The sequence below is a fragment of the Catenovulum agarivorans YM01 genome (assembly GCF_000281085.1).
Lineage (GTDB): Bacteria > Pseudomonadota > Gammaproteobacteria > Enterobacterales > Alteromonadaceae > Catenovulum > Catenovulum agarivorans.
In genome coordinates, this window is sequence record NZ_JH767536.1 from 60,723 (window position 1) to 116,659 (window position 55,937).

Here is a 55,937-nt window from a genome sequence, read left to right on the forward strand (position 1 = left end):
ACCATGCTATTGGGTGGGATCTTGTTGGTTGTAACGAGCAAACAAAAACACGCTTAATACCTGAACTGAGCAGATAGCTAATTGCGATTAGGTTGATATATTTAATTCGATAAAAGGTAGTTCATTTAACGCAAGCGAATCGAACACACGGCATCTTATTTTTCAATTAAAAGTTTCATATATAACACCACATGCCCACGATAAGGCATAAAAATTGTTTCCAAAAGTATGATTTTTAAATTATTTTAGTTTTGCTGACACATCTTCCCCACTACAGATTTTAAGTCTCTAGATATGTTTTTTTTGTCATCAACCTGGCAAAACCAATACCCTGGTGAAGGGTTACTGACCTCTATTATGCTTGCACAAGAAAAAAAGCTGCCACTATGCTTATCACATTTTGCTGAGTAGTTATTACAATTCATACCTAGGCTATCGCATGGTAACCACTCAACATCACACCTTGTCACACTCTTAACCGCTTCCATTTCACAGCTATTTAAGGACGACCCATAACCGTAATAAGGGTCTGATGGAATTAATTCTCGAAGTGCTAGAGCCCCAATGACGACTGAAGCATATATCTCAAGTGGGTTGAGTTTTTTTTGTGGTTCGTTTCTTGACTGTTCGGCTAGTCGCTGGTGTAAAGCACGTATTTTTGCTTTTTCCGCTTTTTGTTTTTCTAATTCCGCTTGTTCAGCTTGATATCTCATTCTTAGTGCTTCTTTTTCCTGACGTTTATACTCCTCTAATTCCAACTGGCGTTTTTTGGAAATTTCCTTGTTAATTTTGAGTTTTAATTTGTAATCCAGCTCTAGTTTATTTGGGGAGAAGGTTATTGTGTGAAGATTGTCGTTCCATACGCCTATAGGAGGGTTTACGTAATCGTCGTAATCTGTTTGTAGCTCATTATTTAAGTAGCGATCCAATGCAAAACTGATGGGATACTTAACAAATTGACCGAAATCATTTGTTTTTTTACTAAAACTCATTTTAAGAGCGTTTTTGTTCGTTGATAGCGCCAAAAAACCATATTTATCTGGCCATGTGAAAAAAGGAGGATTCGGACAACCATTGGCTCGATTTTTTTTATTAGTCTCATCAAAGATAACTTTGTTATTAAAATCAGAGCGAATACTTAGAAGCATTTTGCAATCATCTCCCATAGATATGAGCCCAAAAAAATTATAAGAACCACTAAATAACATTGGTGATAACCAAACGATAAGTTCCGCTGGCGCCAAATATCCCCCAATAAGAACAAACCCATGCCAAGCACCAGCAGTGTCAAGAGCCGATAGTTCTTCGACAAACTCACCAGTATCCACATTAAATTTCAAAGCTTTCTGCCTTTCCAACTCTATCAGTTTGCCATATTCATATAAGTCTAGATTCAGTATTTCTGCCTGATTTAATACATATCCAAATTCACTGTTTGACTTAAATACTTCTCTACTATGTTTGATCGCGAAACTTTTGATCACAGGTGAAGTATCTGTTACTTTTTTCGGAACTATTGTAACAAAATATCTGTCTTCCTTATGTTTATTCAGTTTTATCGTTCCCTCTTCATAACCAGGACAATCACCAAATAGAGGACTAAGTTCATAGACCCCCCTTTGATTTATTTTTTTCTTTGTAAATTCGATCAAGCAAGTATTACTACTATTAACAACGAAATGAATAACTCCATAGACATGTTTGTTGTCATAAATAACAAGGTGTAAATAACGACCTATTTTTCCTGACCGGTTTACATAAAAATATTCAGGGGGCTTTTCTTCAAAAGAACTGCTTACCTGCTGAGGTTGTGGATTCATCGGATAAGAAATTCCCGGAATTATAGCGAGCAAGAATCCAACAATTGAGAAAATTTTCATAACAGCCACTCCTTTAGGCCATACCAACATTACTGTTCGGTTGCAGGTGTATCAGGGTACATTCAAATATACAGGTTTACACTAATCACTGAGTTGCATGAATAGTTATAGTGTATATATTTCAGCGTTTCCAAAACCAAAATGTTTTCAGCTTAGTGCATCATGTAGCACAACATTTTCAATAGAATTGTTTGCTGCGAGTGATTCGTTGTCCGTGTGATACTAATAGAACATATCATGGTCTCCTGCTTTCAAAGGAGACCATACGATAAAATCAGTGCGGGTTTTACAATTAATGCTTGCCCATTAATTACAATCTACTCTGACAATTTAAACTCTAATACGACTCTTATCCCATTTACTCGGATTGCCACTCCATCAACTACCTTAGGTTTAAATTTCCATTTAGCTAAGGCTAGAGTTGCTTCTCTATCAAACACGTCACTCGGGTAGTGATCGACAATAACTATATCATCCACGCTACCTAGAGTAGTTACTGCAAATTGAAGTTCAATCCAACCTTCTTTAGCTTCTATTAAGGCATCTACTGGGTACTTGGGACTAATAAGAATAAGAATAGGCATAGGAAAATAGTTGATCGTATAAACTTCCCCTGTCTCATACACCTCAAATGTATATGTAATACTTCTATATGGTTCAGTCACCTCAGGTACATAAGTACTAAAATTTAGTACTTCACCCTTGCTAATCTTATAACCTGATTCTAAGCCGATAAAAGAAGGGAAAGTACCTGGCACATCTATGGTTGCAGCGACATTAATGATAGTGATATCACTTTCACTAGCAGTCAGCTTAAACGAGTCAAGTTGCAAGCCTTTGGTGGAAATGGGTCCCGTATCAATATCCAACGCTAAACCGACCTCTTCATAGCTATTTTCATCATCAGCACTTTGAATGTGAAGGGTTGTACTACCAACGTTACCTGAAGCCAATCTGGCATTCACAATTACCACGTCAGTCGACAGCACAGCATCCGAACTGTAGAGCGTAAGGGTTATTACATATTCCCCAACCTCATCGGCAATAAAAGTAGGTGTAATATCGTTTCCACTTATCTTAGCTTCACTGTTTTCAGGCAAAGACTTAAAATGCCAGTCGTATTGAGCGATTTTGCTATGTTTATCTTTTGATTCTCGAGCATCTAAATAGACAATATTTCCGACGGTTACATCTTGGTCAAGTCCGGCATTGGCGACAACGACCATATTACTGTCACTAGCATGGATCGTTACGTTATCGGTTGCTGACTGGCCCTGGCTATCCGTGACAGTGAGAGTGAATAGGTAGTCGCCCTCAATCGCAGGAGTAAACGTTGCTGAAGCAAGTGTTTCGCCAACCAGCTCTATATCCTCACCGCCTTCTGGGTAACTGATTAGAGACCATAAATAATGCAACGATGACGATGAATAACTACTTGCACCATCTAAACTAACTTCTTCACCAACTTCAACGCTTTGATCGTCTCCGGCTCGAGCAACAGGTGCTAAAACATTGTCTTCAATTACGTTTACAATGAGGTTTAACGGGGTACTATCCAATTTCCCATCGTTAACTACAAGTGTAATAACGTATTCACCAGCAGAATCGGTTGTAAAAGCTGCAATTGCTGAAGTTTTATTGCTTAACTCCGCGTTAGCCTCATTACTGGGTAAGGAGGTTAGTTCCCAATTATAAGTTAGTTGGTCATTGTCTGCGTCGTAGCTGGCAGTGGCATCTAAACTGTACTGTTGATTTACTGCAACCCCGTTCAATTCAGTGTTGGTTGCCGCAACTGGCGGTACATTTTGCGTTTCGGCCAAGATTACTACTGAGTCAACACTACTGTCTGCAATACCATCATTGACAACCAAAGCAATAACATAGGTGCCGTCAATGTCAGCAATAAAAGTAGGTGATTGAATACTGCTAAGACTCAATGTGGCAATACTTCCCTCTGGGCTGCTGGTAATAGTCCACCTATAGTTAATTACATCTAAGTCAGGGTCGCTGCTAGCACTTCCGTCCAAAGTGACTAATGAGCCTGTTTTTATATTCTGGTCAGCTCCTGCATTTGCGACAGGAGCAAAATTATCAGTGTTAGGTCGTTCTATTTTGAATTCCAAAGGGTGACTAGCTTTTTCCACCCTGTCTTCGCTGATGGTTAATACAACGGCATATGTTCCTTCAATATCCGGGGTAAATTGAAATAATAAACTATTACTATTTTCAATAGCAGCCGAACTCTTGTCCGGTTTAGACACCAACGACCATTTAAAAGTGAATTTATCTTCATCTATGTCGCCAATACTGCCTGATAAATAAACTTCGGAACCAAGTTGCAAGTCATTTTTGTTGCTATCTAATGATATTGTCACCTCTGGGAGTCTTATTACAGTGACGATAACGTGAGCTGGCTCACTATCATGTTCGCCATCGTTCACGATCAATTCAATTTCATATTCACCTTCTATATCTGGAATAAAAGTCACCGAAGATTGATTATTACCGTCAAAACTGCTTGAACTCCCTTCTGGATTCGACTTTATGTTCCATCTAAAGGTTAACTGCTCCTTTTCTGGATCATGACTATTAGCGCCACTAAGCGTAACGGTTGAGCCAACCACTGCAGTCATATCGTCATTAACAAGCGCTACGGGTCGTTTGTTCTCCTGTTCAAATGACAGGCAACCTGTAAGGGTAGACAACAGAAGAAGTAAACATAACGTATATATGTAGTGTGTTAGCAGCATAGATCTTAAGCGGAATTTAGTCATCATTATCCGAATCCTTGTTTATGGAACGTACAGGCTGTTTGCTATAGAGCAAGATCAGCAAAAGTTAAGTCGAATTTACGCTAAATTAACTGCAGGGCAAGATCATACTTTGATCAGCTTAACAGGGGTCCATTTTGGTGAGAAAGAGATGTAATTTGGAGCAAAGTATTTTTCAAAGAAAAAATACAAGCTTTAGTGAAATTACACATCAAGTCCCCTTTCTAAATTGGTGCTGATTAAAAAGCATCCAAGTTTGAAAGATCCCCCAGAAATTTACAGTAAGTAATCACCATCACTAAAAGTTTACCGTAGCTTACTCACAAACTATAAATCTCAACACTTGTATCAGCCGAGTTCAAAGTGAAAGTCGCAAAGTATTCCGCATGATTCGAGCCCAATAATCCATTACGTTTTTTAAGCTACCACACACTGAACAAATGAACAATAAATTAGACACAACTAAAATACACTGAGCAACAAACAGGTCAAATACTCAAATTCAAACCGAACAAAAAACCGCCAACAAACTTAGTTCCGATCTATACTTTCATTGTACAAATAATTGGAACAATAAAATGGGTAAGAATAGAGACATGGAAATTAGCAGAGAAAAAAGTGAGTCCATTATTAGTAGTAAAAATGCTTACACGCTCGAAAAACTCGGCATGTATTGCGTCTCAGGCATATCGAAAACTAGATTTGAAGGGGTACGCTATACATTGTTAGAACACGCTCGCAAAACCCGGGTCGATATTTTTTTCGCTGAATACTACGAACATGCTGGTATGTTGGATAATCAGCATATTTGGAAGATAAAACCGGACTATATTGGAGTATATGTAAAAACAGATTGGGACATGTTTCGGTGGAAGCAAGAATATCTAAAACTCCCCTATATTTAACACATATGACATATAATTTTTCACTATTTCATTAGCTTCTTGCGTCTTGAATTTCGCGTAAAGCTGATGAACAAAAGTGGAGAAATGGTGTTCAAATAGATTAACACTCAAGGTTAGTGGCACTTCACAAGCTTCGATAAACTCAACAAGGCTAATCATTCATTGTTTATAGAATCATAGGCAGCAAGCGTATCGCTCAAGCCGCCAAAGCTATATTAACCATCAAACCTACATTTTAAAGGCAGATATGCACTACACACCTGCCCTTAACTGCTCACTTTCAAACGTCTCGACATTACCTCAAAATTACCTGCAAGCCGGTCGGTGTACCGCTTTCAACAAACTCATGTACATTTTTAGTTGGCGCTAATAAAGGTGTGCGCCCCCATATATAACTTTGTTCGGCCACTATCGCTTGATACGCTTTATTCAATGCTAATGCGCGCTCTGCACTGGGTAACATTAAAATGCCTAGATCATGTTTTAGCGCGTCAAACATGGCAGGTTTTGCTGTTGTATCTGGGTTGTAAAACTTATTAAATACCTCTTGGTTGGTTCTAAACTCATCACCCCAAGGGTTGTTGGTTAAATAGGTTTGAAACTCAGCTCGACCATCAGCCATTTTAGTTTCAGTTGTGCCGGCTATCGATTTTTCGCTCCAGTGATACCAACCGTTCTTAAATTGCTGATTATTAAATTTTCGCGCAAACGAAAAGTTTAAATCGGTAGTAGCGCTTATGCCTGAATGGCAACCCATACAAAACACAGTTTCTTCGTAGGTTTGTGGGCGCAAATCACCTTGTTTGTCTTCAATAAAAGCTTGGTATTTCCAGCCCATGCCTGTGTACAAACCAGTTTCACTATCTCCTTTAAATGTGCGTAAACGCTCAGGAAAATCGTGTTTTTCTTTAATTTCGCTTAAAGCGGCATTTTGCAGCTGAGCATAATTATTCCAACTGACTTTTTTGCTATAACGCACTTCTTTAATCCGCGCAGACTTCTGTACTTGCTGCTGTTGATTTAAATCTAAATAGCGTACTGTGTGCAAAAACTCAGTGCCGACTGGGAATAAACCCGCAGCAACTTTCAGTTCACCTTGTTTTTGTAACTCACCCGCTTTACCAACAAAGTTCATATATTCATTCTGTTTCGGTGCCCATTGATAGGTAATTTTTTGTGCGCTCGACAACTCACCGTTTTTATCTAAATCGACTTGATAAAGCTGCTCATTGGTAACAGGAATACTGATATCTTTTTCTTGAATCAGCGCTTCAACAATTGCCAAATTAATTTGGTACACCTGCAAATCTAACTGACCTTGGTTATTTTGTCGAAATACTAGAGGTAAACGCAGCATTACATCGTCAGTTGCGCCATTAGTTGGCATAAAAGCACCGGGGAAAGGCGCATAAGCAAAAACTCGCCAACCGTTAAATTGGCCATCCGGTGTTTGGTCGAAGCCGTTTTGGTCAAAGTTAAAATACACGTCCGGCACAAAACCATCCCATTTGCCGTTGTTGTTTGCATCCCATTTTTTCGGTGGATTTTTTAATTTGTCCGCTAAGATAATTTCTCCATCTTGCGCAAAATAATTGGACTGACGTACATAAGCTAAAATAGATTCGTCAGTTAATGATTGGGTATGTGCTGAAAAGTCTCGAAATAGATTTTTCCATCTATTGGTTTGTAAATAAGCCGCAGTAAAACCGTATTCTAACTGTAGGTCAGTTCCATTGATAAAATTGGGCCTTTTACCATTTGCATGGCAGGCATAACACGAATTGTAAGCATTGCCCTGCTCGTCTTGGGTTTTGGTATAACATTGTGCTGGTACATAAGCAGCTTCGTTATACATAACATTGGTTCGAGTATAAGTTTGTTTGGCTAGGGCTTGTTCTAGTTCTGATTGTTTGCCTGAGCAGCCAGTCAAACAGGCAACAATCATTAACATCAAAATCTGTTGCGTGTTCATTAATTTCGTCCAAATAGTCAGTTAACAAATAAAAGCGCAATTTAACCAAGAATATTTACGGATTTATGAACACAGCTTAATCAGCCTCAGTCACACAATCGTCATAAAATTGCAATAACATAAAGGTTTTGACATTAAGCCTGCGCAGAAGAAAGCAATAAAAAATCATGTCTGAACATCTGTATATTTCTACCAGCAAACTCATTTTTATTGGCTTAGTGGCTGCGCTAAGCATCTGGTTTTTCACCCTCCACCAGCCGCATAAAACTTTACAATTAAGCTTAAGTCAGCACACTTGCCTAACCAATAATAACCAAAGCAGCGCGAGTTTTAATTTATACATTCCAACCAATTACCACAGCCAACAATTGGCTGAAAGTTTGTGCAACAACACAGAAATCAGCAACCGCTACCACCAAGTCATAATTAATTGGCAACCGAGAAAACTCATTGGCAGTGAAACTATTTTAACCCAAGCTTATGATTTAATTTGGTTACGCGACTATCGCCTGCAAGGGTTAGCGCCTGATTATCAATCCATTTACCAATCTCTGGTTGAATTGCCCAGTTACGACATACATTGGTATAGCCACAGTCCAATTGCGAGCGTGGACAAAACTTTTTTCGCGCAGAAAAAAATCGGTTTAATTGACGATCCCGCAAGTTTATCCACTTACCAATTGCCTTTAACTCAACTACGCCAACTGAATGTGGATGAGTCACAAATTGTCTATTGCGCTAACTATCAAAGCCTAGTGCAAAAGTTTTTAAACCAACAACTAGATGTTATTCCATCCATTAGTTCAGTCAGTGCTTTAAAAGACTGGCCATCAACTCAGCAAGTTGTGTTGGCGCAAAACCGTCCTATGGGTAATTGGTATGTCAGTAATCAAGTTGACGCGAAATTGCACGGTTTATTGACCAAACAAGTAAACCACTACATGCAGTCGCTACAAATTAGCCACAACAAATCTTAAGGTCACTTTATGCACTTCAATCGCCGAACTATTTGGCAGTTTTTAGCCGTCGGCTCACTGCTATTTATATTAAGTGTTGTGCGCAGCTATTGGTCTGTTCATCAGCAAGTAACGGCTGCTATCCATCAATCTTATTTACTCAGTAATACAACTTTAGTTACACCTGATTTATTAATTAATTTGGAGCAACAGCTTAACAACAGCAAAGCTTTTACTTTTACCCATCCGATATTTTCGTCAGTCATTCGTCAGGTATCTATTAAACAAGCCAGCAGTGTTTTGTTGGAAGATTCAGCATCAAGTTGGTTTAACTTAGCTGTGGTTACCAACTTGGCCGAACATCGGATAAAAACACGGTTCGATTTAGCTTATCAAGTAAGCTGGTTGAGCTTATTGCTGTTTACGCTGTTGGTGTGTTTATCGTTAAATTTGCTTGTGGCCGCTTTTCCAAATGCACGCAAACAAAAACTAATCACTTGGCGTAACCGCCTGCAAACAATTGGTTTGAGCAAGTCTCAAGCTAAACTTATCGCTAATAAACTCAGCGCTAGCAGTGTCGCAACTCAGCAACAATGCCAATGGATAATGGCTCAAAATTCTGTGGACGAACGAACTTGGCTGCTTGAACACTTGCTCAATACGCAGTTAAAACCTGAACAATTTAGCTGGCTGCAACTCGCGCTAAGTAAAAACATTTGTGCTAAACAGGCATTAAACATAGCCACAGCGACAGACGAGTTAACAATAGACTTAACCAACAGCCAAGTTACAATTCACGGAATACCCTGCCAACTCAAGATAACCCCATTGATTTATTATTATTGGTACGCTCAAAAACAAAAAGACAATTTAGGCGCTTATATCAACCCTGCGATAAACAAACCAGACAGAGAACAAGGTCAATATTTAGCAGAGTTGATGCAGCAATATGGCGGCCATAAAAAAGCCATTAACGACTTATTAGAAAATGGTTTAAAAGGAAAAACGCTCGACCAAAACCGCAATAAAATAAAAGAAGAATTAACCCAACAACTGGGTGATTTGGCAGAAAACTATTTATTCGACAGCCGCCGTGATGGTCGCACAGCACGTTACCAATACTGGCTTAAACTGCCGGCTGAAAAGATAACTCTAAAAGTTTAGAGATATCTTTTTCACATAACTGACCTTTATTTTTTCTACAGTTTTCTCAACTTTTATTCAGGAGAAAACAACAATGAAAAAATCGTTAACTACTTTAGCTTTATTGGCTGCTGGCTGTATTTCAACTTCAAGCCATGCGTTAAATATTTTAGTCACCAATGATGACAGCTGGCATACCAAAAATATTCAAACCTTGTTTGATAAATTAAAAGCAGCTGGGCATAACGTTATCATGTCTGCACCTTGTACTGGCCAAAGTGGTAAAGGTGGGGCAATTCATTTCTTAAAAGCAGTTAATGTGGATACATCACAAATTGCTGACGGCAAAGTCTGTGTTGGTGACACTGACGAAACAGTCAAATTTGAAGATTTTGTTGAAGGCACACCTGTTATGGCCGCTTTGTACGGTATTGATGTGCTTGCGCAACAAACTTGGAATGCAGCCCCTGACTTAGTCATTTCTGGGCCAAATGAAGGCAATAACCTAGGTTATATGACCAATAACTCAGGTACTTTAGGTGCAGCAAATGTCAGTATTGCCCGTGGTTTACCAGCGATTGCAGTTAGTGCTGATACTTCCACTGAAACAGATGCTGACGTAAATGCAGTGGCTGACGCTGTGGTAGAAATTGTTGCTGAACTTGTGGCCAACCAACAAGCAGGTCAACCATTATTGCCTAAATTTACTGGCTTAAATGTAAATACTCCGGCGGATATGGCCAATGTTAAAGGTTATAAATTCACCCAGGTCGGCTGGAATGCTGGTGGTATTGATGTGAAATTTGCTGGCGATTTATCCGCAGATCAAGTTGTGATGGGTTATGTAGCACAAGGTATTTTAGCTGCAGGTTATGCACAAGATATGGCGAGCGCGATGCAAATGGCACAAAGCCAATATGCAGGTAAAGCGGGTGTCTCAATTGAGCGTTCTACCCCACTAGTTGATGATGAAAACACCAATAGTGAAGGCAACGCAATAGCAGAAGGTTACATTACCATAAGTACCATTGAAGCAAATGTACAAGCAACACAAAGTAAAACCGCTTGGACTCGCATGCAGTTAAATGGTTTAGTGGATTAATAAGGTGACTTTAGTAATGAAAAATATATCCACGCATATACTGGCTGGTGCGGCCGCTTTGGCAGTGCTCAATTTAACCGGTTGCGACATCAGCATTAATTCTGACAGTGATGATGATACTCAAGCCAAATTTTTGCGCACCAATACAGGTATCTATCAAAGTGTATTTAGTAACCAACAACAGCAAGCTCAAACTTATACTTTGGTTATTGATAAACAAGGCGCTTTGTTAATTACCAATAATGACAGAGACGAAACAACTAGCTACCAAGCGAATTTTACGGCGGATGATGAATTGCTGATATTCGCTGACAAAATTAGCTGCGGCCTTGGTGTTAGTCCCTCCACATTTAGCTGTAGCCTAGATACTGATTCAAATACAGATGAAGCAACAATCCTCACTATGTTGGATTCATCACCAGCTATCACAAATGCTGAACTAACTGGTGCATATCAAGGCATATATCAAACGCAAAAACTTGTGTTAGATATCTCGGCTTCAGGGCAAATATCTGCTCAATATAACAACTGCCAAATAAGCGGACAACTTGCAGCAAATAGCAGCTTGTTAACCAAGTTAACTGACTCATGCGAAACAGGTCAACAGCTTGCTTTTGTCAGCCTTGAGCAATTAACCGATGAACAATCTGTTGTGAAAATTTCCAGCGAACACCCTGCGCTTGCGGGTTATTGGTTTTAAGCTGGCTACTGGCTAGGCAAAATAGAAAGTAAAAAAGGCCTGATTTTCGAAAGGACAAATCAGGCCTAATTTTTTATAGTAGGTTTAATTATTTATCCATTTCAAGATTAAAACGGAATGGACCAACATAACCAATTTCAGATTCCATATCGCTTTCACGACCTTCTGGATGTTGTGCAACCGCAGTTAAATAACCAAAACCATTGATATCTTTGTACCAAAATGGCGAAGTAGTTTCTGCATCCAATGGCGCTGTATAAATACGGGTTAACTTGCCTGTATCTAAGTCATACGACCAAATCATATTGTTCAGATGATTACTGGTATCTTCACCAATAATTAAGCTGTTTGAATCCGCTAAATAACTTACGTTATCAGGTGAGGCAATTGAGTTAACATCACAAGAGTTACCTTCGTAAACATCACCTGCAGCATAACTAAAGGGCACACCGGCAACTAAGCCTTTGATATTTTTAGCCACATAATCTGAATTAACAGAGTTATCAGCCATCACATCTAATTCATAGACAACTCCACAAGAGTTTCTATCTAAACGGATATGATTCGGGCCACCTTTATCATTTGAACTAGCGTCTTCCATACCACGTGATACTTCAGACATAGCTAGGTATAACTTGCCATCTTTTTCGTTAAAAGTAATACCCTCTTCTTTACGAAATTCAGTTGTTGCACCTTTGTAAGCTGCAAAACGACGAGTTTCTAAACGTGAGGCAATTTTTTCGTCGGCCGCATCGACCACAGAATCTTGATTAATGTCTTTTAACTTAACACACTCTAAACCTGCTGAAGTATTTATTGAAGTGAAGTCTGTTGCACATTGGTCGTTGTCGTCTGCATCAACAAACTCAAAAATGTCTGTTAGGTGTGGCTTTTTCGCCACTTCAGCACGAATTTCAGCATTGTTTGCATGACCTAAACTCACCCACTCTAAATCAGCTTCACCCGAGTTCGCCGCAGAAGTTTGTATCCATTTAGCAGCATACAAAGTACCAGAAGATAAATCTTTAGCTTGGTCAGCAACAAACATGTAAAAACCACCGTTTGTACCGTCATCAGATAAATATACAGTGCGGTTATCTGGCATTACATAAGCCAACTCATGTGCAAAACGGCCCATTGAATAATGTTTAGTATATTCAGCTTGACCTTGTGCATTAATTTCAACTTCTGGTGTCCATCCATAATAATATGGGCTTGCCATAGTTAAATCATCTTGCCAGTAAGGTGCGATTGCATCGTAGTAAAAGTCACCTGTTTTACCATCATCACCAACAGTTAACGCGCCACTTGGCTCATATTCTTCTGAGCCTAAATGCGACTGCCACGGTGTTGTTTGACCCGCACAATGTACCCAACCACCAAATTCATCTTTTTGGCTAACAAACTCTAAAGTACCGGCAACTGGCGATAAATGACCATATTCATCTTGCGCCAACTCTTGTACATAAATAGAACCAATTTGACATTCAAACTGAGAGACCATGTACAATTTGTTGTTTTTTTCGATGATACTATTAAAGTCTAAGCCCGAACCGACACCAGCATTAGTGCCATTACAAATGTAATCACTACCGTCTTCAAAAGTGATTGGTTGATCCATGTAGTCTTTCGACAAACCGAATTTTTCACCAGTTTGATCATCTTCATAGGCTGTTGCCATAATACGACGATACCCAATAGACTGAATTTTACCGTTTACCACAACCTCACCACTTGCACGAACTTGCTGTTGTGCATCAAGCGACAATGGCACGGCAATTTCAGCAAAAGATAATTCTGTCATTTGTGGTTGATGATGGTCATCGTTGTCATCGTCATCGTTAAAATCTAAGTCAATTGAACAAGCTGTTAATGCTGTCGCAGTTGCCACTGCCAACAAGCTTAATTTAAACAAATTTTGCGTTTTCATTGTTAGTTCTCCGTGTAAATAAATCTATTGTTTTAAACGTCTAAATGCAGCAAGTGTCAGCAGCAATAACCAGAAAAGGTTGTTTGTTGCGCCACCGTCAATTTCATAATCATCATCGTCGTCATTATCATCTTCATGCTCATCAACTAAGTCAGTCATTGCGACATCGACCCACACAAGGCGGTGATCTGACGAAGCTGCGCGAGTTTCAACCAGTGGATATAAATCTTGGTCTTCAGTTGGCCAAAACACTGAACCTTGTTGAACATTTAACCCAGAGCGAGAAGTCAGTACATAATCAGCGCGCATTTGCCAAGAAGCTGTGTGATAAGGTGCAAGAGGATTGTCACTGTCGTTTGCCACCCCACCGTTAGAAGCAGGCGCGAACTCAGCGTACACTTTGTCGTTTAATAAAAGTTGGTCGATAGTGCCTGGGTAAGCATCACCTTCAACTGATGCATTTAAATCACCCGCAATAACAAAACGCGCATTTTTGTATAAACCGCCCGTCTCTCCTTGGTCGTCATAGATATATTCAGCACCATTGATATAATCTGCCCACAAACGAATTTCGTCATGGTTTCGGCGACCGTTTCTGTCTTCATCACCATCAAAAACTGGCGGAGTTGGATGACTTGCTAAGATATGAACCAGCTCACCATTTATTTCTACTGGTACATCCCAATGAGATTTTGAAGATAAACGCAAAACATTAGTTTCGTCTTGGTTGTACCAAGCTTGATTATTATTAGCCGGATCAACTGGCATTAAGTTGTTTGGCATGTCTTTCCATAAAAACTTTTGGAAAGTGCGTACTTTGTCTTGCGCTATTGGATAACGCGACAATAACAACATGCCGTATTGACCTTCAAAACGACCGTAACCGTAAGCGTCGTCTGCCGTTGCAAAGTTGCCATCGTTATTTAAATCAAAACCTGAGTCTATTCCTGTATTAGAAGGCGCAACATAATAATAAGGGTAATCAATAGACTGGGCGTTATCTGACTGTGGAATGTTCAAATATTGGCTGATAAACATATCAACGCCACTATTTTCATCAGCTATGTAATCAAACTCATTTAGCAACACAACGTCTGGACGAACTAACTGAATAATTTGCGCTATGTTTTTAATTTGTTGATTGTCACCTGCTGCTAACTCGTCCGCTAATATTTGTGCGCCATTCAGTTCAATGTCAGTAGAAGTATAATTTTCAGCTTCCATACTGACGTTAAAGGTGGCAACACGTAAATGTTCAGCAGATGTTTTTGCTTTAACAACATATGGATTAGGTGCTTCTACATAAACATCTTTAGTTAAAGTGAGTTTTTGCGCATTGGCATCTTCAATAACAACAGTAACTATGTAATCACCACCTTGGTTATATTGATGTGATACTGTTTCTCCTGTTGCACTTGAACCATCGTCAAAGTCCCAAGTGTAAGTATATGGCGCTACACCACTATATGCGGTTGCTTTAAATTCTGTGTCCGCCGCGAGTTTTAATTCAGTTTTACTCGCTGTCATAGCTGCCACCATAGGCAAAGCTAAATTGTCACCTGTTACATCAACCAATACATCGTCAATGTACCAAGCGCCGTTATCACCATCCGCGTCGGCTGATGTTTGATAGTGGAAAGCTATAGTGATTTGTTGACCAAGATAAGCCGCTAAATCAATGTCACCAGATGATTCAAAACCTGAACCACCTGAGCCTTGACCATCTTGCGGTAAAGATGGATTTAACTCAGTCCAAGTGGCAGTTGCAGGATCACTTCCAGTTTGAAAATCACTAGAAACTTTAACGCTCAAGTTAGTGCCATCAAACCGAACTCGAGAGGTAAATGATAAAGTAGCTGTGTTTATACCTGTGGTTGAAAGATCAATAATTGGTGAAATTAACCAATCATTACTTCCTTCGTTACCACCATAACCATTCATAGCAGCTGTGCTGGTGCCGCTAAATGTGTCGTTAAACCAGTTTTTATCGCTTGAACTAGTATAAGTTGAAAATTGACCATCTAAGCCAATGTTAAAATCTTCAAAAAATACCGGTTGAGCTTGAGCTAAACTAGATACAAGCCCTAGTGCAGCTAGGCTAAGTCGTGCGGATACCATTTTCATACCTGTCCTTATAATTTTTGCCAAATTTGCAGTAATGTAGAGTAATGACAGGTCGGACAAGTTAAGCTGATTTAATGACCAATTGTTGAATGCGAAATGACAATTTGTAGACAGTTATATTGCATGTGTGCCCTTTTACTTTCGTTTTCTATCAGATCACTGCATAATAACCAGCAATCTAAGATGTAAAAAAGTTTAAACAGCCATGACTACAGCGGTTGCACATATCAAGCTGGCTGCGCTAGCGCACAATTTAAATATTGCCAAGCAGGCAGCTCCCAATTCGAAAGTTATGGCTATTTGTAAAGCGAACGGCTACGGACATGGACTACTAGAAACTGCACAAGCAATGGCTGCTGCAGATTGTTTAGGCGTTGCACGTATTGAAGAAGCAATGCAACTGCGCCAAGCTGGCATATCCTTACCCATTATTTTGTTGGAAGGTATTTTTTCAGCGCAAGAGTTAATAGATGCAGAAGAAAATGACTTGGTCATTTGTATTCATCAGCAATGGCAACTCGATATCATCAAAGAAAATGGCAGTGGTAAAACACTTACAGTTTGGTTGAAAGTAGATACGGGTATGACGCGCTTAGGTTTGTCTGCAGCCGAGATATCTAGTGCGATTGAACAGCTTGCCAAGTTGCCACAAATCAACAAACAAATTTGTATTGTTAGCCATTTTGCCTGCGCCGATGAACCGAATCACCCATCAATAAATCAGCAAATGCAAAACTTTCAAAATTGCATGCAACAAGCGCATGTTACCGCTGATAAGTTAGGTATTCAGTTGACTAGTTCAATGGCGAACTCTGCTGCAAGTTTAACTTTGCCTGAATGCCACCATGACTATATTCGCCCAGGTATTATGTTATACGGCGTTTCACCTTTGATAGACAAAATAGGTAAACAACATAATTTATTGCCTGTGATGCAACTCACCAGCAAACTTATTTCAATTAAAGCGATAGAGCCCAGAACCTCAGTTGGTTACGGCGCAACTTGGCATAGTAATAAACATACACATATTGGTGTTGTTGCCATTGGTTATGGTGACGGCTACCCGCGCCATGCTAAAAATGGTACACCTGTTTGGATAAATGGTCGCATTGTGCCGGTTGTTGGTCGTGTTTCTATGGATATGATCACGGTTGATTTAGGCGAAAATCCTCAAGAACAAATTGGGGATACTGTTGAGTTGTGGGGTGACAACTTACCGATTGAACGCGTAGCCGAACACTCGTCTACCATTGCTTATGAGCTCTTGTGTCAAATTACCGCTCGGGTATGTAAAAAATACTATTAAGCTTGTTTTTATTCTTGTTCGAAAGAAAAATTGGCTGGGTATTTATGATAACCATCAAAATGCCCTTTGCTAACTGAAACTCCACCTTGTTTTGCAGTTAAATACAACATACTGAAGTGAAAACAAAAGTTGGGGATTATATATTGATTGATAAAAACATCTGGCGGCAAGTTTACAGTCGCGAATCCTGCCTTATCAGTGCAAACTTCCTCGTCATTTTTTCGTGTTAGTCGACTAACCTCCAACGACATCACATAATCACTAACCTTCTGCCACTGTTGCAATAAACCTTGCCAGCTATCATCTGAATTTTCAAAATCGGCAAAATCATCAGGCCAGTGTTTATCTAGTAAAGGTGCAAACCCACGCAATATAAAATTACAACAAATTCGCCATTGAGTATGTGCGGCAAACATATCGTCGAAGGGGCATTGTTGCCATATGTTTGAGTTGTGTTGTTGCATTTGTTCACCGAGTGTTTTCATGAGCGGTAAATAATGCAATGCAAAATTTTGCATGCTTTTTAATGGCGTTGTGTTAGTCATGTTTTACGCTTGTTATCTATTATAAAGACTTGTTTGCTATTTTTGCACCGTCGCTCTAAATTAACAATATAGTTTAATATAACCAGACTGTTGCTTAGAAAGATACAATTCAGTAGCAATATGCCCTTGTTAGCGCTAAGGTTAAGTGCAAATGTGCCCATTTGAAGCATAATTTTCTAAAAACGCTGTTCACCTTCCATGGTCGCTCCCACAAGGCTTCCCTGCCTTGTGAAGTTTTAGAAAATCAGCATTCAAATAGGCATTGTCGAACAATTGAGTTGCGGTAGGCAGAATGCATGAAACTTCGTGCAGCAATAAAAATGCTAATAAGGTGAATGGGCGTGTTTTGAACAAAACTTCACAAAATAGGGATATTTTGTGGGAGCGGCCCAAGGACGGGTTTAAAGCGATTTTGTGAAAAATACCCCATTTGCCTTATGAGGTGGAATGCAAGTGCCAAGTCGCGCTAAAAGTTTGGCACAAACATGCCCATTTGAAGCATAATTTTCTAAAAACGCTGTGCACCATCCTTGGTCGCTCCCACAAGGCTTCCCTGCCTTGTGAAGTTTTAGAAAATCAGCATTCAAATAGGCATTGACGAACTATTGAGTTGCGGTGAGCCAAGGGCATTAGAATTCGAGCAGCAATAAAAATACAAAACAAGGTGATAAATGGACAAACTAAACTGTATGCAGGCCTATTGTGCTGTTGTCAAAGAAGGTGGCTTTTCCGCCGCAGCGCGAAAACTCGGGATATCCAAAGTTATGGTTAGCCGTGCCGTTTCATCACTCGAAAGTGAGCTCGGCATACGCCTACTACACAGAACAACCAGGCAAATGAGCACCACAGCCGAAGGGCAAGCCTACTACGAAAGGTGTTTTCCATTACTCGAAGAATTCCAACTACTCGACGAAGCAATAAAATCAGACCATGCAGGTGCAAAAGGCAAACTGCGCCTTGCAGCGCCTGCCGAAGCATTCTCACAACAATACCTAACGCCGGTTTGGGTTAAATTTGCCCAAACCTACCCTGAAATCGAACTCGACATAACCATGTCAGATCGCTACATAGACATAGTTGAAGAAGGTTACGACGCAGCAATCCGTATAGGTAAATTACAAGACTCAAGCTTAATCGCGAAAAAACTTGCTGACATGGAATTAGTGCTTTGCGCCAGCACTGAGTATTTACAACAACACCCGACAATAGAGCACCCACAACAACTTCTAGATCACCAACTCGTAGTCGATAGTAATTTCCGTGGTGGTCAAAGCTGGCCGTTCACTAAAGAGGCAGAAGAAATATCAATACGCGCGTCAGGTAAAGTTCGCGTCAATAGCACACTAGCAGTCGCCAGTTTTATTCAAGCAGGTTTAGGCATAGGTTTATGTTTATCATTTTTAGTTGAAGACAAAATTAAGTCAGGCGAGTTAGTTCGAATATTACCTGAGTGGGAATTAATGAAAGGTGGAATCTATATTTTATACAGCCACCGCAAACACTTATCGAATAAAGTACAAGTATTTAGCCAATTTCTCGCGGAGAATTGTTTCAAATAAGGTAACAGACAAACACCAATAACAGATATTGTTTCACAAATCCTCAAATGCAAAACTTAAAATAGTTTAAGCAAAGAGGAAATTATCATGTTACGTAATGGTCAATGGGTCGAAAACTGGCAACCAATTCAACAAAAAAGTGAAGACGGCGACTTTATTCGCCAATCATCCGGCTTCAGAGATGGTGTTGTTGCAAATGCACCCGCCGATAGATATCACTTATATGTCGCTTATATCTGCCCTTGGGCTTGTCGTACTTTAATGTTACGTAAGCTAAAAGGACTCGAACATGCCATTTCAGTTTCGGTTGTAAACCCAGTATTAACCGAACAAGGCTGGGCATTTGCTCAGCCAGAAGAAAATATGCAAAAGAACTATATGCACCAACTCTATAGCCACAGTGACAGCCGATATACAGGCCGAGCAACAGTGCCAGTATTATGGGATAAATATGAGCAAAAAATCGTTAACAATGAATCGGCCGATATCATTAAAATTCTCAATGACGATTTTACTCATCTAGCCAAAAACGATATCAATTTACGCCCAAGTCATTTGGCGGGAGAAATGGCCTCTATCAACCAATATATTTACGACAAAATTAATAATGGCGTCTATCGAGCGGGTTTTGCAAGCTCACAACAAGCATACGAACGTGGTTACCAAGATGTGTTTGAAGGCTTATATACAATGGAGCAAAAACTCGCGAATCAAACATATTTGTTAGGCGAACACTTAACTGAAAGTGACATCAGATTATTTGTCACCCTAATTCGTTTCGACCTCGCCTACTACAGCATTTTTAAGTGTAATAAAAAGCGTATTAGCGACTATAACAAGCTACATGCTTATATGCACAGAATCTATCAACTGCCGGGCATTAAACAAACGGTTAATGCTGAGCACATTAAACAAGGGTATTATTCAATAAAAACACTTAATCCCTCTGGTATTGTACCGCTAGGCCCTGACAGCATCTAAGGAAAATAAAAATTATGCCTGCATCTATGCAACAAATTACTGACTACTTGTACGAACTCGGTTCACTCAAATTAGTTAACCGCAAAACCTATGTTAAAGGCCAAACTAGAGTTGAAAACTCTGCTGAACATTCGTGGCACTTAGCCATGGCGTGTTGGAACATAGCTGAAACGTTTCAGCTGAACATTAGTCATGAAAAGTTAATTAAATTAGCCTTAGTACACGACTTAGGTGAAATAGATGCGGGTGATACCTTTTTATATTCAAATGATAGAAGTAACGCCCATATCAAAGAAAGGGATTGTGTCGCTAGATTGCAACAATATGCAGGTAATGGCTGTGAAAATTTGCAAGATTTATGGGAAGAGCAAGAAACAGGCACAAGCGCAGAAACTAAATTGCTTAAAGCAGTCGATAGATTACTGCCTTTTATGTACAACATAAAAAGCCAAGGAAAAGCTTGGCGCGAACTAAAAGTTAAACGCAGTCAAGTTACAAAAGCACACGCCTTTATTAAAAACGATTTTCCAGAGATCCATAACTGGATGACAGCCCAAGTTGAAATTGCCGTATCCCAAGGTTGGCTGATTGATGAATAAGCTTATAAATCAGTCTTATTGTCAGATTTGGCGTACAAATTTGTAAACAAGTAAATACACATGAACAAAAGTTAAACGATTAACCCTTGTTGCTCAAATAATGCTATTAATCAGTATGACTTTATCCTAATATAGCTAAGCCATATATGAAAAGAGTACTTTTCATATGCCGTAGGTATACAATTACGGGTTGTTTTGCAGAAGCTGTAGGATTATGGAAAAAGAAAAAAAGCAACAAAAAACAGATGTAAAATATACTGCACCAGCTTTGGAAAAAGGATTAGATATCATAGAGTTGCTATCTAAAGAACCCGATGGGTTGCGCCTTAAAGACATTGGTGGAAAGCTAAATAAATCTGTTTCAGAAATATTTAGAATGGTCTCAGTTTTAGAACGTCGCGACTATTTGTCTCTTGACCCAACAAATGACCGATACTCATTATCTTTAAAACTATTTGAAGTTGCTTTCGACAACATGCCAGTTGACAGCCTAGCCCGCTCTGCTGGAGCAACTATGGAGCAGCTAGCAATTGAAACAGGCCAGCCTTGTTATTTAGCTATGGCATATAAAGACAAAGCCATGGTTATTCAGCAAAAAGATGCGCCGTTGGACTGGTTGATATGTGCAAGACTTGGTGCACGTTTTGATTTAGACGCATGTTGCCCCGGTAAACTCATGTTAGCTTACCAGGATACTCCCTGCGACAAAGATGAGCATTTTGCACAAATTCGTAAACAAGGATATGTTCGAATGCCTAGCCCCTTTCTGGCCGGCGTAGAAGAAATTGCCTTTCCAATATTTGATAGACTAGAGCAAGTTACCGCCAGTCTTGTCATTAACTATATTAGCTACCCGGGTAGTCACCAAATTTGTGATATTCAGCAAGCCATTAACAAAGGGCAGCTCGCAGCGATAAAAATTTCTGACAAAATCAAAGTCAGTTAATTAGCGAAATTGCGCATAATTTATATATTTCATACCCTTAGGTGCAGCGTAAAATAAAATTTACGGTTGCGCCTTTCGTTTTATTGGCTAAAATCCTTTGAGCATATAAAAATAATAGGCCAATCAAGGAAACGCCATGGATAACGTAATAACCTACGATGTGGAAACATCCTACCCGTATTTAGACGACGACCTGCAAATCGATCAAAGAACTTTCGAAGCCATGTGGCGGCTTTTTTGCCAAATAAAAGATTATTGGCAATTGTCAGTACCAGAAACCGGTGTGAAATCTCAATTATTGGTTTTTATGCAAAACCGGATAAAAATTGACTTAAACTACTACGCTGACTACAAAAATGCCGCTAAAGTCATTCGCGAATTGACTTATCAATTGGGAGAACAAGCCGCGTACGAAAAGCTATTTACCGACCCATCCGCCAATTTACAACCGCCAACAACACACTTAGCTAGAGCCAGACAAAGAGTTTCTAATGAATTTATCACGCTCGCACTAGCAGTTGGTGGGTTTAAAACATTTGGTGCCAAAAACGCATTGGGTTTTATTAGTGGTGGCAACATTAAAGGCCAAACGCCTTACAGAACAATTGAGGAAGCATAATGAACAACACAACGGACGTACTCATTGTCGGTTCAGGTGTAGCCGCAGCGGCAATCGCGCAAAAAGTTTTAGAAAAAGATCCGCATAAAAAAATTACCATTCTAGAAGCTGGTAGCAAAGTAAAAATGCGTGACTTTGCAACTCATCAAAACTACTTAGTGACTGGCAATCTGCCGTATGAATTTTGCCAAGACAAAGCTTACCCAACCAAAGACAGCGCAGGTGAAAACGAAAGTTTAGGCAGCACACTTTTACCTATGCAAGGTTCAAGGTTGATGATGTACGGTGGTTCGACTGTGCATTGGGGTGGCTGGTCTTTCCGTTTAAAACCTGAAGACTTTAAGCTTAAAAGCAATATAGAAAAACACATCAATAAACTATCAGGTAATTATGATTTAGTTGATTGGCCATTTGATTATGACGAGCTAGAATCTTATTACTGTGAAGCTGAACATTATATCGGTGTGTCTGGCGACTCACATGACCCAAGTGTACCTCGCAGCAAAGGTTATCCTTACCCAGCGTTTCCGTACACAGCGGAAGATAAACCAGCATTAGACGCGCTTAAAGTATTGAATTTGCAATATAGCCATATGCCGATTGCTCGTCACGGTATGTCGGCGTCTGGCTCAATCCACCCACCTTGCCAAACTACAGGTACTTGTAAATATTGCCCATTTGGTGCTCGATATGTTGCTGCCAACTATATCGACGACATGATGCAATACAAAGACTACCCTAACCTAGAGGTTAAAACAGGCATAGTGGTTGAAAGCTTGATTATGTCAGGCAAAAACAAAGTAAAAGGTGTGCGTTTTCACGACAAAAATATTTCAGAAACTGAAAGTTTTGAACTGCATGCGCACACTGTCATATTAGCTGCTGGAGCGATTGAGTCATCTAAATTATTGTTACGCTCTATTGATGCGCATTGGCCAAATGGAGTGGGTAATGATCACGATTTAGTGGGTCGCAACCTTATCACTCACCCTTATATGATGTTTGAAGCAGATTTGCCGGAAAATCCAGATGGTTTAATGCCTGAAATGGACTTCCCAACACTCGTTTCACGCCACTTTGATAGCGAAGCCCAACAATTAATGGGCAAATATATCATTGTTAACCCATCTAGCAGCATTGGTACGCGCTTAGCAACAGAAATGCAAAGTGGTAAACCTTTTAGCGTAATCAAAGACGAAATAACGGGTAAGAGTAAAATTCAACTGCATGTTTTAATTGAAATTTTCAGCCAGTACAACAACCGTTTATACAATGCGAGCAAACGCAACCATATAGGTTTAGTTGAAACCGCTATCGACTTTGAACAAGGGCCAGATTTTAACCCCAGAATTAAACAAATTCAGGCTGATATAGAGCAAATATTTGCCGCTATGGGCGCAAGCAATACAAGGCTAAAAACTATTTCTTGGCGTGCGGATCATGCAGCCTGCACTACCCGCATGGCAGAATCAGCTAATAAAGGTGTGGTTGATAAAAACCTAAAAGTATTTGATGTCGACAATTTATACGTGTGCTCTAACGGCTCGTTTGCCACATTAGGTGCGGTCAATCCAACTCTAACCTTAACGAGTTTGGCCATCAGGTTGGCGACTCACCTAAATAATCACGTATTTGCTCACGCGCAACAAACAGAAGTAGAGGAAGCTGTATAAAATGGACGCACAAGAAAAATTAGCCAAAATTCGAAAAGATCTACAAACAGCAATCGAGCTAGAACTGAGTACATTGCCGCCCTATTTGACAGCATATTTCTCGATTCATCCCGGCACAAACGTAGATGCAGCCAATGCAATTCGTAGTGTATTTATGGAAGAAATGCTCCACTTATGTTTGGCAGGCAATACTTTAGTGTCTATAGGTGGTGAGGTGAAACTGGGCAAAGACAATGTGCCTAAATACCCTCTCACTTTAGAATTTAAAGGCCGTGAGTTTGCAATAAATTTAGAAAAATTTACTAAAAACACCATTCAAACATTCAGACGCATAGAACTCCCAGATGATATGCCACCACTTGAAATGAGTTTAAAAGCCATTGAAGACTTAGATGTAGACGGCTACAGCATAGGTGAGTTTTATAACAATATAATTAAAGAGTTAGATGAGCTAAACCAAGAATATCAATTGTGCGGTAAAACCTTGTTTAGCCAAGATACCAGCAATCAAATAACTGAAACCTATTTTTGGCGCGGCGGTGGTAAACCAATTGCAGTGACTGATATAGATTCAGCAAAAGCTGCACTTGAACAAATTATCGACCAAGGGGAAGGTGCCGCGGCAAGCTTGTATGATGGCGACTATAACGAGTACGACCAACATAGAGACTTAGCGCATTTTTACAAATTTAGCCAAGTGTATTTTGAGCGTCACTATTTGCCAGATGACGATCCAAAATTACCACCAACGGGCGCGCCTATGAGCGTTGACTATGCACAAGTTTACCCTATGCTGAAAAACCCAACACATGAAGCTTATGCGCAAAACCCTGACTTACAATCACTCAACCATAAGTTTAATCAAGCTTATAGTTTGATGTTGCAACAAATAGAAGAAGCATTTGCTGGCAATCCAAGAGTTTTATATAACGCGATAATGAACGGCATGCATGATCTTTCGCCAATAGCCACCACTATGGCCAAAATTGAATTAGATCCAGCACAAACTCATGGTTATACAGGTTGCCCATCGTTTGAATGGGTTGAGCCAGTTGAATAAATAAGGAATAAAAATATGGGATTTAAAATAGAAGTAAATTCAATTTTACGTACAGACCAAGAATACAATTTAAAAGTCGGTGAAGTATATTCATTCAGCAAACAAGGCAGTCGGATCTTTTTTGATGACATTCCAGTGTGGTTAACCGACAGCAACTGGCTGGCACTGGCCGAAATTAGCATAATGAGCCAAACACGTGAAGATAACCAACTAACTGGTCAATTTCGAGTGGATTACATATATCAAGGTGACGAACAACAAGCAGTGACCAATATGTTTATTCGCATGTACGACGGTTTGATGGACCCTTACATTTATTTATTGTCGAGTGAAGCTGAATATCAACAAGGTTTAGCCACAGGGGAAATTGTTCGCGACAGTTTACAAACTGAAGGCTTTATTCATGCAAGTCCAAAAAGCCAACTAAACCGAGTGGCCAACAAGTTTTACAAAAACACTGAACAGCCACTAATTTTAGAATTAGACAAAAAAGCTATCACCAGTGAAGTGAAATGGGAACCAGCAACAGGTGGACTGTACCCACACATTTTTGGCCCAATAAACATCAATAGTGTGCACAAAGTTGTACCTATTTCACTTGATGAATCGGGTGAGTTTGCTATCAATACCGAAGAACTATAAAGATAATAATATGCCCAATTATAGGGTATAAACCCCTGCCCGGCTTACTCAGTTCGGGCAGGCATATTACACGGATGGATTTATGGCGATAAATACGCATACCAACGATATAGAGAAACTCGCATCCCTACTAGATGCTTTGCTCAATGCAACACCGGACTTAATTTTTGCCAAAGACAAAAACTACAAATACATAGCGCATAATCAAGCATTCGCCAAACTGGTCGGCCGGCCCAATGAAGATTTAACCGGAAAATCAGACGAAGAATTATTTAAAGATCAAGAAGCCGCTAAACGCCTAAGATTAAAAGACAAACAAATATTCGACAGCGGCGATACACAAACCAGCCAAGAAACGACCGTCTATCCCAATGGCAAAACCATTAAAGTTGACACATTAAAAGCGCCATTTTATGACGAGCAAGGCGAATTAATGGGTTTGTTGGGTATATCACGCGATGTCACCCACAGGGTTGAAGCTGAACAGCAGCTCAGCCAAGCCAAAGACAAAGCCGAAGCTGCAAATCAAGCAAAATCAGAATTTTTGGCAAAAATGAGCCATGAAATTCGCACACCAATGAACGCGGTAATAGGTTTAACCCAACTGTTAAAACGCACTAAACTCGACCATGAACAAACAGATTATGTCGACAAAATATTAAATTCAGCTGAAGTACTGCTCAGTATCATCAACGACGTACTCGACTATTCAAAAATTGAAGCAAATTCACTGTCTATCGAAAAAATTCCGTTTAGCATTCAAAAGGTTTTAGACAAAACCATTACGATTTGCGAGCTAAAAGCGCTTGAAAAAAACCTAGAATTTATCTTAGATCTGTCTAGCCAAGTGCCTAACTATGTAATGGGCGACCCAAACCGATTACAACAGATTTTGGTTAACCTAGCGAACAACGCAATTAAGTTTACCCAGCGCGGCCATGTTATCGTAAAAATAGAATTAGCCGATCGCCAAAACAATCAAGCTCTGCTTAAATTTTCAGTCACAGATACAGGGGTTGGCATATCAGAAAAATGCCAAAAGCGCCTATTTACCGCCTTTTCTCAACTGGATAATTCGTTAACCCGCGAGTTTGAAGGTTCAGGGTTGGGCTTAGTTATCTGTAAACAAATTGTCGAATTAATGGGTGGGCATATTTCAGTGCTCAGTGAAGAAGGTCGCGGCTCTACCTTTACCTTTACTATGCCATGCGAAGTTGTTGAAGATGCTAAAAAAGCTAAACCACATCAAATTGACTACACCAAGTTAAAAACCTTAGTGGTAGACGACAGTGTAGTTGCCAGAAGCATATTAGTAGAACTGCTCAGTGAATTGGGCATGCATGTTGATTGTGCTGACAGCGGCCAAGATGCAATTAACATGGTGAAAAAAGCCAGCGAAATCCGCCGCGATTACGACCTAATCATAATGGACTGGCGCATGCCAGGCATAGATGGCATTAGCGCTGCTGAACAAATAAAACAAGATTTAGGTAAAAATCATATTCCGGCAATTTTATTGTTATCTGCGTACGATTTAGACGAAGCGCGCAGACAATCCGGCGCAATACATATAGACGCTTATGTCGAAAAACCAGTTAAACCACAAACCTTGTTAGACGGAATTTCACGTAGCTTATGTCATCAACAAAGTTTGGGACAAAACAACAACTCAAGTTGGAATTCACCTGCCCCGTCAAAATGGGATGGCAGTCAACTCGATTTTTCTCAAGCGAAAATTTTAGTAGTAGACGACAATACCATTAATCGTAAAGTCGTTTGTGGTTTCTTATCTGATACCAATATCCAAATAGATATAGCTGTAGATGGTGAACAAGCGCTCGATAAAATATTCACTTACGAGTACGACCTTGTATTAATGGATATCCAAATGCCAAAAATGGACGGTTACACAGCCACGCGCCATGTTAGGCAGAATCCTAAATTTGATAACTTACCTATCATAGCCATGACAGCCCATGCGTTAGATAGTGATAAATCTTTGTGTATTTCCAAAGGAATGAATGCGCATTTAGCCAAACCTATTAATCCAGACGAATTGTTTGAAGTGGTGCTCAAATGGCTAAAAGCGGAAAAAATCAATAAACAACAAACTGCGCCATCGCAACAACATACAAAATTTGATAATTTTTTAGAGGCATTAAGTTGGATCCCACAACTTGAAGTCGAAAAAGCATTGTCACGCTGCCAAAGCAACCGTAAGTTATATTGCAAGTTGGTTGATGATTTTGTTACTGAACATCAACAGTCAGCTGCTGATTTTTTGAACTTAAAACGCAAAGATGATTGCAACGCACTCTTTATAAAAGTACATAGCTTAAAATCGAGCAGTGCATATATAGGTGCATTCGGTCTGTCACAAAAATGTGCCAAACTTGAAAGCCAAATAGAACTGAATCAAGATTTTTACGCAAACCTCAAAGAAGTGTGTAACGAACTTGAGCAAATAGTCAACGCCATAAGCTATATACTTAAGTCTAATAAAGCCCAGACAGAAGAAGTAGATCAACTAGCAAAGCCGTTAAAAGAGCAGCTGCAAACTTTATTACCTTTATTACAAAAATCCGATTTTGCCGCCGAAGAATTAATCCCTATGGTAGTAGAAAGCAGCTTAAATACCGAGTTTGCTGAGCAAGTGAAACAAATTTCTGAATTTGTTTCTGAAATTGAGTTCGAACTTGCCAGCGATTTATGTGAATTAACTTTAAATCAATGCAGTTAAAGAGATAAAGCTATGATAACCCCAGCACTACGCATACTGATAGTCGACGATGAAAAGTCCAATCTTGTGGTATTGAGTAACTTACTCAAAGCCGAAGCGCAAATTACCCTAGCCAGTAACGGCAAAGCCGCAATTGAAAAAGCACAAGAGCTTAAACCTGACATTATTTTGTTAGACGTAGTAATGCCAGACCAAAGTGGCTTTGACGTTATCAAACAACTCAAAGCCTGTGAGATCACCCGCTCAATTCCTGTGATATTTATTACGGCGCTAGGTGATGTTTCAAGTGAAGAAAAAGGCTTTGAGCTGGGGGCTTGTGATTATATTTCCAAACCATTTCACCTAGGTATAGTAAAAGCGCGGGTAAAACTGCATTTAACTCTAGCCCGCCAATGCATTATGTTAGAAATGCTTGCAAACGTTGACCCACTCACAGCCATTGCCAATCGCAGAAAGTTTGACGAACAAGTTGAAGGTGAATGGTTAGTTGCTCAGCGTAACCAACAGCCCTTAGTTCTTGCTATGTTGGATGTAGATAAATTTAAACAATATAACGACCACTATGGCCATGCCGCCGGCGACCAAGTGCTCACTCAGGTTGCTAAAGCTCTGAATGAACAATTACAACGCCCTCGCGATTTTGTCGCGCGATATGGTGGTGAAGAGTTTGTAGTTGTCATTGGCGACATAGACATTGACGGCGCTAAAGCTGTTTTAGATAACTGCCGCCAAGCGGTCGAAAGCTTAAACATAGAACATGAACTCAGCCCACACGAAAAAGTAACCATTAGCGCTGGCGCAATTATCTGTGTTCCAAATAACGACATCACCCCAGCACAAGCCCTCAAACAAGCAGATAGCATGCTCTACTATGCAAAAGAGCATGGTAGAAACCAAGTTTGCTGGAATGAATAAAGCAGTTCAAACGGCTTAGTTGTTGCAACTAAGCCCCAACTCAACCTTGTTAACCTTAACCCTATCTGATCACATAACTCGCTAAAAAATATAACAAATACAACTTATTTATATCAAGCAAACCAATAAACCACCAACATCAATATTGAAAATGATAATAATTCTCAGTTTTACTTCCACCTTTCATAAGTTTCCTATAGAATGCCGCGCAAATTAATCCCAACGACCAACAAAATTCAAATTCGGGATCACAAATTATTCAAATAATATTGAGGGCGATATGCAAACCAAGTTAAAACTGTCAGCCATTCTTGTTGCAATGCAAGTAGCTTCATTAAATACCGCACATGCGGACCAAAGCAAAAAAAATGTTGAAGGACAAATGGAAACTATCGTAGTGACAGCTACGGGTTTCGAGCAAAAATTAACGCAGGCACCTGCGAGTATTTCAATCATCACTGCCGAAGATATTAAATTATCTTCATTCACCAACCTGTTAGACGCAGTTAAACACCAAGAAGGTATTGATATAGGCACAACCCGAGATAAAACGGGTCAAGGCAGCGTAAGTATGCGTGGTCTAACTGGCGAATATACCTTATTATTAATTGACGGCAAACGTCAAAACAACCATGGTGATATTTATCCAAATAACTTTGGTGGCAACGCGTTTAATCACCTGCCACCGGTAGATACAATTGATAGAGTTGAAGTAATTCGCGGACCAGCATCAACCTTATACGGTGCAGATGCATTAGGTGGTGTTATCAATGTGATCACCAAAAAACATACAGATGACTGGAGTGGTTCAATTACTTTTGGTCGTAGTTTGCAACAAAATGATGACTTTGGTGACGACATCACGACTGATTTTTCCGTACAAGGCCCTTTAATTGCCAATGTATTAAGTTTAGGTGTACGAGCAAGTGTTTATGAGCAACAGGCCTCATCACCACAGTTTTCACCTGCAGTTGACCCAAATGGCGACGTACATGTGCGCTCTCTCGGGTTTGGTAGTGGCGGTCGTACCGTTGACAATAAAAGTGAACATTACGGATTTAGCCTAAACTACACTCTAGCTAAAGGCCAAGAGTTAATGTTCGACTACGACAACTCTCACCAAGAGTATGACAACACTCCAAGGTTCGACATAGATACAGGTGAAATTCTCTATCCACTTGGCACTAAAGACAGCATAGAAAGTTTGTGGCAAGACAGCCGTGGCCGTGTTAACCCACGTGCAGGTTATGCAGCCGAACAAGAATTTGATCGCGAATGGTGGTCGTTAACTTATGAAGGCGATTTCGAATTTGGTGCTATTTCTGCCTCAGTTTCTTATGTAGATACCCAAAATAACGGCCGTACTTTGCCGTTAAGCGTTGCTGAGCGTTTATTGTTGCAAGAAATGTATGACGGCACAGGCGACTACGCAGATATGGATGAAGAAACGCGTAAACAGTTAGCTGAAGACACTTTCTTACCACGCCCTGCTCGCCCATTAGATAGCAGCCAATACACTTATGATTTACGTGTAGATATTCCAGTGGCGAACGTAGCTGGTGATCACAATTTAGTATTTGGTGCACAAGCGATTGATGGTGAATTACAAGACGGTGTATTTGGTTTAGAAAGTGGCAAAGCCGGTGCAATTCAAGAGCAAAAAATGTATTCATTTTTTGCCGAAGACAACTGGATGATCACAGACAAATTCACCTTAACTGCCGGTGTTCGTTACGACAACCACGACGTATTTGGTAGCCAAACTTCACCTCGTGCGTACGCGGTTTATAACTTATCACCAGAATGGACAATTAAAGGTGGTGTCAGCACAGGTTATAAAACCCCACAAACCACAGATTTATACGATGGTATTACAGGTTTTGGTGGCCAAGGCACTAGTCCATTTGCCGGTAATCCAGAGCTTAAGCCAGAAACCAGCGTAAACTCTGAAATTGCTTTGTATTGGAGCCGTGGCGACAACAATTTCAACATCACTTACTTCGACACGACCTTCGAAGATAAAATCGCCCGTGGTGATACAGTGCAAAGTTGTGAAAAAACAGCAGGTGTGCGCCCTTGTGTAAACTTAGGTCAGTACGATCAACTAGGATACGAAACCTATAGCCAAAAAATCAATATCGACGAAGTTGCACTACAAGGTGTCGAAATTGCCGGTCGTTACCAATTTTTGAATAACTGGTCTGTCTACGCTAATTACACTTGGACAGATAGTGAACAAAAAAGTGGCCCAAGCGCAGGACAACCACTCACCAACACAGCAGAGCATATGTCTAATATCAGCTTAAACTGGTCAGCCACCGACAATCTGTATGTGTATTTGCAAAGTGAATTGCGCTCTGATCGCTACCGCGGTTACGACTCAACACTTGAGCGCGAGTTGTACTACAAAAACTACTCATTACTTAATTTAGGTGCACGTTGGACACTTAATGACAATGTTATGGTGAGCTTACGCGTTAACAACCTATTGGATAGAGACTTTACCTCGTACACAACCACATATGATGATTTGAATGACGACGGTGTATACGAGTACCTAACAGGTCGTGGTGTGGTCAGTGAAGTTAACTTTGCCGACGATTACAACGTAAAAGACAAAGCGCGTAACTTCTGGGCAAGCGTTTCTGTGAGTTTCTAAATAAATGCAGTTTAGTTTAGGCTCAGTTAGACAGTGGCACTGGATCAGTGCCGCTTTTGCTTTGGTCGGCATGCTGTTGTTTTCTATTACCGGCATTACGCTCAATCATGCCGCTGATATTAAAACAACACCAGATGTTCAATTGTTAGAAGTTGAATTGCCAACAACTTTAGTTTCAAGGCTAAAAAAGCATGCGGATCAGGCAATTGAAAGTGACCAAACAAAAGTGCCAACAGCACTCAAAACTTGGTTGTCACAAGTACATTCTATTCAAGTTTCATCAACGGCCAAAGCTGAATGGAACGAAGACGAATTGTACATAGTTCAAGCTGGGCCTGGGTTTGACGCTTGGTTGGCAGTTGATTTTTATTCCAACCAATTAACCTATGAAAGCACCAACCGCGGCTGGATAGCCTACTTTAACGACTTGCATAAAGGCCGTGATACAGGTGTTGTTTGGGGTTGGTTTATCGACTTTTTTGCCGTTATTTGTGTGATTTTTTGTCTATCTGGATTGATTTTACTTTGCCGTCAGGCAAACCACAGATGGATGACTTGGCCTATTACCTTGCTTGGTGTCTTGGCTCCAGCAATTTTATTGTTAGCCTTTGTTCACTAACAGTGAAAATAACAACTATTGGAGATATAAAGTAATGAAAATTGGGAAATTGTTTTGCGGCTTAATCTGTGCACTGGCCACAACAGCAGTATCTGCCAAATCAGATTTACAACTAGAAGTTAGCATTCCGCGCTTACAAGTTGCCGAATACCACAAGCCATATGTAGCTGTATGGTTGGAAGATGGCCAGCGCAAAGTTACCCAAATAGCCGTTTGGTACGATGTTGAAATGGAAAATGGCAAAGGTGAAGAATGGCTTGCGGATTTACGCCAATGGTGGCGTCGAGATGGCCGTAAACTGTCGTTCCCGATTGACGGCATAACAGGTGCAACCAAAGGGCCTGGCATGCACACTGTCGATTTCGACCTATCTAAAGCCTTTAAAAACTTACCCGCAGGTCAATACACCTTGCGTATAGAAGCAGCCCGTGAAGTGGGCGGCCGTGAATTATTACAAATTCCACTTAACCTGCCTCTAAAGAGCGGTGAACTACCACTAACAGTTGAAGGCAGTTCTGAATTAGGTTTAGTGCGTTTGTCCGCGACTAAATAAACAGCAACAGAATGATTAAGGAACCTAAGTAATGTTAAACAAAAAAATTATTCAAAGCGCAATATTACCCCTAACTTTGTTGTTAGCCACAACACAGGTAAATGCACATAGAGCTTGGATCAAACCAAGTGAAACTGTTCTGTCTGGTGAAGAAAACTATGTCACCTTTGATGCTGCTGTATCCAACACACTATTTGTGCCAGAGCACGTAGCTTACAGAACCAACAGCATAGTCGCTTATGCACCTAACGGAAAAACATTAGAGCTAGAAAACGTTGCAACTGGCAAATACCGCGCAACATTTGATTTAAAGCTTGAGCAAGCTGGTACGTACCGCATTGCATCAGCGTCAGCTGGTATTCGCGCTATGTGGAAAGATGACGAAGGCAATCGCAAAATGTGGCCTGGAAGAGGCCGAAGTGCGGAAGGTGAAACCTTTGAAACGGCTGTACCTAAAAATGCCAAAGAGTTACGTGTTTCTTACAGTGCACGCCGAGTTGAAACATTTGTTACCTTGGGTGAACCAAGCACAGACTCATTAAAACCTACAAATAAAGGTTTAGAGTTAGTTCCGGTAACACATCCAAACGATTTATACGCAACTGAAAGCGCTGAATTTATTATGTTGATTGACGGTAGCCCAGCTGTTGGTGCTGAAGTAGAAATCAACCGTGGCGCCATGCGTTACCGCAACCAACCAGAAACAATTAACTTAAAAACAGATGCCAATGGTAAGTTTTCAGTCACCTGGCCAAAAGCGGGTATGTACTTTATTGAAGTATCGTATGAAGACGACAAAGCTCAAGCACCGGCGACAAAACGCCAAGGCGGTTATTCAGCAACTTTCGAAGTGTTACCACTCTAGTAGATATGTCGGATAATTTTCGAATCGGCCTAGCCTGTGTGTTAGGCCTTTTATGGTGTGTTTGGGTAATGGTTTTATGGATTAAAAACCGTCCAAAAACAGCCAATGCCTCTGCGACAAAAATCGTCGCTTTTGCCAGCCAAACGGGCCAAGCGCGTTTACACGCCGAAGATTTTATCGCATCGCTTTCTGACGCAATACTGCTACCTCTCAATCAATTAACTGCAGATAAATTGCAAACTGCATCTGAAGTGCATTTATTTGTCAGTACCTATGGTGACGGTGAAGCGCCAGACAACGGCCGTACATTTATCCGCTCGCTAACAAAAATTTCGAATAATGCATTAAAACAAGTTAACTATAAGGTGACTGCATTTGGTGATAGCCACTACCCTGCTTTTTGCGCATTTGGCAAACAAGTTTTTACCGAATTAGCAGAGCGCGGCGCACAAGCCATAGAGCCGTTAATTTGTATAGATGCCAGCCAACCACAAACTCAAACACAACACTCAATTGCAAACTACTCTGATGTTGCGGTAACACAGATTCGCCAATTAAATACCGGCAGTCCATACGCTGGTTTATATTTAATTGAATTATCGGCAGCAAATCTCAGCTGGCAAGCGGGTGATATTTTAGAAGTGTTACCACCAGCAAATAACAAACAACTAGCCTCCCCTCGCAGTTACTCAATTGCCAGTGCAGACAGTCGTTTTGTTGAAAATAATCAGCTAAAACTGATTGTTCGTTTATTGACTAAAGACGATGGCACTACAGGTTTAGCATCTGGATATTTAACACAAAGCTGCCAAGCAGGCAGTCAGATTAAAGTTAAAGTACGGGCAAATCCAGCATGCCAACTTAAATCAGAACAAGCTCCTTTGCTGCTCATTGGCACAGGTAGTGGTTTAGCCGGTTTAATTGGCCATATTGAACAAAGGTGTCATTTTGCTGATGCAGGCCCAGTGTGGTTGATTTATGGTGAACGCGATGCTGAATTTGATTGCCATATGCAAACAGAGCTGGAAGCTTGGCAACAGCAAGGGGTATTAACTAGAGTCGACCGAGTCTTTTCACGCTCTACTCACGCTACTGACACAGAAAAAGCCAAATACGTTTATCAAGTGCTAACCCAACAAGCAGAGAATGTTCGCTGCTTTATAAAACAAGGAGCCGACGTCTATGTGTGTGGTAGCCTAGAAGGTATGGGTAAATCTGTAGATAAAGCCTTGCTGGAAATTTTAGGTGAACAAACCAAACAACAGCTGAGCGAACAAGAACGCTATCACAGAGATTTGTATTAAATTCGAGTTGAGCCAATAATTATCAGTCTAATTCGCACAATTCCGTGATACTATGCCGTTGATTTAGTTAAGTATTAAAGGAATAACAATGCTCAAATCAGCTATACGTAATACTGTTTTCACATTAGTCCTACTCACCTTATCAGCCTGTAGCTCAATGCGCCCAGTTAATGTACCCATGGTGATGCCAAGCGAAAGCAATGTAAAAATAAGCTCACTATCCGTTGCCCCTTTTCGAGTTCACCAAGGCACTTTAAGTACTAAATTGGCTAAGGTTTTATTATCTCGCTCAAGCAAGTTAACTGGTAACATCCTTGCCAATGCTATTAAAGCTAACATCATTAAAGAAGGTTACATCAAGTTAGCTTCACCTGCTGAATTTACACTGATCGGTGAAGTTGTCATCAATCCCGATGAATTTACCGCTTGGGAAGATAAATACGAAGATAAAGAAGGCAAAACTAAATACACTTACCATGCTAAGTTAACTAAAAGTATTTTAGTCAGTTATACGCTGTCAAATGCAACAGAGCAGTTAGCCGCTGGCTCGCAAACCTTTACCGAATCAACTTACAACAGCTCTAAAAAAAGCAAAAGTGAAGCTAAATCAAAACTACGGAAAGAAAGCGATTTACATGCAAAGTTGATTGAGCAAGCTTCCAACCAGATTGTCAAAGAAATATCACCACATAAAAAAAATGTAAAAGTTAATTTTATGAAAGGCGATCAACACATTGATGTAGCGATAGAGTATGTCAAACGAGGGCGTTACCAACAAGCTATGAGTTTATTTATGCAAATAGCAGAAAAATCATCAGAATTGGAGGTTCAAACCGCAGCTATACATAACCAAGGCATGGTCAAATTAATCCAAGGTGAATATACCGAAGCTCATAATTTATTGAGAAAAGCCAACTTATTGAATCCACAAAAACTAGAAATATTAGACTCGATAGAAGTAGTTGAAAAACTCAAATACACTCAAGACAAACTAAGTGCACAAATAGGTAAACCATAATGACTAAACTAGCTGTTGTGATCATCACTTCTCTATTTCTTTTTGCCTGTGCAAATACTCAAAAACAAGACTATCAACTAGTCTATCCTCAAGCAGCTGATGCAAAGTGGCTGAAAGCAGAACAAAAGCAGGCTTCAGGTATTCGACTAGAATACGAAAAAGACCATAACGGCAAACGTGTTATACACAAGCTTACCAAACAGGTCACTGTGTATGGAACTGAGTTTGACTCTATGGCGACACTTAAACAAAGGGCAAAAGAAAAAGCAGCTCAAGAAGCAACTGAAGAAATTAATGGTGTGGTAATTCGCTCAACCAGCAAAATTGATTCAACGCGGATCACTTCAAGTAACGGACAATTTAGCCACCAAGAGTTTGAAGAAAATGCGCTAATAGAAACCGCCGGCATTGCCCAAGTTAGAAACGTTTCATGCAAAACCGAAGACAATAATGCGCAAGTTATCAAACTCTTATGCAAAATGGATGTTTTAGTTCCAAAGATTAAATCAGCTTCAATAATGTAGCATATCAAGCGGCTTGTTGATTTAAATCAAATAAGGCAAAAATACCTTTATTCCCTTTACAGGGTTATAACAAAAAAAGCCGCACGCGACAGGCTGCTCTTCTAAACCATCAATAAAAACATAACATTCAGAAATCATCATTGATCAACCTGACATTTTCGCGTTTGCGCTGCCTAACACTTGAGCCACCTACTTCACGCGTCAAATCATCCATCAACTGAATAAACTGTCCTTGCAAGCCCAAAACAACAAGAGCTTCGAACAAAACATCAGACTTAACAATTTCACCACTTTCCAATTTTTGAATGGTCGAGCGCGACACGCCAACGGCTTTGGCGAAATCAGTTTGAGTGAATTTTAAGGTACGATGCTGTTTTATTAAATCAGCACACATAGTTGCTAATTTTTGACTAACAGAAGAATGAAACATTGACCGAAAAAGCAATCATTAAACACATAACGATTACTTTAACGGTATTTACACAATATGCACGTATTGGATTTAGTTCAAACCTTCTCAATAAACAACACCAATTCCCCTACTTTGATACCAAATTTAATGATATCGGTTTTGTTGAATAGGCGTTTTTCGTCAACCAGATACATCCAATCATCAAGATTTACTTGCATAGTGCTGTCGTTGTAAGGAATTTCTAACACATAGCGCCAATGCAAAACTGAGCCATTGGTAGCGCCATAAGCTTTGCCGATTACATCGCCTGCAGTGCCTACGTATGAATTGTCGTCGAGTTTTTCTAACTGCCATATTCGCGTTTGTTTTTCGCCATCGTCAAACTCAAACCACTCGTTTATCGTACCTTTGTTGCCTTGCCAGCTAGCTTGTAAATCTACACTAAAACGGCGGGTTAATTTGCCGCTGTAATCGAACAACACGCCATAGGCTTTGAGCTCACCATCGAAGAATTCTTCTAATTTCAATTCAGGGTTAGTATTTGCATAATCATTTATATTGCTTGAACAGGCAGCCAGCAATACTGCAGAGCTCACACCTGCAACTGCTTTAGTTAATTTTGATATAACACCAAACATAAATCCCCCTATTTTAAATTAGCTAAGCCAAGCAACTGTTCGCGCAAGTCAGGTCGTGATGTTTTAGGTGAAAGCCAAATGGCTAAAAAGTTTTCACCAAAATCACTATCGTCAACATCTCCTAATAGAACCAGATTTGAGCTACCAACCTTTTGATAAAAAAATTGGCTTGCGCCATCATTTTCAACCCGAATAACCAGCGTGTCGTTTTTAGTAATTTCAGGCCAAATTTCATCTAGTAATTGCAACCAGTTGTTTTGATTATCATGCGTTAAACCTATGTGTTGCCACTGCTCTTTGGTCGCTTCAATTAGATCTTTCTTTTTAATATCTCGGAGATATGTAATTTTTAACGCTTGTGGATAATCAGTCAGGTCTAAGGTTTTGCTTGGTAGGTAAAACTCTGCATCATACAGTTTCCAAAAATACACCTGCATAGTGCCTTGGCCATGTTTATATAAATCACGCAAAGGTGACGGCACTTCCGCCGATAATGAAGTGGTAACAACAGCTGTTAACCACACAAACACAGATATTTTCATTAGTATCAACTCAGTAAAAACGCTTGTGTATGTGTACGTGTTTAAGTGAATACTGGTTCACTCCTCTATAATTCTTCCCTCTTTAATCAATGTTATTGTATAACATTACAATAAATGACATAATCCAACCGTTATAACATAACAATATAAAGAATAGGCAAATGAAAGATTCGGTTATATCTGCAAACAACTTATCTGTGGCTTACGCCAACCAACTGGTTTTAAACAAAGTTAATTTCTCGGTGGCACAAGGGCAAATATTTGCGCTGTTAGGTGGTAATGGTGCGGGAAAATCCACAACGTTAAAAACATTTTTAGGCACACTAAAACCCCAATCAGGTAGTGCAAATATTTTGGGCAAACCTGTCCATCAACACATAAATACCAGCCGTAAACAAATAGCGTATTTACCCGAATCCGTCATGTTATATGGGCATCTAACCGCAATAGAGAATATTCAATATTTTCTATCGCTTGCGGATATCAAACAAAGTGTGCAGCAAATTGAAGATGCATTAACCCAAGTATCCTTGCAGCCGCAAGCATGGCATAACAAATTAAGCCAATATTCCAAAGGCATGCGCCAAAAAACAGCAATTGCTTTGGCTTTATTACGCCAAGCACCAATTTTATTTTTAGATGAACCAACTTCAGGGTTAGATCCAGCAGCCATCGACGAATTTAATCAGTTAATGAGCCAACTCGCGCAAGCCGGTAGCACCATATTTATGGTTACACATGATGTCTATGGTGCGTGCCAAGTCGCAAACAAAATTGGTTTACTCCATCAAGGTGAATTGATTAGTTTATTTAACGCTGAGCACAATCAAAGCATAGATACAGAAACAGTCCATAAAGCTTTTGTTCGAGGTATTAGAGCATGAGCACCCTATTAATTATTGCGCATGACGAATGGCGCTATTGGCGACGCTCTAAATTGGCGTTAGTCACTATTATCATTTCCATTGTGATGGCGTTAACCTCAGTGGTTTTAACCACAATCTCAGTTGCAGATGAAAACCACCAGCGCGCCCATTTACAGCAGCAAGCTGAACAAACCTTTGTTGAACAGCCAGACCGCCACCCGCATCGTATGGTGCACTACGGCCATTATCTGTTTAGAAACTCAACGCCGCTGAGTACTATAGATCCAGGGATAGACTCATACACAGGTAAAGCAATATTTTTAGAAGGTCATAGACAAAATTCCGCCACCTTCTCTAATCAACAACACAGTAGTCAATTAACCGAATTTGGCCCTTTATCGCCTGCGTTTGTATTACAAACCATTGCCCCATTGCTGCTAATTTTAATCGGCTATAGCGCCATTAGCCGAGAAACAGAAGCCGGCACACTGTCCTTTTTGCTTGCGCAAGGTTTAAGCTATTGGCAACTACTATTGGGTAAAGTGGCCGCATTATTTAGTGTTAATTTATTGGTTTTAAGTCCATTTATTTTGGGTTGCCTATTAGCTGCAAGTCACGGCGAATCGAGCGCAATAATAGTTACTTTTATTTTGAGCTATTTAGTTTACCTATTAGTTTGGACACTATTTATAGTGGCGATATCGGCGTTAACTAACAGCAACAACAGTAGTTTTGCCATGCTGATTTGTTGTTGGCTGTTCGCTTGTTTATTGCTTCCTCGAATTGCCGCCAACACAACTCAATACTTAGTAGAACAGCCGAGCAAAATAGAAAATGACTTTGCAGTAAAAGCCAAATTGCGCGAGTTAGGTGACGGGCATAACTCTGCAGATCCTGCGTTTTTGCAACTCAAAGCAAATTTGCTTGCGCAATACCAAGTCGAAAAAGTTGAAGATTTACCGGTTAATTTTCGAGGCATAGTTGCGAAAAATTCAGAAGCTGAGCTAACCAAGATACTCAACACTTTTGCCAAAGAGCAGATGCAGCGCGAGCTCAAGCAAAGCACAACCAACCAACTATTTGCATGGTTAACCCCTGCACTAGCGATACGCGGTTTATCTATGCAATTAGCCGGTACAGATATCAGCAGCTATCACAAGTTTTTGCGCGAAGCAGAACAAGTTAGATACGAATTTGTGCAATCACTCAATAAAGCACATGCGGAACAATTAAATTATCAAACGGATATTAATCGTTACCAAGACAGCCAGGCACTGCAAAACGCCAGAGTGTCAGCAAATAACTGGCAAATACTGAATAACTTTGAGTTTAAACCATTCAATGCAGAGCAAAGGCTGACACAAAGCAAATTAGCCTTAATGCAACTGACGTTTTGGCTCATTATCTTGGCTGTTTTTCTCGGTTTAGTTGGGAGAAAAAGTCAATGTTAATTTCACTTAAAGATCTTAAACGTGAAGCAAACTTTTTGCTGAGACAAAAGCGTATTTTTGTCCTTTTACTCATCACCCTAATACTAACTAGCTTTGCCCTGTACACAGGTATTATTGAAGCGAATAAACAGCAACAAAGCATCACTCGCTTATTACAAGCGGATGCGCAAGAACAAGAAATTGTATTTAACAGCAAAAATGATTATGGCAGCATCGCCTATTACAACTTTCACCTGACTTATCTACCGCCGTCACAGCTCGCGTTTGCCGCTATGGGCAATCGTGATACCCACCCGTGGAAACACCGCATTAGAATGTTAGCACTGGAAGGGCAAATATATGAAAGTGATATCGGCCATCCTGAATTAGCCGCAACAGGCCATTTTGATTTTGCCTTTGTATTAAGTGTGCTACTGCCGCTGATATTAATTTTATTGTTGCACGATCTCTTTGCCAACGAACGTGCAGCCGGCCGTTATGACTTACTCACAGTCACAGCTTCCAGTCCACTTAAAATATGGGTTACACGCGCACTTGTGTTAACACTCAGCCTATTTTTAACTTTTATTCTCCCCTTTGTGGTTGCCGCAGTATTTAACCAAGTAGCAATCTCGCAAATTATCTTAGTTGGTTTAATTTGTTTGGCACAAATAATTGTTTGGGCGGCAATTTGTTTCGGGTTAGCGAAAACAAATGCGCCTGCACCTCGTTTAGCGTCCATTTTACTCAGCATTTGGTTAATCACAGCTTTTGTTATCCCGGTAGTTGGTGATGCAGTAATAGAGCAGCAAATCACCAGCCCAAATGGTGGTGACATATTAATGGTGCAACGCGAAGCCGTGAACGATGCGTGGGATCTACCACCACAAACAACATTCGACGCCTTTACCCAAACTCACCCTGAGTGGAAAAACCATACCAGCATGAACAAGATGTTTGAATGGAAATGGTACTACGCTTTTCAACAAGTTGGAGACCAACAAGCGGCTGAACTTACTAAAGCTTATACAGAAGCAGCCAAACTAAAATACCAAGCAGCCAATTGGTTAAGTGTATTGTCGCCTAGCATAGCTGTGCAAAGAGCCATGACGCGCATAGCCAACACAGATGCGATTGCCAGCGCCAACTACCAACAACAAGTGCGAGATTTTCATGCAGAGCTTCGCAGTTTTTATTATCCATTGATATTTAACCAAGTTGAATTTGACCAGCAGCAACTCGCGTTACTGCCACAATTTTCAGCCAATTCACACAAATAAAAAGTAGGACAAAAAAATGTTGTTTAACAAATATAAAATTTCTCAGGTTAGTTTAGCGATATCGGCTGCATTTTTATCACAGCAAGCAATTGCACAAAGCGCCAATGACACAACCGAAAACATAGTGGTTATTGGTAAATACCAAGGTGCCAAACCAAACAATTTAGCTGGCAGCTACGAGATAATTGGCCGCGATCAGTTGTTAGATTTACATGTAGACGACAATGTTGAATTGTTTACTAAACTGCCGGGCATTTCACTTTCACGCTACAACCAAGGGCCGATAAATGCTGATTTATCTATCAGGGGGTTTGATGGTGATGGCGGCTCGCCACATGCAAAACTAATAATTGATGGTATAGCGACAAACCTGCATCAAGGCTACGCCGAAATGGATCAGATATTTTCTTTAGGTATCGACTCAATTCAAGCATTTAAAGGCACTAGCGATGTTCGTTATGGGCTTTTTAATATTGCCGGCAACTACCAAATAAACAGCCGCAGTGATGTAGACACAACCCAGATAGAAGCCACATATGGCAGCTATAACACCACAGAACTACAAGCTTACACAGGTCAGCAAACAGGCAAATTAACCCATAACTATTCATTAGGTTACCGACAAAGTGAAGGTTATCGCGACAACACTGATTTAGAGCGTTATGCCATTGCTGGTAAATGGTTTTATCAAATAAATGCAGATACAAAACTAGGTTTTATCAGTCGTTATGCGCATTTTGATGCTGACGCACCTGGCTATTTATCTAAAGAAGCCGCACGTACCAACCCAACATCATCAGCCAGTTATGCAAGCGAGGATGGCGGCGATAAAACAACGGTTCACAATAGCATTCATTTAAACAGTCAATTCGAACAGGTAAAAATTGATGCAAATGCCTATTGGCAAACTTTTGAACGTGAACGCTGGGTGCGTTTTAGCCAAGCAGGTTCTCTGCAAAATAGATATGACGACCAACAACAAACCGGCTTAAATTTAAATGCGCAATATCAAATAAATTCAGCTTGGACGTTAACCGCTGGTTTATCGCACCAACAAGAAAATGTAATAGAACAAAGATTTGGTACAACAGGACAAAGCCGTATTCGCGACACCAGCAACGTAATCCGCAACTATGATTACAGCCTAGACAGCACAGGCGTCTTTACCTCAGTAGAAAACCAGCTAACCGACAATTTAAAATGGAATTTTGGCATTAGAGCAGACAAATTAGCTGGCGATTTTGTCCAAATTGCAGCAGATGGCACACAAAACAAACGCGACATTTACGATTTCGGCTGGATTGTGCAGCCGAAACTAAATCTTTTTTACCAAGCGGCGCCAAACTGGCAATTATTCTTTAACTTTGGTGAATCATTCCAACATCCATATGGTTCATCTTTGTACACAGCTGGTGATGTAAACAGTCGCGATGTTTCAAAAAATGTTGGTTGGGAAGCTGGCACCTCATTTAGTCCAATTACAGGCTTAAATATCAGATTATCAAGCTGGCAACAAAACGCCAAAGACGAGTTTGTATTGGTGGATGGCACATCAGTAAACGTAGGTAAAACTGAGCGCAGCGGCTGGGAATTAGCAGCGTCTTACCCAATAACTGACAACTTGAGTATTTGGGCTAACTACTCGCTGGTTGACACAAAAATTGTTAACCCGGGCGAAGCTGGCACGAGCAATATTGGCAACGAGCTTAGAAGTATTCCAGAGTATACAGCCTCAGTTGGTGTAGATGCTTATATCACAGACCAGTTTAAAGCATCGTTACATATTGATAGCCAAGGCGATTATTACGTAAACGAAGCGAATGAAGGTGGACAATACGGCGACTACACATTAGCCCATATGAGTTTTAATTACACATTGGATAATTTGGACATCAGCCTGAACCTAAATAATCTGTTTGACCAATATTACGAATACGTCTACGACTTTAGCAGCGACGGCAGCGGCACTATTCATTCACCGGGTGATGGCCGTAATGCGTCTATTTCAGCACGATTTACTTTCTAAGATAAAACGTTGGCAATAAAACCGACTTAAAGGCAAAAAGATGGCCCAAACAGCTGCATAGGTAAGCAAAAACACGTTTTGAGATGTGCTGGTCTCAAACGCGCCAAGCGATAAACCACCAAAATAGCTGATTGGGCCAAAGGTTGCTCCTAACAAAACTACGTACTTAACTTGAATATGGTTCAACCAATTCAAACTATGGTTTAAACAAAAACTAAAAATCACCCAAAGTGACATTAACCAAATTGGTATAACGGTAGGTTCACCAACAAACTGCACCACCGCAAATTGCATTAATATTTGGTCGATTAACATGCCCGCAAGCGCCACAGGCAGCACTTTAAAATCTAATTTTTTTGTTGGTGATAAAACGAAGTGCAGAATGATTATCAGCAGCATAAAAACAACAGCCTGCTGCTGATAAAAAGCGGCCAACAACCAACAAAGTTGAAATAGAACTAAGTTAACTAGCCAGAATTTTTTCACTTTCTTGCTAAGATATGGTGAGTAGAAATCACACGTTCAAGGAAGGCTCCCTCACAATAAGCCAAATAATACAACCACAAGCGTTTAAACTTGTTGTCGTAACCAAAGCGTTCAATTTCTTGCCAATTCGCTTCAAAGTTATCGCGCCAGTCTGCTAAGGTTTTGGCGTAATCCAAACCTATGTCTTGCACATTATCAATCACCATATTGGTGGACTTAGCAAACTGCTGGGCAATTACAGATACTGAAGGTAAACAGCCTCCGGGGAAAATATACTTTTGAATAAAATCGACATTTTTGCGGTAGTGATCATATCGCTGGTCGGCAATGGTTATCGCCTGCAATAACATTCTGCCGTTCGGTTTTAGCAAGTCGTTACACTTTTTAAAAAAGGTTGGTAAAAACTCATGCCCTACTGCTTCAATCATTTCAATTGAAACTAGCTTATCAAACTTGCCTTCTAACAAACGATAGTCTTGTTTAAGCAAAGTAATTTGTTTGGATAACCCCAGCTCAGCAACTTTGTTTTGAGCGTAAGCAAATTGTGCGTCTGAAATGGTGGTTGTGGTTACTTTACAACCATAGTTTTGCGCAGCAAAAATAGCTAAACCGCCCCAACCTGTACCTATCTCAATTAAATGGTCTTGCTCGGTTAACTCAAGCTTATCGCAAATGGTTTTAAGCTTAGCGTTTTGAGCTTCAGATAAACTAGTGTTTGCGGTTGGATAAATCGCCGCTGAGTACATCATTTTATCGTCTAAAAAGCGGGTATATAAATCATTACCTAGATCGTAATGCGCGAGGATATTGCGTTTCGACCCTGCTTGGGTGTTAGAATTTTTCCAACTTAGAATTTTGTTTTGAATTTTATTTAAGAGAGATGACTTGCCTTCTAGCTGGTCAAGCTCTTGCTGGCATCGAGCAAACACCTGAATAACTTTAGTTAAATCGTTACTAGTCCATTTATGCTCAATAAAAGCTTCTGATGCGCCAATACTGCCGCCTGTGACAAAATCCATATAACAAGTAGCGTCTAAAATACGAATGCTTGCGACTAAATCACTGTTTTGGTTCCCCAAACAAATACGCTCAGAGCCTTCTTCAATTACCAAACCAGCTGCTTGCATTGTGTTTAAAGTTGAAAATACCAGCTTGCGGCATTTTAAGTTAAACCAAGACAAGCCGGTTAAACCCGCCAAAGTTTGGCCTTGTTCAAAGCTAGAATCAGCCGCTTTAATATTTAGATTGTGCGCTCGCTCCACTTGCTTCTCCTCGTCTTTTATTAGATACACAGCTTTGATAAGGTACAAAAGGTACACGTTTAATAAGCAGTTTTAATGCTTGCCAATAAATAGCACTTACAATTTTTAACGGCATTAATGGCACGGCTATCGCCGCTTGTAATAATTTAACCGCAGATACTTCCGTTTGTTTTAGGCTCATAGTCGCATCAAACAACTTAGTGCCATCGGCTGCATCTTCATGGCCTTGCGCATGATTTTCTATATGCACTAAGGCTTTGCCTTTGCTTAAATTAATTCGCCACACGTAACGCATATCAAGGTTCATAAAAGGTGACACATGAAAACACTTGTCGGTGTCTTGCAAGTTTTTCATATCCACCAAATAAAAATGGCGTTCGTTCCACGGGGTATTGCTTACCTCAGCTAACATCCATGTGAGGTTTTCGCCCTCATAACAAAAATAAAAATTAACTGGGCTAAAATACAAACCTAAACCACGACACTGCGCCAACATCACCACTTTATCGCCCGACCAAGTGCCGCCTAACTCTGCAACTTTCTGTTTAATACGTTGTTTCAGGGCCAATGGTTCAGTTTTAATTTGCGCATCTGAATGAGCCAGTTTTACATAGTCTGATTGCTTAAAACGCACAGGGTTAAACCAACGTCTGCCAAACCAAAATTGCTCATCCGCTATTAAATCCAATTCATCTAAATCAAGCGCGAACATAGACAATTGATAACTAAACTCATGTTTAGCTTTATTAAAGCGGCGGTGGCGAACAAAGCCTGAGTACAAGCCTGATTTAAGCAACATAAACACTTACCATCATAAACTCACACCAAAACGCTCGGCCACGGCCAACGCACTTTTAACACCGTCTTCATGAAAACCATTAAACCAATATGCACCAGCAAAATGGGTATGGTTTTGCCCACAAATTTCACTGCGGCGAGCCTGTGCGGCAATACTGGTTTGATTAAATACGGGGTGATGATAAACAAACTGCTGAATAATTTTGTTTGGGTCAATTTGCTCAGTTTGATTAAGGGTGACACAAAAAGTGTGTTTAGATTTTAGCCCCTGCAAAATATTCATGTTGTAGGTAACACAAGCTGGGCGATTAAACTCGCTTTCAATGCTGGATAAACCAATTTGATAATTCCAACTAGCCCAGGCTAATTTGCGCTCAGGCAACAACGAAGTATCTGTATGTAACACGACTTGATTAGCACTATATGGAATGTCGGATAACACTTGTTGCTCAGCAACCGTTGCATCTTCTAACAAAGCCAAAGCTTGATCAGAATGGCAAGCCAGCACCACTTCATCGAAGTGTTGCACCTCGCCCGAATTAAACACAATTTCAACGCCCTGCTCGTTTTTATCAAAATTACGACGAACAGATTTAATACCCGCGTTTAGCTTAATATTGTCTTTAAAACCTTGAATAAGGGGCTGAATATATTGGTACGAACCACCTGGAATAACATACCACTGTGGTCGGTCTTGTATATTCAACAAACCATGGTTATAAAAAAACTGAACAAAAAAGCGCAGCGGAAAAGCTTCCATTTTAACTAAGCTAGTAGACCAAATAGCCGCGCCCATAGGCAAAATGTAGTTTTGTTTAAAGTAGTCAGAAAAATGGTTGTCTTGTAAAAACTCGCCTAAGGTATGATCAAGCGGCAACTCGCTCCCTTCATCTAAGCCGGCATACAAGCGTTTGCACTGTTTGTTAAAGCGCACTATTTGTTTAAGCAAACACCAAAATTTAGGATTTAAAATATTACGACGCTGGGCAAACAAACTGTTTAAATTATTACCATTGTACTCAAGCCCATTAAAATGATTCGTTACACTAAAACTCATTTCAGTAGGCTGTTTACCTACACCCAATTTACTCAGCAGCTTTAAAAAATTTGGATATGTACGGTCGTTAAACACGATAAAACCTGTGTCTATCGCATGTTTTTCGCCTTGGTATTCAATTTCTTTAGTTGCAGTGTGGCCACCAATATAATCGTTTTGCTCAAACACAGTAACTTGGTGCTTTTGGCTAATTAAATAAGCGGCAGTTAAACCAGAAATACCTGAGCCGATAATAGCAACATTCTTACGAGAAGCTTGATTCATTAAACAGTCATCCTTTGAGCGACTTTTTGCCATACAAAACGCGGCAACAGAGTAAAAAACTTAAGAAAACAAATAAAAGCGAATGGAAAATTAATCTCAGCTTTGCCAGCAGCTATACCTTTAACTATAGCTTGTGCAGCTTGTTCTGCCGAGATAATGCCTGGCATATCAAAATCATTTTTTGCAGTAAGTGGTGTTTCAACAAACCCAGGGTGAACCACACTAACGCCTATGCCATGTGGTTTTAGTTCTATTTCTAGAGTACGCGCCAAATAGGTTAAAGCAGCTTTAGAGCTACCATAAGCGGTTGCCCTTGGAAAAGGTAAAAACTGCGCGCTAGAACTTACCAACACAAGTTGACCACCTTTTTTAATCAGTGGCAATAGGTGTTGTAAGCAATACCCAACAGAAATTAAGTTTGTATTGATAACCCGCGCAAATAACTCACCATCAAATTGCATTGGGTTGTCGATATACTCGCAACTGCCCGCGTTTAAAATAACAATATCAAGTAGAGATAAATTATCAGTAGCTGATTTAATCTCTTTACTGTTGGTTAAATCACAGACAAAAGGATGAAGGTTTGGGCGGTGCAAACAAAGCTCAACTAACCTTTGTTTGTTACGGCCACCAGCGAACACCTCGTTGCCCTGTTCAGCGTAATGCAAAGCCAGTGCTTTACCAATGCCTGATGATGCACCAGTGATTAATATAGATTTCAACCTACACCTACCTGATATATAACCTGAACTCGGGATAACAAATTGCTTTCTAGCGGCTATTTTTCCTTATAACTACGTTGAATTCGCTAGTAATAGCCAGCTATTACGTACGCAAATTCGCCTTGTCCTAAGAAAAAATATCACACTAGAACTGGAATAATTCTATTGTTTAATAGATTCAGTGCGCCAGCTAACTTGTTATCCCGAGTTCAGGTTATGCTAAATAATAGGTTGATACGATGGGGGTTAGAATTTAGATCAAATAAAGATTTAAACCGCAGCTCTATTTTTTATGCTACGGACAAAACCACCTAAAATTGGTACATGCTCATACAACATAGCGCCGACATCAAAGTAGTCGCGATGGCAAATAACCTTATTGCCGACGAACTTAAGCCGAGAATGCCCTTCAACTAAAATGGTTTGGCCCTTTTTAAGTTTGGGGTGTTGGAAATGCATGGTCCAATACAAAAAAATCTGCTGCTCAGCGAAGTGGCTTGATTCAATTTCAAACCGGCAAGACTGCACGTTTTCATACATATTAGCGAAGTATTGAGTGAGGTTTTCAAGACCCGAAATAATATGCAGCGGGTCTTGAAACATAACCTTGGCATCGTAAATATCCGCCAAGGTTTCTAGGTTATCCTTTGATAATGACTGATAAACTTTTACAAAATTCTCAACCAAGTTCTTGTCCATAATCCACCTAAAATAACGTAATTAGCTTTACCAACGCTGCATGTAATAGAACCCCGGGGTAAATGGCTTCGTTGTTGATTTCCGGAGCATCAAAGCATAATCGTCACAAAGACGCTGTGAATATATCCCTATACGCTTCGCTTTTTCATCCCTGAAAAAGAGACTTTGCTCTCATTATTGCTTTCACGCTCTCAGCTTTCAGTTGCCTGCAAATCCTCAATAACATTGAATGCCATAAAAGGAATAACACTCAAAGCGAAGGTTAGCATTAGAGCAATGGTTTGAGAAAAACTTCAATCGGCATGGATGCCGTTTGCGAGCTGACAAGGACGTACTCGTAGCGTTTTTTCGAAAACCATGGTCTAAGGTCAACCTGAACGATCTACCACTATAGCGCTAAACTAGAACACATAGTGAAGGTTCGCATTAGAGCGATGGTTTGAGAAAAACTTCAATCGGCATTGACGCCGTTTGCGAGCTTACATGGACGTACTCGTAGCGTTTTTTCGAAAACCATGGTCTAAGGCAAACCTGAACGGGCTAGCATTGACCTAATAAATAAACCTTCCTATCGGATTAAGCAACTTCGACAAACCTTGGGTAAATACCGGCGCATCATCCGCAACAGTTAAACACAAACACCCATCGTTAGACACAGGACTATGGGTAAAACTCTGATCCAACCAAATAAAGTCGCCTTTAGAATAACTGCACATCTCATCCTCGAACGAGCCATCTAACAACACAGTTACCTCATAACCCTTGTGCGTATGCATAGGCACACTGCCACCCGCGCCAATTTGCAACAAATAACTGCGCACAGTTCCTTCATCTAAATCTAAGCGAGCACGAGAAAGCTTACCCACACCTTGAAACTTAGCCCAATTAACTGAATTTAGCGCGCGCGGCAAATTAACCTGCTTACCAGCGTACTCAACTGTGCAAACAGTTGGTTCTTCATCTACATAATCACCTTTTTGACTGGTAATTTGCGCAATCATTAAATCTTCAAAGTCGTCGTCTAAATCCACTTCAACATTATTAAAAACCGACTCGTCTTCAATGCTAAAAACCTCATCAGCTTTTGCTTGAGTTAACAAAGTAATGGCCTGTTGGCACTCGTCACATAATTCAACGTGAGCAGAAATAGCAATATTTAAAGCTGCTGGAAGTTCGCCAGCCACAAACGCAGCCAACAACTCATGTTTTGGATGATGCTTAATCATGAGTTTTCCTCAATTTGTTGTCTAAGTTTACCCAAGGCCAAACGCAAACGCGATTTAACCGTACCAAGCGGAATATTTAACTGCTGTGCCAACTCCTCTTGAGTTAACTCATTAAAATAAACGCCGCGTACCACCTGCTTTTGCGCCTCTGGTAAAGCATCAGCATATTTGGCAAGTTGTTGTTTAAGTAAATGGTCGGCAAATTCTTCGGTGTCAACATCGGCTGCGTGTGCGTCGACAATTGGCCAAATATCGTCACTTAAACAATCTTCTTTATTGGTTTGCATTTTGCGCAACATATCAAACGACAAATTACGCATAATGGTATACACCCAAGTGGTAACCGCACCTTTGTCGGCGTTATATAGATGCGCTTTGCGCCATACAAGCGACATAGTTTCTTGCAATAAATCGTTAGCTAACGCCTCCGAATTAAACTGCTTAAAACCAAAGCTTTTAATTTTGGGCGCAAAGCTTTTAAACAGCAGCGCAAAGCTTTTTTTGTCGCGCTTAAGCGCAACAGCAATTAACCATTGTTTGAGTTCAGCCGACTGCTCTGGTGTAAGCATCGACCTTTTGTTTTCCACTTGGCTTTGATTCATATTGCCATTTGATGTTTGCAGCATAAAAAATTATCACCAATCGACTCACGTTTAGCTGTATTTACGCGGGTGCTCAGTAATTGGATCACTTTTGTTTTCACCATTAATTATAGTGGCTAAAAACGACAAGCAATCATCAAAACTGTTAGGCAATAAAAATTCAAGCTTTTTTTCAACTGGCAAGGGTAAAAGCTCAATAAAACGTGCGCATACCCAGGTAGGATTATCAAATTCAGGTTTTGCATACATTTTGGCGTACTCAGGCATACTGCGGTGAATTTCTTGTAGAGCAAGTGACAACTTGCGCGATTTACTGCACAAATCTGCCTGCGGCCAATGGTTTACTGGCTGAACTTTGGCAACACGTAAACCGTCGTCCTCAACTTTAATATCAGAAATTTCCACCAACTCACGCGTACAAATATCAATAATTAATAAGCCGTCGTCACGTTGGGCAAAGTCGACAATATCAACCCAAGCCCCAAGTTTTGACGTATTAAAATCAGCATCCGGCAAATAAGTAGACAACACAAAACCCTGCCCACTCGCCGCCTGCTTAACTAAACGCAAATACCTAGGCTCGAATATTTTTAACTGAGTAACGCCTTTAGGAAATAAAACCAAAGGCAATGGAAACACACCTAATTGCATACAAAAACTTAATTGTGGATAGATGTGTTAATTTACGAAGGGTGAATAAAAAGGGATCAGTAAAACAAAAGCAGCCAAACTTTTTAACCCTTATTGATTTGTTTGTTATGTTTAATTACACTCAGTGGTACAGAATTAAGTACAGGATATTTTTATGGATGCGATTAGCTACACCACAGCACGAGCAAACCTAGCAAAAACAATGGAAAAAGTTTGCGCAGATCATGCACCAGTAATAATTACCCGAAAAAGCGAAAGCCCAGTTGTAATGATGTCTTTAGAAGATTTCGAAGCAATGCAAGAAACAACATACTTATTAAGATCGCCAGCCAACGCTAGAGCGCTTTTAGAATCTATTGCTGAGTTGGAAGCTGGTAATGGTACAGAAAGAGAATTAATTGAGTGAAATTAACGTTTTCGACAACAGCTTGGGAACAATATTTATACTGGCAAAGTACCGACAAAAAGATACTCAAAAGAATAAACACGCTTATAAAAGACATTCAACGTGAACCATATGAAGGTATCGGAAAGCCAGAGCCATTGAAACATGGCCTTTCAGGTTATTGGTCTAGAAGAATTAATGATGAGCACAGAATTGTTTATAAATATCAAAACGAAACAATTTTGATAGCACAACTGCGTTACCACTATTAAACAAAAGTAAAATAGAGTTTACTTTTACAATAGAAACTAATTTAAAGCCGATAAAAGTAAATTTTAAATTACTTTTATGAATCGATATACCGACAAGCTGGAAAGGCACTACAAGCCAAAAATTCATTACCTTTATTTTTGCCACGCTGAGCAGTTTTAGTAATTAACTGCGACTGGCATTTTGGGCAAGTTTTATTGCTTGGGCTATCAAAGGAAGGCTGTTGAACATCAGTTGCCATTGGGGTAACTACTGACTCTTCAGCAACAAATAGTTGGTTGCGAATGTCATCCACTGCATACTTAGCTCTAGCTTTAAATCTATGAAGTTTTAAGCCAGCAGACTCGCAAGCTGATTCTACAAATACATCACGCAAGTGGGTTTTAGCTTTTTTATGCGAAGCGTCATCCAATTCAATTACTGCGATAACAGACAAATCATTGGCATCGCATAAAACAAAATCAAAATGTTTGGCTGATATTTTATTAAAAGCTATTTGCCAATGCTTGCGTCCTAATCCTTTGGCTGGCTTTAACACATCGGCAATTCGTACTTTGCCCATAACTACAACATGGCTTGGGCATGCAAGTTGTAACGCACCTAAAAACGACCTTTCTGCAGCAGTAAATAAGGGGCCAATTTTGGTATAACGATAACGTCTACCTCTGTTTAAAAAGCCCAACAATATGCCATAAACAATGCACAGAATGATGAATAATAAGATAAGTGACCAACTCATGTTTCTTCCTTAAAACTAACTTGCAAGCTCAATTGCACCAAAGTGTTGTTTAGGGCAGATAACCCCAAACAACGCGGCTATCAGATTAACCCACCGACAAATTACTTGGCCAAATAAAATATGCGCCAAAGCGTTTACTAAATTTAAATTCGCCACCTGCAACTTTGCCTTGATCAGTTAATTGGTGTTTATCATCCGCTAAGGTTAAATAACCTAGCTCAATGCATTTATCTAAAAAATCGCCTGTTTTTAAGCCAAGTTGTTTAGCCAACTTGGAAGACGAAAGCTTATCTGCTGCTGGCTCTTCGGTTTGCTCAGTTTTCTCAACTGCGTTGGCTAGCTCTTCTGATGGTTTAACCTTTTCTAACGAGATACGAATTTCGTCGCTGATACGAATAATACGTTGGGCTTCGTCTACTGCGTCGCGATAAATTTCTTCGTCGTCAGCGCGCGATACAAAAATGCCCATTTCGTTATTATTAACTTGGCTAAATTCGTACAAATTTAGGCTGGTAATAATGCAAGACTCTTCGTTGATATAACATTTAGCATGCAAGTTTTTGCAAAAGCTAGTACGAACAAAAGTTAACTCTTTCAACCAGTTAATTTCCTCTGGTTGCAACTCACTTTTGCCATAAACAATGCGAACATCAATTTTAAGACGATTTTTGTCTTCGAGCAGTTCTTTAATGCGATCGTTTAATTTTAAAAATGGGCTGATAAGAATAAGTTTGTCTTGTGCGTTTTTTATTAGCTCTTCAAGGTAATAATTTGTTGCACTGGTATTTAAAAATTTAGCCATATCTAATCTCCTTGATATCCGTGATATTTAGCTGGTTTGGATTTGAATAATTCCCAAAGTGTAAAGTATTGTATTGCTTAAATTAATCGCTGGCAAAGGGGTTTTGCTAGTTTGATGAAGTAGCTTCATTTAATAGTACCCAGTTAGAAAAATATAAGCTAAGTGCCTCACGCGAAAGTTGGGCTCTAGGATATTTAATGCCGGCTAAAGCTAGTTAGGGGACTCAATTTAAATACGGAATAAAAATTTAACGCCTCAATAACCGACTCAGCTATGCTGCGTCCGGCGCTGAAGGCGCTAAGTTAACTCCCTTGCAGCGCCTTGTTAGCCATTGTTTTTAGGGACTATTCGTTTTCTCAAATTTTTTGCTTTTGCATTTTCAATTCCGATCGATTCTATTATTTCCCTTTCTATTTCCATGCTATCCACATTGCCCTTGGTGGTTCCAACCAGGTGGTAATGATCTTCGCCTCTCTCAACAAGTCCTGGATTTTTAACTGCTGGATGATTAATAAGAAGCTCCATAGCCTGATTAACTTTTGTTGAAGATTCTCTGCCAAGGCAAATGTCTATATCCGAATCACCCATGAAATTATCAAATTCACTTCTCGTGCGCCCCATTCGATCTAGTCTATTTATCGATCTCCTCATGCTTTTTAATTCTTCGATAATAAACTCTTGTCCGGAAACTTCTTTTTGGTCTATTTTGGCAACCTTAAATTCGCCAAAGTGCTTGAGAAAGGTTGTATAATTTTCGTCTTCAGTAGATTTTTTGTATGTTGCCTTTAGTTTGTCTGACAGTTTTTTCTTGAATTCAACTACCTTCGTAAATCTCAAATCCCTTGGATATTCAATATGCTCGATAGCTGATGTATCAAATGAATATGTTGTTTTGTCATCTTTAATAATTATGGTTGGCTTGTCGAATGCTAATCTCATCCCAAGTTCGAACATAACATTTGGATTTTTTCCACTCACATCACATACAACTATCGGATTTTCATACAAATTCTGAATAATCCTTTTATGTATAATTCCAACATCGTCTGCATTGCTTACCAACTCACCATCGAAGCCAGCGTCATCAATCGCCTCATTGATAATTTCGAGTACATCAGCCCAATGGGCTTCACTACAGCCATCAATCACTGAGATTGGCATCACGATTCCGCATTGTAATTTTTCATCACTCATGATTTATCCTTGGTTCATATTGGCTAACAGCTTAATCATTAGAAGTGCGTATAGAATTTTTCAATAATGAGTCTATTAACACCATTCCAATACGTTTTAAATTAATAATTTCATAAACTTAAGCCTAGATTAACTAAAATGCAATAATAATTTTTTGGCTGAAGCCAAGCCAATCGTCAAAGCGAGTACAATTTAAAGCTCGTTTAAAACTTTCACATCCATTGTAAAAGCGATTTTTATATACCCGTTACGCCACAGCAAATTTGATAGGCTGCACCCTAGTTAGGTTAACACTTTGTTTAGCTTGCCAAAGATCGTAATTATCTTGCATAGTCAGCCAACTTTCTGGGCTTCGGCCCAAAGCTTTAGACAATCTTAACGCCATTTCTGGCGTAACTGCACTCTGGCCTTTAAGAATTCGATTAAGAGTTGAAGGTGATACATCTAACTGTTTCGCGACAAACCTACAGCTGTAACCGAAAGGTTCCATGTATACATCGGAAATAAATTCACCCGGATGCGGTGGATTATGCATATTCATTAGTGATAATCCTCATAATTTAAAATAAACGCATTTCCGTCAATAAATTCGAACGTAACACGCCAGTTACCATTTACCGTTATAGACCAAATGCCGTCACGATCTCCTTTAAGTTGATGTAACTTGTACCCTGGAAGATCAATATCATCAATTATGGTCGCGGTATCAATAGCGGCTAATTGCATTCTTAGTTTACGTTCATGTTTAGCTTGAATACCCGCCTTACTGCCCGTTTCAAAGAATTTCTTTAGTCCTTTGTGTCTAAATGATTTAATCATACAGAGAGTGTAGCGCGTTGCGCAACATGAGTCTAGAAAAACCTTAAAACCCACCAGAACAATCCTACCAATCACACTTGTTGAGTAATTGGAATTTCGCGCTCATTTATTCCATCATTTATTCCATCATTTATTCCATCATTTATTCCATCATTTA

52 protein-coding genes are annotated in these 55,937 nt (G+C 40.0%); 29 read left to right on the plus strand and 23 right to left on the minus strand.

The window, feature by feature from the left end:
• Positions 1-245: 245 nt before the first annotated feature.
• The gene (locus WSC_RS0117945; RefSeq protein ID WP_016957336.1) at positions 246-1,880 is read right to left on the minus strand and encodes a hypothetical protein; all 1,635 of its coding nucleotides are present in this window, start codon (positions 1,878-1,880) and stop codon (positions 246-248) included.
• A 317-nt stretch (positions 1,881-2,197) separates the two neighbouring features.
• Positions 2,198-4,657 (minus strand): TonB family protein, encoded by a 2,460-nt coding sequence (locus WSC_RS24380; protein WP_082196214.1) that lies wholly within the window; start codon positions 4,655-4,657, stop codon positions 2,198-2,200.
• A gap of 572 nt (positions 4,658-5,229) precedes the next feature.
• Here WSC_RS24380 and WSC_RS0117955 point away from each other — a divergent pair.
• Positions 5,230-5,556: a hypothetical protein gene (locus WSC_RS0117955; protein ID WP_016957338.1), complete on the plus strand. Its 327-nt coding sequence runs from the start codon at positions 5,230-5,232 to the stop codon at positions 5,554-5,556.
• Between the two features lie 295 nt (positions 5,557-5,851).
• On the opposite strand, the gene WSC_RS0117965 is transcribed toward WSC_RS0117955, so the two are convergent.
• A complete protein-coding gene (locus WSC_RS0117965; protein WP_016957340.1) occupies positions 5,852-7,528 on the minus strand; it encodes a hypothetical protein in 1,677 nt (558 codons plus the stop codon).
• 167 nt (positions 7,529-7,695) lie between these two features.
• Between WSC_RS0117965 and WSC_RS0117970 the strand changes: the two genes are divergently transcribed.
• The 4 genes from WSC_RS0117970 (at position 7,696) to WSC_RS0117985 (ending at position 11,429) form a co-directional block, all read left to right on the plus strand.
• Positions 7,696-8,505 carry a hypothetical protein gene (locus tag WSC_RS0117970; protein ID WP_016957341.1) on the plus strand — a complete coding sequence of 270 codons (810 nt, stop codon included), beginning with the start codon at positions 7,696-7,698 and terminating at the stop codon, positions 8,503-8,505.
• Positions 8,506-8,514: 9 nt separating this feature from the next.
• Positions 8,515-9,648: a hypothetical protein gene (locus tag WSC_RS24385; RefSeq protein ID WP_016957342.1), complete on the plus strand. Its 1,134-nt coding sequence runs from the start codon at positions 8,515-8,517 to the stop codon at positions 9,646-9,648.
• Positions 9,649-9,721: 73 nt separating this feature from the next.
• The gene (locus tag WSC_RS0117980) at positions 9,722-10,729 is read left to right on the plus strand and encodes a 5'/3'-nucleotidase SurE (protein WP_016957343.1); all 1,008 of its coding nucleotides are present in this window, start codon (positions 9,722-9,724) and stop codon (positions 10,727-10,729) included.
• 16 nt (positions 10,730-10,745) lie between these two features.
• Positions 10,746-11,429 (plus strand): hypothetical protein, encoded by a 684-nt coding sequence (locus WSC_RS0117985; protein WP_016957344.1) that lies wholly within the window; start codon positions 10,746-10,748, stop codon positions 11,427-11,429.
• Positions 11,430-11,517: 88 nt separating this feature from the next.
• Here the strand turns inward: WSC_RS0117985 and WSC_RS0117990 are convergent, their stop codons facing one another.
• Both WSC_RS0117990 and WSC_RS0117995 read right to left on the minus strand, forming a co-directional pair.
• Positions 11,518-13,359 (minus strand): PhoX family protein, encoded by a 1,842-nt coding sequence (locus tag WSC_RS0117990; RefSeq protein ID WP_016957345.1) that lies wholly within the window; start codon positions 13,357-13,359, stop codon positions 11,518-11,520.
• 24 nt (positions 13,360-13,383) lie between these two features.
• A complete protein-coding gene (locus WSC_RS0117995) occupies positions 13,384-15,483 on the minus strand; it encodes an endonuclease/exonuclease/phosphatase family protein (RefSeq protein ID WP_016957346.1) in 2,100 nt (699 codons plus the stop codon).
• 205 nt (positions 15,484-15,688) lie between these two features.
• Here WSC_RS0117995 and alr point away from each other — a divergent pair, with 205 nt between their 5' ends.
• A complete protein-coding gene (alr, locus tag WSC_RS0118000) occupies positions 15,689-16,789 on the plus strand; it encodes an alanine racemase (RefSeq protein ID WP_016957347.1) in 1,101 nt (366 codons plus the stop codon).
• An 8-nt stretch (positions 16,790-16,797) separates the two neighbouring features.
• Here the strand turns inward: alr and WSC_RS24390 are convergent, their stop codons facing one another.
• Positions 16,798-17,334 carry a DUF1993 family protein gene (locus WSC_RS24390; protein WP_016957348.1) on the minus strand — a complete coding sequence of 179 codons (537 nt, stop codon included), beginning with the start codon at positions 17,332-17,334 and terminating at the stop codon, positions 16,798-16,800.
• 671 nt (positions 17,335-18,005) lie between these two features.
• On the opposite strand from WSC_RS24390, the gene WSC_RS0118015 reads away from it, so the two are divergent.
• From WSC_RS0118015 to WSC_RS0118095, 17 genes are all read left to right on the plus strand, one after another.
• Positions 18,006-18,893 carry a LysR family transcriptional regulator gene (locus WSC_RS0118015; protein ID WP_016957349.1) on the plus strand — a complete coding sequence of 296 codons (888 nt, stop codon included), beginning with the start codon at positions 18,006-18,008 and terminating at the stop codon, positions 18,891-18,893.
• 87 nt (positions 18,894-18,980) lie between these two features.
• Positions 18,981-19,874 (plus strand): glutathione S-transferase family protein, encoded by an 894-nt coding sequence (locus WSC_RS0118020; RefSeq protein ID WP_016957350.1) that lies wholly within the window; start codon positions 18,981-18,983, stop codon positions 19,872-19,874.
• Positions 19,875-19,888: 14 nt separating this feature from the next.
• Positions 19,889-20,473, plus strand: a complete 585-nt coding sequence (locus WSC_RS0118025) for an HD domain-containing protein (protein WP_016957351.1) — start codon at positions 19,889-19,891, stop codon at positions 20,471-20,473.
• A 214-nt stretch (positions 20,474-20,687) separates the two neighbouring features.
• Entirely contained in the window at positions 20,688-21,419 is a 732-nt protein-coding gene (locus WSC_RS23315) for an IclR family transcriptional regulator (RefSeq protein ID WP_016957352.1), read from the plus strand.
• 136 nt (positions 21,420-21,555) lie between these two features.
• A complete protein-coding gene (locus tag WSC_RS0118035) occupies positions 21,556-22,038 on the plus strand; it encodes a hypothetical protein (RefSeq protein ID WP_016957353.1) in 483 nt (160 codons plus the stop codon).
• Positions 22,038-23,711, plus strand: a complete 1,674-nt coding sequence (locus tag WSC_RS0118040) for a GMC oxidoreductase (protein WP_016957354.1) — start codon at positions 22,038-22,040, stop codon at positions 23,709-23,711. The genes WSC_RS0118035 and WSC_RS0118040 overlap by 1 nt, the downstream gene beginning before the upstream one ends.
• Before the next feature lies 1 nt (position 23,712).
• Positions 23,713-24,771, plus strand: a complete 1,059-nt coding sequence (locus tag WSC_RS0118045; RefSeq protein ID WP_016957355.1) for a ferritin-like domain-containing protein — start codon at positions 23,713-23,715, stop codon at positions 24,769-24,771.
• Positions 24,772-24,786: 15 nt separating this feature from the next.
• Entirely contained in the window at positions 24,787-25,413 is a 627-nt protein-coding gene (locus WSC_RS24395; protein ID WP_016957356.1) for a DUF952 domain-containing protein, read from the plus strand.
• An 82-nt stretch (positions 25,414-25,495) separates the two neighbouring features.
• A complete protein-coding gene (locus WSC_RS0118055; protein ID WP_016957357.1) occupies positions 25,496-28,153 on the plus strand; it encodes a PAS domain-containing hybrid sensor histidine kinase/response regulator in 2,658 nt (885 codons plus the stop codon).
• Between the two features lie 12 nt (positions 28,154-28,165).
• Positions 28,166-29,068 (plus strand): GGDEF domain-containing response regulator, encoded by a 903-nt coding sequence (locus tag WSC_RS0118060; RefSeq protein ID WP_016957358.1) that lies wholly within the window; start codon positions 28,166-28,168, stop codon positions 29,066-29,068.
• A gap of 280 nt (positions 29,069-29,348) precedes the next feature.
• Positions 29,349-31,727, plus strand: coding sequence for a TonB-dependent receptor domain-containing protein (locus WSC_RS0118065; protein ID WP_016957359.1), 2,379 nt, complete (start codon positions 29,349-29,351; stop codon positions 31,725-31,727).
• Positions 31,728-31,731: 4 nt separating this feature from the next.
• A complete protein-coding gene (locus WSC_RS0118070) occupies positions 31,732-32,346 on the plus strand; it encodes a PepSY-associated TM helix domain-containing protein (RefSeq protein ID WP_016957360.1) in 615 nt (204 codons plus the stop codon).
• Positions 32,347-32,380: 34 nt separating this feature from the next.
• A complete protein-coding gene (locus WSC_RS0118075; protein WP_016957361.1) occupies positions 32,381-32,899 on the plus strand; it encodes a DUF2271 domain-containing protein in 519 nt (172 codons plus the stop codon).
• A 31-nt stretch (positions 32,900-32,930) separates the two neighbouring features.
• Complete coding sequence (locus WSC_RS0118080; protein WP_016957362.1) at positions 32,931-33,764, plus strand: DUF4198 domain-containing protein; 834 nt, start codon at positions 32,931-32,933, stop codon at positions 33,762-33,764.
• 5 nt (positions 33,765-33,769) lie between these two features.
• Complete coding sequence (locus WSC_RS0118085) at positions 33,770-35,068, plus strand: NADPH cytochrome P450 oxidoreductase family protein (RefSeq protein ID WP_016957363.1); 1,299 nt, start codon at positions 33,770-33,772, stop codon at positions 35,066-35,068.
• An 88-nt stretch (positions 35,069-35,156) separates the two neighbouring features.
• A complete protein-coding gene (locus tag WSC_RS0118090) occupies positions 35,157-36,086 on the plus strand; it encodes a tetratricopeptide repeat protein (RefSeq protein ID WP_016957364.1) in 930 nt (309 codons plus the stop codon).
• The gene (locus WSC_RS0118095) at positions 36,086-36,610 is read left to right on the plus strand and encodes a hypothetical protein (protein WP_016957365.1); all 525 of its coding nucleotides are present in this window, start codon (positions 36,086-36,088) and stop codon (positions 36,608-36,610) included. The genes WSC_RS0118090 and WSC_RS0118095 overlap by 1 nt, the downstream gene beginning before the upstream one ends.
• Positions 36,611-36,737: 127 nt before the next feature.
• Here the strand turns inward: WSC_RS0118095 and WSC_RS0118100 are convergent, their stop codons facing one another.
• From WSC_RS0118100 to WSC_RS0118110, 3 genes are all read right to left on the minus strand, one after another.
• Positions 36,738-37,040, minus strand: a complete 303-nt coding sequence (locus WSC_RS0118100; RefSeq protein WP_016957366.1) for a helix-turn-helix transcriptional regulator — start codon at positions 37,038-37,040, stop codon at positions 36,738-36,740.
• A 77-nt stretch (positions 37,041-37,117) separates the two neighbouring features.
• Positions 37,118-37,660, minus strand: coding sequence for a DUF3833 domain-containing protein (locus tag WSC_RS0118105; protein ID WP_016957367.1), 543 nt, complete (start codon positions 37,658-37,660; stop codon positions 37,118-37,120).
• Between the two features lie 8 nt (positions 37,661-37,668).
• On the minus strand, positions 37,669-38,202 hold the full coding sequence (locus tag WSC_RS0118110) for a chalcone isomerase family protein (RefSeq protein ID WP_016957368.1): 534 nt from the start codon (positions 38,200-38,202) through the stop codon (positions 37,669-37,671).
• 161 nt (positions 38,203-38,363) lie between these two features.
• Between WSC_RS0118110 and WSC_RS0118115 the strand changes: the two genes are divergently transcribed.
• Genes WSC_RS0118115 through WSC_RS0118130 form a run of 4 tightly spaced genes read left to right on the plus strand, consistent with a single transcriptional unit; the run spans position 38,364 to position 43,804 of the window.
• Positions 38,364-39,086 carry an ABC transporter ATP-binding protein gene (locus WSC_RS0118115; protein ID WP_016957369.1) on the plus strand — a complete coding sequence of 241 codons (723 nt, stop codon included), beginning with the start codon at positions 38,364-38,366 and terminating at the stop codon, positions 39,084-39,086.
• On the plus strand, positions 39,083-40,519 hold the full coding sequence (locus WSC_RS0118120; RefSeq protein ID WP_016957370.1) for an ABC transporter permease: 1,437 nt from the start codon (positions 39,083-39,085) through the stop codon (positions 40,517-40,519). The genes WSC_RS0118115 and WSC_RS0118120 overlap by 4 nt, the downstream gene beginning before the upstream one ends.
• A complete protein-coding gene (locus tag WSC_RS0118125; RefSeq protein WP_016957371.1) occupies positions 40,513-41,778 on the plus strand; it encodes a DUF3526 domain-containing protein in 1,266 nt (421 codons plus the stop codon). Before WSC_RS0118120 ends, WSC_RS0118125 begins: the two co-directional genes overlap by 7 nt.
• Positions 41,779-41,794: 16 nt before the next feature.
• Positions 41,795-43,804 (plus strand): TonB-dependent receptor, encoded by a 2,010-nt coding sequence (locus tag WSC_RS0118130; protein ID WP_016957372.1) that lies wholly within the window; start codon positions 41,795-41,797, stop codon positions 43,802-43,804.
• Here WSC_RS0118130 and WSC_RS0118135 read toward each other — a convergent pair.
• The 9 genes from WSC_RS0118135 to WSC_RS0118175 form a co-directional block, all read right to left on the minus strand.
• Positions 43,784-44,290, minus strand: coding sequence for a DUF2878 domain-containing protein (locus WSC_RS0118135; protein ID WP_016957373.1), 507 nt, complete (start codon positions 44,288-44,290; stop codon positions 43,784-43,786). The genes WSC_RS0118130 and WSC_RS0118135 overlap by 21 nt on opposite strands.
• Positions 44,287-45,552, minus strand: a complete 1,266-nt coding sequence (locus tag WSC_RS0118140) for an SAM-dependent methyltransferase (protein WP_016957374.1) — start codon at positions 45,550-45,552, stop codon at positions 44,287-44,289. The genes WSC_RS0118135 and WSC_RS0118140 overlap by 4 nt, the downstream gene beginning before the upstream one ends.
• The gene (locus WSC_RS0118145) at positions 45,524-46,351 is read right to left on the minus strand and encodes a DUF1365 domain-containing protein (protein WP_016957375.1); all 828 of its coding nucleotides are present in this window, start codon (positions 46,349-46,351) and stop codon (positions 45,524-45,526) included. Before WSC_RS0118145 ends, WSC_RS0118140 begins: the two co-directional genes overlap by 29 nt.
• A gap of 12 nt (positions 46,352-46,363) precedes the next feature.
• Positions 46,364-47,671 carry an NAD(P)/FAD-dependent oxidoreductase gene (locus WSC_RS0118150; RefSeq protein ID WP_016957376.1) on the minus strand — a complete coding sequence of 436 codons (1,308 nt, stop codon included), beginning with the start codon at positions 47,669-47,671 and terminating at the stop codon, positions 46,364-46,366.
• Positions 47,671-48,393: an SDR family NAD(P)-dependent oxidoreductase gene (locus WSC_RS0118155; RefSeq protein WP_016957377.1), complete on the minus strand. Its 723-nt coding sequence runs from the start codon at positions 48,391-48,393 to the stop codon at positions 47,671-47,673. Before WSC_RS0118155 ends, WSC_RS0118150 begins: the two co-directional genes overlap by 1 nt.
• A gap of 270 nt (positions 48,394-48,663) precedes the next feature.
• Complete coding sequence (locus WSC_RS0118160) at positions 48,664-49,092, minus strand: nuclear transport factor 2 family protein (protein WP_016957378.1); 429 nt, start codon at positions 49,090-49,092, stop codon at positions 48,664-48,666.
• 551 nt (positions 49,093-49,643) lie between these two features.
• A complete protein-coding gene (locus tag WSC_RS0118165) occupies positions 49,644-50,318 on the minus strand; it encodes a ChrR family anti-sigma-E factor (protein WP_016957379.1) in 675 nt (224 codons plus the stop codon).
• Entirely contained in the window at positions 50,315-50,944 is a 630-nt protein-coding gene (locus tag WSC_RS0118170) for a sigma-70 family RNA polymerase sigma factor (RefSeq protein WP_016957380.1), read from the minus strand. Before WSC_RS0118170 ends, WSC_RS0118165 begins: the two co-directional genes overlap by 4 nt.
• A 27-nt stretch (positions 50,945-50,971) precedes the next feature.
• The gene (locus tag WSC_RS0118175; protein ID WP_016957381.1) at positions 50,972-51,571 is read right to left on the minus strand and encodes an LON peptidase substrate-binding domain-containing protein; all 600 of its coding nucleotides are present in this window, start codon (positions 51,569-51,571) and stop codon (positions 50,972-50,974) included.
• 154 nt (positions 51,572-51,725) lie between these two features.
• Here WSC_RS0118175 and WSC_RS0118180 point away from each other — a divergent pair, with 154 nt between their 5' ends.
• Both WSC_RS0118180 and WSC_RS0118185 read left to right on the plus strand, forming a co-directional pair.
• Positions 51,726-51,977 (plus strand): type II toxin-antitoxin system Phd/YefM family antitoxin, encoded by a 252-nt coding sequence (locus WSC_RS0118180; protein ID WP_016957382.1) that lies wholly within the window; start codon positions 51,726-51,728, stop codon positions 51,975-51,977.
• Positions 51,974-52,228 carry a Txe/YoeB family addiction module toxin gene (locus WSC_RS0118185; protein ID WP_016957383.1) on the plus strand — a complete coding sequence of 85 codons (255 nt, stop codon included), beginning with the start codon at positions 51,974-51,976 and terminating at the stop codon, positions 52,226-52,228. Before WSC_RS0118180 ends, WSC_RS0118185 begins: the two co-directional genes overlap by 4 nt.
• A gap of 74 nt (positions 52,229-52,302) precedes the next feature.
• Here WSC_RS0118185 and WSC_RS0118190 read toward each other — a convergent pair whose 3' ends face one another.
• The 5 genes from WSC_RS0118190 to WSC_RS0118210 all read right to left on the minus strand — a co-directional run bounded on the left by WSC_RS0118190 (position 52,303) and on the right by WSC_RS0118210 (position 55,780).
• Positions 52,303-52,965, minus strand: coding sequence for a DUF2726 domain-containing protein (locus WSC_RS0118190; protein ID WP_016957384.1), 663 nt, complete (start codon positions 52,963-52,965; stop codon positions 52,303-52,305).
• A gap of 85 nt (positions 52,966-53,050) precedes the next feature.
• Positions 53,051-53,767, minus strand: coding sequence for a phospholipase D family protein (locus WSC_RS0118195; RefSeq protein ID WP_016957385.1), 717 nt, complete (start codon positions 53,765-53,767; stop codon positions 53,051-53,053).
• Between the two features lie 324 nt (positions 53,768-54,091).
• Positions 54,092-54,961, minus strand: a complete 870-nt coding sequence (locus WSC_RS23320; protein WP_016957386.1) for a hypothetical protein — start codon at positions 54,959-54,961, stop codon at positions 54,092-54,094.
• 247 nt (positions 54,962-55,208) lie between these two features.
• A complete protein-coding gene (locus WSC_RS0118205; protein WP_016957387.1) occupies positions 55,209-55,502 on the minus strand; it encodes a HigA family addiction module antitoxin in 294 nt (97 codons plus the stop codon).
• A complete protein-coding gene (locus WSC_RS0118210; protein WP_016957388.1) occupies positions 55,502-55,780 on the minus strand; it encodes a type II toxin-antitoxin system RelE/ParE family toxin in 279 nt (92 codons plus the stop codon). The genes WSC_RS0118205 and WSC_RS0118210 overlap by 1 nt, the downstream gene beginning before the upstream one ends.
• Positions 55,781-55,937: the final 157 nt, after the last annotated feature.

Bases quoted from the DNA above. Each gene is read 5' to 3' on its own strand.
- WSC_RS0117945 (WP_016957336.1), bottom strand. From the start codon at position 1,880: ATGAAAATTTTCTCAATTGTTGGATTCTTGCTCGCTATAATTCCGGGA.
- WSC_RS24380 (WP_082196214.1), bottom strand. From the start codon at position 4,657: ATGATGACTAAATTCCGCTTAAGATCTATGCTGCTAACACACTACATA.
- WSC_RS0117955 (WP_016957338.1), top strand. From the start codon at position 5,230: ATGGGTAAGAATAGAGACATGGAAATTAGCAGAGAAAAAAGTGAGTCC.
- WSC_RS0117965 (WP_016957340.1), bottom strand. From the start codon at position 7,528: ATGAACACGCAACAGATTTTGATGTTAATGATTGTTGCCTGTTTGACT.
- WSC_RS0117970 (WP_016957341.1), top strand. From the start codon at position 7,696: ATGTCTGAACATCTGTATATTTCTACCAGCAAACTCATTTTTATTGGC.
- WSC_RS24385 (WP_016957342.1), top strand. From the start codon at position 8,515: ATGCACTTCAATCGCCGAACTATTTGGCAGTTTTTAGCCGTCGGCTCA.
- WSC_RS0117980 (WP_016957343.1), top strand. From the start codon at position 9,722: ATGAAAAAATCGTTAACTACTTTAGCTTTATTGGCTGCTGGCTGTATT.
- WSC_RS0117985 (WP_016957344.1), top strand. From the start codon at position 10,746: ATGAAAAATATATCCACGCATATACTGGCTGGTGCGGCCGCTTTGGCA.
- WSC_RS0117990 (WP_016957345.1), bottom strand. From the start codon at position 13,359: ATGAAAACGCAAAATTTGTTTAAATTAAGCTTGTTGGCAGTGGCAACT.
- WSC_RS0117995 (WP_016957346.1), bottom strand. From the start codon at position 15,483: ATGAAAATGGTATCCGCACGACTTAGCCTAGCTGCACTAGGGCTTGTA.
- alr (WP_016957347.1), top strand. From the start codon at position 15,689: ATGACTACAGCGGTTGCACATATCAAGCTGGCTGCGCTAGCGCACAAT.
- WSC_RS24390 (WP_016957348.1), bottom strand. From the start codon at position 17,334: ATGACTAACACAACGCCATTAAAAAGCATGCAAAATTTTGCATTGCAT.
- WSC_RS0118015 (WP_016957349.1), top strand. From the start codon at position 18,006: ATGGACAAACTAAACTGTATGCAGGCCTATTGTGCTGTTGTCAAAGAA.
- WSC_RS0118020 (WP_016957350.1), top strand. From the start codon at position 18,981: ATGTTACGTAATGGTCAATGGGTCGAAAACTGGCAACCAATTCAACAA.
- WSC_RS0118025 (WP_016957351.1), top strand. From the start codon at position 19,889: ATGCCTGCATCTATGCAACAAATTACTGACTACTTGTACGAACTCGGT.
- WSC_RS23315 (WP_016957352.1), top strand. From the start codon at position 20,688: ATGGAAAAAGAAAAAAAGCAACAAAAAACAGATGTAAAATATACTGCA.
- WSC_RS0118035 (WP_016957353.1), top strand. From the start codon at position 21,556: ATGGATAACGTAATAACCTACGATGTGGAAACATCCTACCCGTATTTA.
- WSC_RS0118040 (WP_016957354.1), top strand. From the start codon at position 22,038: ATGAACAACACAACGGACGTACTCATTGTCGGTTCAGGTGTAGCCGCA.
- WSC_RS0118045 (WP_016957355.1), top strand. From the start codon at position 23,713: ATGGACGCACAAGAAAAATTAGCCAAAATTCGAAAAGATCTACAAACA.
- WSC_RS24395 (WP_016957356.1), top strand. From the start codon at position 24,787: ATGGGATTTAAAATAGAAGTAAATTCAATTTTACGTACAGACCAAGAA.
- WSC_RS0118055 (WP_016957357.1), top strand. From the start codon at position 25,496: ATGGCGATAAATACGCATACCAACGATATAGAGAAACTCGCATCCCTA.
- WSC_RS0118060 (WP_016957358.1), top strand. From the start codon at position 28,166: ATGATAACCCCAGCACTACGCATACTGATAGTCGACGATGAAAAGTCC.
- WSC_RS0118065 (WP_016957359.1), top strand. From the start codon at position 29,349: ATGCAAACCAAGTTAAAACTGTCAGCCATTCTTGTTGCAATGCAAGTA.
- WSC_RS0118070 (WP_016957360.1), top strand. From the start codon at position 31,732: ATGCAGTTTAGTTTAGGCTCAGTTAGACAGTGGCACTGGATCAGTGCC.
- WSC_RS0118075 (WP_016957361.1), top strand. From the start codon at position 32,381: ATGAAAATTGGGAAATTGTTTTGCGGCTTAATCTGTGCACTGGCCACA.
- WSC_RS0118080 (WP_016957362.1), top strand. From the start codon at position 32,931: ATGTTAAACAAAAAAATTATTCAAAGCGCAATATTACCCCTAACTTTG.
- WSC_RS0118085 (WP_016957363.1), top strand. From the start codon at position 33,770: ATGTCGGATAATTTTCGAATCGGCCTAGCCTGTGTGTTAGGCCTTTTA.
- WSC_RS0118090 (WP_016957364.1), top strand. From the start codon at position 35,157: ATGCTCAAATCAGCTATACGTAATACTGTTTTCACATTAGTCCTACTC.
- WSC_RS0118095 (WP_016957365.1), top strand. From the start codon at position 36,086: ATGACTAAACTAGCTGTTGTGATCATCACTTCTCTATTTCTTTTTGCC.
- WSC_RS0118100 (WP_016957366.1), bottom strand. From the start codon at position 37,040: ATGTTTCATTCTTCTGTTAGTCAAAAATTAGCAACTATGTGTGCTGAT.
- WSC_RS0118105 (WP_016957367.1), bottom strand. From the start codon at position 37,660: ATGTTTGGTGTTATATCAAAATTAACTAAAGCAGTTGCAGGTGTGAGC.
- WSC_RS0118110 (WP_016957368.1), bottom strand. From the start codon at position 38,202: ATGAAAATATCTGTGTTTGTGTGGTTAACAGCTGTTGTTACCACTTCA.
- WSC_RS0118115 (WP_016957369.1), top strand. From the start codon at position 38,364: ATGAAAGATTCGGTTATATCTGCAAACAACTTATCTGTGGCTTACGCC.
- WSC_RS0118120 (WP_016957370.1), top strand. From the start codon at position 39,083: ATGAGCACCCTATTAATTATTGCGCATGACGAATGGCGCTATTGGCGA.
- WSC_RS0118125 (WP_016957371.1), top strand. From the start codon at position 40,513: ATGTTAATTTCACTTAAAGATCTTAAACGTGAAGCAAACTTTTTGCTG.
- WSC_RS0118130 (WP_016957372.1), top strand. From the start codon at position 41,795: ATGTTGTTTAACAAATATAAAATTTCTCAGGTTAGTTTAGCGATATCG.
- WSC_RS0118145 (WP_016957375.1), bottom strand. From the start codon at position 46,351: ATGTTGCTTAAATCAGGCTTGTACTCAGGCTTTGTTCGCCACCGCCGC.
- WSC_RS0118150 (WP_016957376.1), bottom strand. From the start codon at position 47,671: ATGAATCAAGCTTCTCGTAAGAATGTTGCTATTATCGGCTCAGGTATT.
- WSC_RS0118160 (WP_016957378.1), bottom strand. From the start codon at position 49,092: ATGGACAAGAACTTGGTTGAGAATTTTGTAAAAGTTTATCAGTCATTA.
- WSC_RS0118165 (WP_016957379.1), bottom strand. From the start codon at position 50,318: ATGATTAAGCATCATCCAAAACATGAGTTGTTGGCTGCGTTTGTGGCT.
- WSC_RS0118170 (WP_016957380.1), bottom strand. From the start codon at position 50,944: ATGCTGCAAACATCAAATGGCAATATGAATCAAAGCCAAGTGGAAAAC.
- WSC_RS0118175 (WP_016957381.1), bottom strand. From the start codon at position 51,571: ATGCAATTAGGTGTGTTTCCATTGCCTTTGGTTTTATTTCCTAAAGGC.
- WSC_RS0118180 (WP_016957382.1), top strand. From the start codon at position 51,726: ATGGATGCGATTAGCTACACCACAGCACGAGCAAACCTAGCAAAAACA.
- WSC_RS0118190 (WP_016957384.1), bottom strand. From the start codon at position 52,965: ATGAGTTGGTCACTTATCTTATTATTCATCATTCTGTGCATTGTTTAT.
- WSC_RS0118195 (WP_016957385.1), bottom strand. From the start codon at position 53,767: ATGGCTAAATTTTTAAATACCAGTGCAACAAATTATTACCTTGAAGAG.
- WSC_RS23320 (WP_016957386.1), bottom strand. From the start codon at position 54,961: ATGAGTGATGAAAAATTACAATGCGGAATCGTGATGCCAATCTCAGTG.
- WSC_RS0118205 (WP_016957387.1), bottom strand. From the start codon at position 55,502: ATGAATATGCATAATCCACCGCATCCGGGTGAATTTATTTCCGATGTA.
- WSC_RS0118210 (WP_016957388.1), bottom strand. From the start codon at position 55,780: ATGATTAAATCATTTAGACACAAAGGACTAAAGAAATTCTTTGAAACG.